This is a genomic window from Rhizobium sp. CSW-27 (assembly GCF_018760785.1).
Lineage (GTDB): Bacteria > Pseudomonadota > Alphaproteobacteria > Rhizobiales > Rhizobiaceae > Neorhizobium.
This window is the reverse complement of the sequence record NZ_JAHHZO010000021.1, coordinates 1-44486: the sequence shown is the minus strand read 5'-3', so window position 1 is coordinate 44486 and position 44486 is coordinate 1. Positions and strand designations below refer to the sequence as shown.

The window sequence follows — 44486 nt, the reverse complement described above, 5'->3', positions numbered from 1 at the left end:
GCAGAGCGCACCGTAACTGGCCTTTGGGACAGGATCGGGAAACTGATTGACCTCGTCGAGCCACAAGAGGCTCGCAACTTCTTCACATCATGTGGTTACGATCCAGCATGAAAGGGAAACGCTCTAACGCCCAGGTGCCGGACGACAAGGCCGTCCATGTCATCCTCGACAACTATGCTGCCCACAAGCATCCAAAGGTGAGGGCCTGGCTCGACCGTCACGAGCGTTTCACCTTCCACTTCACTCCGACCTCATGCTCATGGCTCAACGCGGTGGAGGGTTTCTTCGCCAGGCTGTCGAAGCGGCGTCTGAAACGCGGCGTTTTCCATTCCGTCGTCGATCTTCAGGCCGCCATCAACCGTTTCCTCGTGGACCACAACAAAAAGCCAAAGCCCTTCACTTGGACCGCAGATCCCGACAAAATCATCGCCGCCGTCAGGCGCGGGCACCAAGCGTTAGATTCCATCCAGTAGCACCGCCGGCACAAGAATAATCTTCCGTTGTATTCACTGGTCTTGCTTTGCCTTTCGCTGGCGGTTTTCTTCCGCAAGAATTGACTGGATCATGAGTTCAACGGCGTCAGGCTCGGGCGTTGCGCCGGATGGCGATGGTGGGGCTTGCTGCTCTTCCGGTTGTTCGGGCTTTGCCGTGTCCGGGGGGGCGGAATAGCGGTGACGGTCATGGAGGTCTGCGGCGGGAGGCACCGGCGACATGGACATTGCGGGTGACCGGATTGCATCGGTCTGTCTGGCTGCAGGTCGCGTTTGTGGCGGCATTTCCGGCTTTGGCGCTGCGCTTCCGGTGTCGGGCGCCGGAGCAGAATGCTCTTGCTCTTTATCCCTGACCTTCTCAGGGACATCGGCAGAAGGGGCATGCTCGAGCCGGAACAGCATGATTTCGCGCTGCAGGCGCTGCTTTTCCTGGAGGCCTGCCTGCAGGGCTTCGACCTCGCGACGCGTGTGTTCGGCTGTATGCTGTCGCAGATAGCGCGTCAGACCGGATTCGTCGATGGACAGCGTTAGTCCGTCCGCGCCGCCGGAAAGCCGGCAGGCGATGATCGGGCCCTCCGGAACCAGAGAGAGCGGGGGCGGTATGTAGGCCAGGGACAGGCGCGCGTCGAGTTGCCGGTCCGCGACATCGGCGGTTCCTGCGAGGGAAACATGCAGCCTGTCTGCCTCCCGGCCAGTGCCATCGAGCCGAATCCTGCCTCCGGCCAGCGAGACCGAAAGACTGATCGGCGGCAGAGGGAAAGAGCGGCGTGTGTCGCCGCTGGTCAGCAAGGCGTGGATTTTGTTTTCCGCTTCCAGCGGGGTCGTTGCGATGGATATTGATTCCATCTTGGATAGCAGCCGTGAAAGGTCCCTTGGCTCATAACCAGTCAAGCGCAGGTTGCGAATGTCGAGGCTTCCGTCGCCGCTGGCCGAGCGCAGCATCTGATCCTGGTTGTTGCCGACAGCATCGGCGGTGAACGAGAATGTGAGCTTTCCGTCACTCGCTATCTCCCGTCCCGTCGCATCGGGCAGCGGCGCCATTGCGATGTCTTTGCCTCTGATCTGCATCTGAAGGAGGCCGAGGCCGCCAGCTTTCGACAAGGCAAGCTGCCCTCCGATCTGTCCATCTCGCCAGAGCGCGGTAAGTTCCTTGAGGGTAATGCCGTTCCGGTCGAGATAGACTTGGGCGGATGCCTTGCGCGCGGTGCCGAGGGAGCCTGCGAAGACGCTCTCCGACGTGACCTCCACCCGACCGGCCAGACCGGGGAAACTCGCCTCGGTCACAGCCTTTCTGCCTTCCGAGCGCTGCCTCGGCTGCAGGATGATGTCGCCGAGCCGGCTGATGTTAATTTCCTCGAAGGAGAGGGAGCCAGAAATGGCTGGCGGGGTAACGTGGCTGGCAATCGTCAGCCAACCCCGGACGCCAACACCTGCCAGACGTCCCTCAATGCTGTCGAGCCGCAACAGGTCAGTATCGATTGCGATATCCGCAAGGAGTTCGACGGCGGTGCCCTCGGGCAGCGTGGGGGTCTCCATTCGCGCTTGATCAATAACGGACCCGATGTCCTCGCTCATCAGCGACAGGCGTGCCTTGTTCGTCCAGATCTCGTGCCCGGCAATCTCGAAGAGGCCGCTGATGCCGACAGACGTGGTCTTCGTTGCCAGATCGACCGTCGCATCGACGGCTGCATCTCGCATGCCGGCCTTGACGGTCAGGGTGGCGGGGCCCGGGGCAACCATGGCGGCTGACGTCAGTCCAGTCTGAGCGAGAAGCGTTGCGCCTGATGGATTGGAGATTGTCGCAGCGACTGCGCTGCCGCCGTTGTTTGCATCGTCCATTCGCATCGGCAGCACCACGTCCGCCGTCACAGTGCTGCCGTTGGATTTTCCCTCGATCCGGATGGCATGCCCGCCGGTACTGCGGCTCCGGTGGAATTCTGCGTTCAGTTCCGTGTCCCGGTACCATTGGCTGTTGCCGGCCAGCCAGTTCAGGAGCGGGATCGCCCGAAGGCGGTCGGAGGCCATGCGCAGGAAGGCGGTTGGATCCGGGCTGGCGAATTTCACCTCTCCTTCACCTGAAAAACCGGCGTCGAAGCGCGCATGGCCTGCAAGGTCGGCGCCGGCGACATTGTGCAATGCCAGCCTCTCCACGGTGACGATGCCATCGGCAACAGAAACGTCCGCCTCCGCAATGTCTGCCACCAGACCCGATGCGGCGACAGGGCTCATTCTCAGGGGCACCGTGATGCCGTGTCCTTCAAGGACATGTGTAACCGTCTGTGATTGAAGCAGGGAGGCGACGTAAGCCTGCGTCGCATCCAGGTCGATATGCGCCCCTTTCAGCGAAATGTGCAGGCTCGATGCAAGCTCATCAGGTGTCCTTCTCTCGACGAGGCCTGCTATCCGTGTCGCGCCGATGTTCACGTCGAGACCGTCGAAACGCTGGATGAAGGGCGTGATCGTCGCCTTCGTCGTGAGTTGCGCCGGGGTTTGCAGGTCGGGTCCTGCGACCGCTGGGCCGACCAGCCATCGCGAAAGGCCCGAGGCATCTTCCGACATGACCGAAACCGTGCCCTCAAATGCCGGAACTTCATTGAAGGTCATGTCGCCGCTTGCCTGCAACCGGGTTCGGCCCGGCAAGATGACGTCAAGCCGCGTTACTTTTGTGCCGAAGGGGCGAGGCTCCATATCCAGGTGCAGGTCCTGGAGCATGGCGTCTTTCAACGCGATCACAGGCAGACGCAACGTAACCCGGCCCGGCATCTGCGGGAACGGAATCATCGCCAGCTTTGCCACGAGATGTTCGAGTTGCCGCAGCGCCGTTTCCTGCAATGGATCTTCCGGACCGGCGCGGTCATTCCATCTCCCCAGGCGCTTCAGGTCAATCTGCTGGCCTTCGGCGGTCAGCACGAAAGCTGGCTGTGCACCGAGATCGAGCTTCGCCCGCCCGGTGACGGCGTAAGGCAGAGGTCTGCCCTTGGTCTCCAGCCGGTAGCTTGGAATGAGCAACTGTTCGCCGGTAACTTCGAATGCACCCTTCACATGCCAGGAAGACCAGTCTGACGCTTCCGATATTGCGCCCTGGCTGTTGCTGCTTGCCGACACGATGCTGAAATTGCCCCGATAGGCCAGCCTGGCTTCCTCGTGCACGAGGTGTCCATCAAGCTGCACGTCAACGGGATGCGACTGCGGCCGGAACCGGACACGAAGGGGGATGTCTTCCCGCGGTTGGTTGGCACGACCGCTCAGAAAACTGAAGCTCCCTTCGCGGCCTTCAAACAGGCCGCGCCCCTCTCCACGCCAGGGGCCCTGCATAGATGCAGCCGCGACGACCGCCGAGATATCGCGCGCGCTCCGCACCTGACCGGAGCGAGCGTCAATGAGATGCATCTCGCCGTTTTCCACGTGGATGTCCTCGATGACGATCTGTCCCGTCCTGCCGGCAAAGGACGGTGTCTGCCCCAAGTTCCGGATGCCTGTCCCGTCGATGGGAAGGAAAAGCTTCGGCCGGTTAAGCCGCAGGTCGAAGATACGGGCTTCTCCGGAAAGCAGCGGGCCAATTTCCATGCGCATGGAAAGCTGTGACACCTCCAGACGCAGGTTGCGTGGCGTATCCGCCCCCACGCGAACCTCGGCAAGTTTCAGGGAAGGGAATGGCAGAAGCTGAAAGTCAATGGCGCCGCGGATCGTGACGGGAGACTGCATCAGACCAGAAATCTGCTTTTCCAGCACGTTTCGGACGACCGACCGGTCAACAAGATAGGGCGCTAGCAACGCCGCGATCAGCAGCACGACGAAGAGGCCACTTCCAATCAGAAGCACGCGACCCAGCATCCTTTGCCTCCGTTCCTGCCTTCTGCCCCGGATCGTGCCCTGGGCTTGGTTACGGAAAACAGTTTCCGGATTCCGCCGATCTCACCGCGGCAAGTGTGCTTTGCGTCCATGACGACACGTCCCTCATCGCATGTCCTCTCAGGAGCCGCCGAGCAGGAAGAAGGCGAAGCCCACGTCAACCTCCAGCTTCTCGTCCTGGATCGATTGCAGCAGCTTGGGAAAGAGGCTTTGTCCGCTGGACGGTTCGCGCAAGGCGCCACCCCGGATCGGCTTGTCACTCGACAAGACAAGCATAACCTGTGCCAGAGGCTGACGACCTGCGAGTTCAACCAGCTTGATGCTGAATCTGCCGATCTGCTGGTCGCGCTTGAGGAACTGGTCAATCTGGTAGACATAACCGTCGTTGTCGATCAGGTAGAGAAGCGTGTGTGCCTTCTGAAGCCCCTCGATCGAACCCGACAGGGACTGTCCGCTTTTCACACGGTCGCTGTTCAGCGTAATCTTGACCGTGGGATGGCGCCCCTTGAACTGTTGATTGAGGAAATTGGCCACGCTGCACTGGCTCGGCTGGATCGATCGGACCTCGATGTTCGGCTCGAAACCGAATCGACCCTTGAAATCAGCCTCCAGGCGGATGAAGGCGTCGACGCTTTGGGACATGCCTTCGATGCTCATCATGTCCGCGGCAGCAGCGACGGGCCGGGCGAAGAAGCAGTCGCCTCCTGCGAAATTCTGCAACCAGTCCAGCCTTTCGCTGACCTGCCCCATTGATGTGATCGGTGCGGCCGGCACGGCCATGGCCACCGGCGCCTGCCCCTGTGGCGGCTCTTGAGCCGGCTGAGTTTGAGGCTCCGGCGGTCGTTGTGGTTGCCCGCCCAAATCCGGCGGAGACGCCGGGATGACAGAGCCCGGCGTTTCGCGCGCCAGTTCCGTCTGCCTCGGGCGAGCGGCGTCCGGGGCAGCGGCCGGCTTCAAAACGGGGGGCGCGCCCATTCCCGGCGTCTCTTCCGGGGGTGGCGGAGAAAGGACCCCGGAAAGATAGATGGCAACGCCTCCTGCGATGACAACAGAGGCCGCGATCGCCGGCAGGAACCGGAGCTTTCTGGCCTTCTGCCGGTCCTTGGACCTGCCTTTTTCCTGGCCTTGGGCGTGGCTGCCGTTGTCCGACTCGACGGCAGGCTTCTGGACCGTCACCTCCGACAGCGGATCGGCTATATTGTCCTCCTGGCGGAGGTCTGGATTTGCGCCGTTCTCGGGCTCGGCTATGCTCTCCTGATGGGGAGGAGCCGGCGAAGAAGGCGGTGTCGCATGATCGCCGAATGCCTGCGCGGATCCGGCTTGTGCCGAGGCTGTCCCGTCCGTCACTCCGGAGGCGGGGGCAACCAGAATGGTTCTCTCCGGTTCCGAAGACGGAGGCCGCGACATGTGCTGACTTCCTGGCAAGCCTGGGGGCGCGAGACCGCCAGACGGCTGTTCCCGGTGATCGGCATCGCCTGGCATTGCAGGTGCCGGATATTGTGCAAGCCTGGTCACAGGGGGGAGGGAAGTCCGCGTTTTCCTCGTGTCCGGAGCAAGCCATTCGGCAATGTCCGCCATCGTTACTGTGCGGTTTGCGGGGTCCGGCTGCAGCATCAATTCGAGGATGGGACGGATTTCCATGTCGATGTCTGACAGATCCGGAACAGAGCGGCGCTTCTCGATCACCTGGAATTGCGTCCCGCTCATGTCAATCGGCCGACCGCGCAGCGCGTTGACCGTCAGAAGACCTAGGCTGTAGACGTCCGACACCTCCGTGACATCACCGTTGAAGAGCCCAAGTTGCTCTGGCGATACGAAGTTGTATTTGCCGGCGAACTGGCCGCCCAGAAGCGTCCCCGTGCCGACATTGTTTGCCCTGGCGATGCCGAAATCGATGATCTTGGCCCCAGTCACCTTGCCGCCGGACAGGATCACATTGTCTGGAGAAATGTCGCGATGGATCACGCCTGCCCGGTGGGCGGCGTCCAGCCCCGAAGCCAGACGCGAGACGAGCAGCTTCGTTTCCTCCAGTGACAGGGCCTTGTTGTCGATCGCATCCGACAAAGATGTTCCATCAACAAATTCCATGACAAGATAAGGCCTCTCGATGACCGGATCGACCGAGAAGACGCCGTATCTGACGATCGCCGGGTGGTGCAGGCTGTTGAGAACCTTGGCTTCCTTGAAGAACAGGTTGATGATCGTCTGGTCCTTGGCGAGTTCGCGCAGCACGACCTTGATTGCAACCGGATCACCCGTGGTAATGTTGTGACCTCGGTAGACTTCGCCCATGCCGCCAGCGGCCAGCTTCTCGTCGATGGCGAACATGCCGTTGAGTGTCGTTCCCGGCCCCACGCTCGGCGAATTGATGTGCGTCGTTTCGCGATTCATCATCCTGCTCCGCCGACGGTTTGTGGTCTTGCAATGGGACCGTTGACCGGAATGGTCGCCGATGCGGAGAAGAACTGCACGATATTGACCGTGACATTGTCGGTGCCGCCGCGTGAGAGCGCGAGATTGACAAGATCATGGCAGATATCGGAAGCGCGACGGCCGGTCATCAGCTTGCCGATTTCGAGATCGCTCAAATGATTGGTCAGCCCGTCCGTGCACAACAGAAATGCGTCGCCTGCACGGATTTCTCCGTCGACATAGTCCATGTGCAACTGTTCCGCTACGCCGACCGCCTGAGTGATCGCATTCCTGCGCGGATAGCTGGCCGCTTCCTCTGCGGTCAGAAGCCCCTGGTCCAGCAATTCCTGAACCTCTGTGTGATCGCGGGAAATCTGTGTGAGACTGTCGTTGCGCAGCAGATAGGCCCGGCTGTCGCCGCACCAGTAGCAGCGGAAAAGGGAGCCAAAGCAGAGAAGGCCCACAAAGGTGGAGCCGACGACAAGATTACCCTGCCGCTGCGCGTACTGGAATATCTCGGCGTTGGCATGCTGCAGGACCGCACGAAACGCGGCTTCGAGGTCTGCCGGCGTCGCGGCGCTCTCGACCTGCTGCAGATGGCGCACAATCGTTTCGCTGGCAAAATCGCCGGCATGGTGCCCCCCCATGCCATCGGCCACCGCCCAGATACCGATCGCCGGAGCCGCGAAGCTTCGATCTTCGTTCAACTGACGCACGCATCCTACGTGTGACAGGCTGTGTGCGTCGTGGCGAAACATCATTTGGCTGCCGGGAGTCGGTTCGTTCATCATGGGCGATCTTTCTTCGGGAAGCCTTGGTGATACGGTTTTATGCTGTGCTTTACGGAACCGGCGGGTCGTCAAGTGTCGCTTCGGAAGAGCCCAGCATGGAAACATAGAAACAGGGGGCGGGCATTCCGACGAAGCAAACCAGTTGACCGGGCACCAGATGGCTGCCTTTCGTCCACCACAGGGTGAGGCTTTCTTCCTCTTCCGCGAAGCGGAGCTCTTCCAGGTGCGCGATGGCGGATTGTTCCGTCGGTTCGGCCGACACGATGCGCCAGCCTCCCGCGATTGTCTCCAATCGCTGCGTCCCCCGCGGCCTTTCCAGATCCGTCAGGCCTTCCAGGAGGGTGGAGGGATCTGCCGTCGGCGCGTCGTCCAGAGCGGAGAGCAGGCGGTGGTGCACGTCATCCACCCACTCCGCCGCAACATCCCGAAACGGTGCGAGTTGAGCGCCATCGCCAGCCCAGGCAATGATGGAAAGTGGAAAGTAACGTCCGATCCCGTCAACCGACGGCATCATGGCGCCGACGCAGTCCGTGCCGATCACCTTGGCGCCGATGCGGAAATTCCAGATCGGATGAACGAGATAGTGATCCCGCCATGCGGGTCCCAGTTGCTGGCTGCTGACAACAATGGCAGCCTGCAGCCAGTCTTCCATGGTGGTGATCACCGTTTTCGGCAGATTGAGAGACAGGAAGTCCCGCTTGCCGGGATATTTGCCGAACAGGCCGACCGGCATCACGCTGTCTCCCATGCGAGGTACGAAGCTGCTGCCTTGATCATCATCTCCCTGTCCTCAGAAGCCCGCCGGGCACTTGAAATCCGCAAGTGCCGGCAAAAGGAAGGGGTTGCTCGTCGCGCCAAGTTCGATGCGATACGAGACCTCTCGTCCGCCGATGACGAAGCGAGCCGCCATAGCCTCGGCGCTGCCGGATATGCTGCCCATCGCCAGAAGCCGCATCAACGCCCAGGGCCCGTTCGCCGCGATATGAGAGGAACGCCCGGGCAATTCCGGGAAGATCGAGATGCTTGCGGATCCGGCTCCCGTGCCTGGCCAGGTCAAGCTGACCGGAGCATTGCCAACCTGTTGCGACTGAATCACGTTGCCGTTGAGCTCGAAGAGGGCGAAGTCCGCATTTCCGGACAGGGTCTGTGGCTTCACCACCATCTGGAGCGACAGCATGGGCGCGCCCGAGGGGAAAAAGGCATCGCGGATCTGCGCGGCGCGTTGGAATTCTCTCAGGGTGGCCCGCGAAAGCTCCTGTCCAAGCCGGTCCCCTTGGTTCCAGTCCCAGTTCGGCTTGCTGACATCGACCAGTGGAGAAAGCCTTTCGCTGAAGAATCTGTCGATGGCCCCGTTCGGAGCAAACAGCTTGGTGAATTCCGCAATCGGCACGTCCCTGTCGCTGGTCGGCGAAAACGGATAGCGGTTGGCCGTGATTTCCTGGCACGCCCGCGTGACGCGAACATTAAGTTCCTGATTCAGCTGTGCGATCGTTGACCCGGCAGCATCTCCCTCGAAATCGCTTACGGCACTCTGCATCATCTTGGCGAGTGTCGGCGGCAGCCGCGATACGTTCGACTTGAGGCTGGCGATCTGGACCTGAAGATTCGCGGTTGCCCGCTGCGTCTGCGAAGGCGTCAGGGCGAGAATAAGGCTTTGGCTGATGTCGTTCAGATTGGCGATCAGTGTGTCGAGTGATCGTCTCCCGGGCTCTCCTTCCACCAACTGGTGGTAGGCGCGGAAATAGGCCTGGATGTTTGAGCCCGGTGCGGCTGTGGCGCTTTGCGGCGTACCCGGCCGGTTCTGTGATTTGCTGAGCGCGATGTCGATGCCGATGCGCGACCAGCCGCTTGTCCGGCTTTGAATTCGCTGGATAACGGCGTTTCGGACCATTTCCGCGGTGCCCGGTGCCGACGGATCCTCCTTGACCGGCGCGGAGCGTTCCTCGGTCAGACGCGTTTCCTCGCTGATTGATTCGAACACGCCGCGAATGGGTGAGGAGGCGCCGGCGGCAGCTTGGATGGCGACATATTCCGGCTTGTCCGCGGACATTCGCTTCAGTCGCACCCGACCGAGAGTGCTTTCCCAGGCCGCAATGAACTCGCGCCGGTATCGCTCCAGCAGTTCCGGACCGAGGCGTGAAATCTGCGCATCGAGCGTCGACTGCTGGTTTGATGTGCCAAGAACCCACTGTTCGGCCTGCAGTTTCTCCGCCACGGTGCCGAGTTGGTCCAGAAAGAACTGATGAAAGCCTGCGTAAGTGAAGAAGCCGGAGACTTCCAGCGTGTCGATGGGTGATCCGTCCACGGTTTCGAAGACCAGCGCCGAATCCGGACCGCCCCGCGCAACGAGGCTCCAGGCCTCCAGTTGTTGCGCCTGTGCCGCTCCCCTGATCAAGGTATAAGCGCGGTCAGCAAGGCTCAGACGTGCCAGTGTCTGCTGTGCGGCGCTGACAAGGGAACCGTTGAGCGCGATTTCCGGATTGTGCACATCGTCCAGCGCGAGCATCGCCAGAAGATGCTGCTCCAATTCGTCCCGGCCTGCCTTGTTTCCGGCTCCCGGATAGAGGTTGTTCGCCCAATCCTCCTGCATCCAGTCGACGATAAGGTCGTTGTCCGGTTTCGGTGCCTTGCCCCCCAGCATCAGATAGACCTTGAGCGCCTCGTAGACGAACATCGGATCATTGATGTTGGCCTCGATCTGCTGCTCGACACGCAGAACAAGCCGCGACCGGAATGTGCGCTCAAGGGCCTGGCGATAGGCTTCCTCGCTTGCCGACCGGAGGCGATCCGTCTGGCCCAGTCCGAATCCAGCAAAGCGCCCCGCCAACGCATTGCCGTTGGCGTATCCCGTCTCCATGTTGCGCAACTTGTGAAGAAGATCGAGGACGGTGTGAAGATCGGTATCGGACACCGGCTCGGCATTGAGGGCCGGGCCGCCGATGGTCCTGTATTCGGCGATGGCAGCGTTGGTTGCGGTAATGAGCTGGCGGTTTGTCGCATAAGCCCAGATCCAGGCGATGGACAGCGTCACCGTTGCCAGCAACATGGCTGCAATACCCGCATAGCGGATGGAAGCCGCCCGTCGAACGGCCGACATGTCCCGCGATACCCAGCCGGCTTCCTGGAAGACGACCTTGGTCAACAGATCGTGGAGGAAATAGCTTTTCCCCCGACCGGACATCATCGCGGCGGTCTGCGTGCCGAAGTTGGTTTCCATCTTTCCCAGCATCTGGTCGATTGGGGTGCCCTGCTGAGTTCCCGAGGAGAAATAGAAGCCGCGAAGCTGGGCGTTGGAATGATAGCGGGTTGGCTCGAAGATTGCGCCGAGGAACTGCACGATCGGATCTCGAAGGGCCGCGATCTGCGCCGGAAAACCGAAGACCGAGATGCGGGCCATCGGATCCGGTTCGGCCTGCAGCCGGTCGGCGGTTTCTTCCGTGAGCCGCATCACCAGATCGTCGATTTCCGAGGGGACATGTTCAAGAAAGTTCTTTTTCCGGTCATCGCTCTGGAAGGTGGCGCCCCAGACCTGCCGGCGCCTGTCTTCGGTGAAGGCGCTGAAAAACTCGTTGAAGCCCGCGATCAGGTCGGCCTTCGTAAAGAGGGCGTAGACTGGAAAGTCGACCTTCAGCTCCTGATGAAGCTCCAGCAGACGCTTGCGGATCGCGACAGCATGGGCATTCAGTTCCTCCGCGCTCAGCGTCATGATATCTTCGAGGCTTATGGCAATGATGACGCCGTTCAGTGGCTGCTTCGGGCGCTGCGTCTTCAGGAGGGACAGAAACGACAGCCAGCTCTTGCGGTCCGACTTCTCGTCGGAATCCTGCGTCGTGTAACGGCCTGCCGTATCGATAAGCACGGCTTCCTCGGCAAACCACCAGTCGCAATACCGCGTCCCTCCGACGCCGGCGATGGAGGCATGCTGGCCATGCGCAGCAAGAGGAAATTTCAGACCGGAATTGACGAGTGCCGTTGTCTTGCCCGTGCCTGGCGGGCCAATGATGACATACCATGGCAGGTCATACAGGAAGTTCCGGGTCGACGAGGCCTTGCGCAATGTCGCAAGCGCGTCATTCATGCGTTCCGCGAGCTGCTCGCTGTCGTCTGCAACCTTGTCCTCCACCGCGATGGCGGCTTCGAGTGCCGCCTGGGCCCGACGTCCTTGCCAATGACGATAAGCCAGGATGCCGATCATCAGCGCCCAGATCGTGATGATGAGGGCAAGCCGAAACCATGCGCTCTCGAAGGGCGCGATGCCTGCGAAGGCAATCAGCGGAAAGGCGAACCACACGACCAGGGTCAGCGCGACTGCCGCGCTCGCCGTGACGGCGTAGGTTGCCAGCTTGATGATCCTGTCACTCATGGTACTGCCTCTGCTGCAGAACCACCGCTGAGGGTTTCCTCGCGCGGTATCGCAAGGTCCACCCGCCTGTTCTGCGCCCGTCCTTCCGGATTGGCATTGGATGCGACCGGCTCGTCCTCACCTTTTCCGGACACCACGAGACGCGTGCTCTCCTTGATGTGGCGGACAAGCGTCGATGCCACGGCTTCGGCACGCTTGACGGAAAGGTCGAAGTTCGACTTGAAACGACTGGAAGGCTTCGGCTTCACGTTGTCGGTGTGTCCCACGATGCGAATATTGCCAGGCTCTCTATTCAGAGCCTCGGCGACGCGCTGTGCCAGCGCGTCGAACTCGGGTCGCACATCGGCGCTGCCGGAATCGAACAGAAGAAGATTGTTGATGCGGATGATGATCGATTCCCCGGCCGGTTCGACGCCGACGAGCCCCTGCTGAATTTCAGGTTCGAGAACGGCGCGGATGCGCTGCAACTGGCTCACGGTCTGCGGAGTCGGTGCGGGTTCCGGCAGGGGAGAAAATGCGGTGCGCGCCAGCACGACCGGGTCGCGCGGGTGGAGATGCACCAGCGTATCGGCAACCGCGTCGCCGTCGGCTGCGATGAAAAACCGCAGCAGCAGGTAAAGACCGGCAAGGAGACCGGCGAGCACGCTGCCGATCGACCACAGCGGAATGCCTTCCCCCAGCGTCTGGCGCCTGGTCTGAATGCCACGCCAGCGGGGCGACAGGTCGGCCGCCGCGCCACCCCTGACCGTCTTTAGCGTGTTGTAGACATCGCGGCGGACCCGCTGCAGTTCGATGTCTCCGCCCATCGCGCTGCGGTATTGGCCTTCGAACCCGAGCGAAAGGCAGGCGTGTATCAATTCCAGCAGGTTGAAATAGAGTGAGGGGTTGGCGTTCAACTGGCGGATCTTGTCGAAAAAGCCGGTGCCGGATGTGCGCACGCCGAAAAACTGTGCCAGCATGCTGTATTGGAGCCAGATGTGCTTTTCGGTGCCGGGAAGGTTCTGGACGATGTCGTCCGCAGTCGCGCAGAGCGCATATTTGGCAATCGTGGCCTGATCCTCCGGAACGCCGGCAGCGAGGATACTTTTCTCAAAGCCGCTGATCGAATGCGCGACATGCTGCATCAGCGGTACCGCATCCATTTCGATGATCATCTGCCGGAGTCGTCCGAGCAGGATAAGCAGGGGGGCGGCAGCCTGGACGATGGGATTGGATGCCTTGATGTCAGGGCTGCCTCGCGCGCCGAGAGCAGTGCCGAGAGGAATTTTGGCGCGTGGAACGGCAGAAGACTGTGTCTCCAGCCTCTCCGCTCCCGGAAAGACCGGTGAGACCCAGTCGCTGGCCTGGCCCTCGGACCGGTTTCCACCGGACCAGCCGGAGCTCGGGGCGCCCCAGGCGGACGCCGCGCCCATCGGCTGGTGCTGGCCGCTGGACTCTGGCCGGTTGGGCATGCCGCCAACCCCGGCACCTTGCGAGGAAGGCAGTCCACCCGGCCTTGGCCGGATGACCGTTCTGCCGCGGCTGTCAGATGGGTCGTCGGATTGGCTCATGGTCACTCATCCGTGATTGCCCACAGGTCCAGTTGAAGATCCGGCCAGTTGCCCGCAAAGTGCATGGCGATGCCGCTTGCGCTGCTGAATTCGGGCCAGAGCGGCGAAGTCTTGTCTAGGTAGAAGTAGACGTGATCGGTAATCGCCCTGATCTGCCGGGGCGGAGTCGGCATGTGAACCACGCTGATGCCCGGCAGATGCGTCTGGACGATGTCGCGCATGCGTGTGTTGGGACCGACCTTGCACAAATCCGGAAAGCTTGCCTGGATCTGCGTGAGAGGCATGGCAGCCGACACCTCAACGACGAAGCGGGCGGTGCGAAACAGGTTGCGATCGCTGACATTGGCAAGGAAGGCGTTCGGTCTGACCTGGGTCAGATTGAGTCTGGTCGCCCTGCCGATATCGAGGCTGAGAAGCCGCTGCACTGTTGCAAGAACAGGTTCGAAGACATCCTGCAACTGATCATGGTCGTATCGGGGGAAATCCGGAGCCATTCGGTTTCCCGTGAAAGTCGACAACTCGCCCGCCAGGCGAACAAGGTCCACATATAGGCGTTCCGGATGCAGGTACTTCGAGGCACGATAATGCCTCATGACATTGATCTGGCCATTCAGCAGCTGCAGCATGAAATAGTCATAGGCTTGGAGGCCACCACCGGAACTCGGGTCCGTTGCATAGCGTGAAAGGGCCTCCAGTCGTGTCTGTATCCACCCGATCAACCGGTCCAGCCATCCCAGCGCCACGGGATGTGCATGGCATGACAGAACCGGCGGCACCACGCGTTCATCGAGAATGATGGTCTTGTCTCGAACTTCGACTATCCGGCCGATCATCAAGTTGTTATAGCCCGGTCGTGGCGTCTCGCGAATGACCAGTTCGATGCGTGGATGGGCGATTTCGATGTCCTGATCAACCTGCATGCCGGATGTGGAATCGACAAATGTCTCCAGATCGATCACGTAACGGCTCGCGCTCGTTCCCGATGCCGCGTCGACCTCCCGGCTATTGGGGGATGCAACAGGCATGGTCATCCATATCGCCTTTCTTTCGCATCCTTCGGGTACATCGACGGGACCAGGCAAAGGGCTCGATCCCGGCATGTCGAAAGGCACGCCATCCGGAAAGATCCCGGCCGCTCGACGAAGCCCGAACTTGTTCTGCTGTGCGAGGTCGCGGTCGATCTCTACGTCCATGAAACCCCACGGGTAGGGCGTGACATACCCCACCCTGGCCTCAAGAAGTTTCTCAATATAGCGATCATGTTGCTGCAGGTGGTGCTGGTGAAGAAAGAGCCCCTCCGACCAGACGACCTTGCTATACCATGACATCAGCACACCCCGGTTTCCGTTCTCCGTATATAAATCTCAGTTTCGGCACAGATTCAATCTTGATGAACTTCTTCCGTCGTATTCCTGAGTCTTAAATTCCGTAAGTTTAAAATAACATAATATATTTCAAATAATGATTTGGTTGTTATGGTTGAGGATTGGCCGATCGTCGGGCGGCGATTTCGCGAGATCGTCGACGCTTCCACGAATTTCTCCGTGTTTCGTTAGCAGGGTGATGCGTGCAAGCAACAAGCGAGGCTCCCTCCCTTTTCCCGAGATTGAGTCAGGAAATAGCCAGCGGAATCAATTCATTGTTCCATTTCGGCGCGTTTTTTTCGATTTATGGTGAAAACAATCTGTGTCTGCGTATATTGTTGATTTTCATGGATAAAAAATATCAGTTTCGTGATTTTTTTGATTGTATGTTTTGATTTTGTTCGGATGTGTGGAATTTTGTCTCCGAGTAATATAAAACGTAGTCGGATGTCTTATTGTGTAGGCGCCGAATTATCACGGGGGCGATATAATGGCGTATATATTTCCACGCGGAATGCATTCCAGCTTCCGGATGTACATCAGGTCCGGGACGTGTCTGTTTCCTGCGTCTGCAATTATTGCAATTCCATGTTTCGTTCTTTCTCCTGATATTGCCTGGTCGCAGTCCACCTGGACCGGCGCGATCAACAACGAATTTTCCGACGGCGGCAACTGGGATACGTCACCCACGCCTCCAGGCGCCGGAGATGCTGCCACCGTCAATGCCGGGACGCCCAATGTAACCAATGCCTATACTGTGGATACACTTGATGTTGGCTCTCCTGGCGTAGTGACCGTTACTGCGACGGGGGAACTCACGGTGACCACCGCCGTTAGCCTGAATGGAGGTTCGCTGACGGTTGACAGCGGGGGCAGTCTGACGTCAGGAACTGTCAATGTTGACGACGCTGCGTCCCAGCTTTCCAATTCCGGCACTGTTACCGGAGCAATTACGGTCAATGCGGGCACCTTCACAAATGCGACGGGCGCCACTGCGGGTGCGGTGACGAATGCGGGGAGCAGCACGAATGCCGGCACGATCGCATCGCTGAGCAACACGGCCGGTACCTTCGACAACTCGGGTACGATCAGCGGCACGGCGACGGTTTCTGGCGGCACGGTGACGAATACCGGCACGGTGAGTGGCGCCTCGACGGTTCAGAACGGCGGCACGCTGACGAACGACACGGGTGGCACGCTGGCCGACGTTTCGGTTGCCAGCGGCGGCACCTATACGAACGCGACGGGTTCCAATGCTGACGCGGTGACGAATGCGGGCACCAGCACCAATGCTGGCACGATCGCATCGCTGAGCAACACGGCCGGGACCTTCGGCAACTCGGGTACGATCAGCGGCACGGCGACGGTTTCTGGCGGCACGGTGACGAATACCGGCACGGTGAGTGGGGCCTCGACGGTTCAGAACGGCGGCACGCTGACGAACGACACCGGCGGCACGCTGGCCGACGTTTCGGTTGCCAGCGGCGGCACCTATACGAATGCGACAGGTTCCACTGCGGGTGCGGTGACGAATGCGGGGAGCAGCACGAATGCTGGCACGATCGCATCGCTGAGCAACACGGCCGGGACCTTCGGCAACTCGGGTACGATCAGCGGCACGGCGACGGTTTCTGGCGGCACGGTGACGAACACCGGCACGGTGAGTGGGGCCTCGACGGTTCAGAACGGTGGCACGCTGACGAACGACACCGGCGGCACGCTGGCCGACGTTTCGGTTGCCAGCGGCGGCACCTATACGAACGCGACAGGTTCCACTGCGGGTGCGGTGACGAATGCGGGGAGCAGCACGAATGCCGGCACGATCGCATCGCTGAGCAACACGGCCGGGACCTTCGGCAACTCGGGTGCGATCAGCGGCACGGCGACGGTTTCTGGCGGCACGGTGACGAACACCGGCACGGTGAGCGGTGCCTCGACGGTTCAGAACGGCGGCATTCTGAACGATAACGGTGGCAGTCTCCTTGGGGGCTTGTCCGTCCTGACCGGCGGTACGGCGAGTATCTCGGGCACGACCGTCTTCGGTCTGACGGATATCGAGGCCAGCGCCATCCTGAACGCGTCCGGAGCAAATACTCTCGGTACAAGTCTCACCTTGCGTGGAACCCTCGATCTGCAAAACGGCACCACTGGAGATTCCATCACCGTTTCAGGCCTGGATGTGGATGCGGGTACCTTGTACCTCGATACCAATCTGGACGAGGGAAATGTCACGGTTGACAGTATCACCGTGAACGGGAACATGTCCGGCACCTTCAATGTCAGCTTTACCGAAAGCGGGTTTGCGACATTGGCAACGCCTGGAGACACGCTTGTTATCGATGTCAGCGGTACGAATAGCTCCACTGCTGCATCGGTTTCGGGTTTGCCTACCGACGTGTTTATCCAGCATGATTTCGTCAAGAGCGGCCAGGACTGGGTTATCCGCACCTCTCTCAATCTTGCCCCGCTGAGTGGCGTGGTGGGGAGCCTTGCCACCACGCAGGCTGTCGTCGCGTCAACGATCAACCGACCGTCGAGCGCGTTCGTTTCTCCGCTGATTGGCGCTGAAGCAGACACTTGCCGCCCGGGAACCTACACACGCGGTGTCGGCGCCAACGTCACGGCGGAAGCCGAGACGACCAGCCCCGGTTCGGCCAGCGCCGTTTCCCGCGTCTCCGTATCATTCAAGGGTATTCAGCTTGGTGTCGACTACGGTTGCTTCAATATCGGCGGCAATGGCGGCTCCATAAACTTCGGCCTTCTGGCTGGTATCAACGATGGTAAGGCGAAACAGGATCAGACGATCGGGCAGGGACGGATCATCTCCAATTCGGACTTCCAGTCGCGATATGTCGGTGCCTATGCCACCTATTCACAAGGATCCTTCTTCGCGGACCTGAAGGCCGTCTATGATGCGACGACCTATGACATCGACGCACGGACGGTGGTGGGCGCAACAACGAGCCAGTTTGTCCAGGATGACGATCTGGACACCGACCGTTACACGGTGAGCGGGTCGATCGGCTACAGCTTCTCGGTTGATGAGCTTTCGATCATTCCGACACTGGGCCTGAGCTATTCCAACACCCGAACAGACACGACAAAAATTGCTTCGGGTATCGGCGGCGACATCCTGTTCGATGATACGGAGAGCATTATCGGCCTGGCATCTCTGACCTTCGCCAAGACGATCGTGCTTCCCGATGAAACCTCTGCTCTGCAACCCTTCGTGACCGGGACGGTCTACAATGAATTTGGCAAGAGCATAAAGGCGACCTATCAGCCGACGTCGGGTGCAGCAACGCCAACCTCGACGCAGAACGCGGGTACTTACGGAGAAATCAGCGTCGGCCTCAATTACTTCTCGATCATGGACGGTCCCTTGGGGCTTCGTCAGCTCAGCGCCTCGCTGCGTGGTGACATTCCCGTGGGCGAGCGCATTGAGGGAACCCAGATCGTTGGCAGCTTGCGCCTTCAGTTCTAGGAGGGAAGACCGAACATGAGAACAACAGCCTGCCTTGCAGTCGCGGCCGGCCTGAGCCTTGGGATGGATGTCGCGGTGACAGGCCTCGCCATTGCGCAGGACAGCAAGAATGTTCGCGCATCTTCGCCTGTGGCAGCCCAAACGTCCGAGCCAGCGCAGATGCCGGCCTGGATCGTGACCTGCAGCAATGCCAACCCGGCCGGCGAACTGCGTTGCCGCGCTCAACAGACGTTGAGCGTGACGCAGACGCGACAAAGGCTGGTTTCCGTATCCTTCGAACGCGGTGTTGGCGGGCGACTGCAAGGAAGAGTTGCGCTTCCGCACGGCGTGCAAATTCCGCCAGGCATCGATGTCTGGGTCGATGACGGGAAAAGGAGAACCATTCCTATTGTCAGTGCCGATGAGAATGGCAGCTATGCCGATCTTCCCGGTGATCAGGAGTTCATCAGCAGTCTGAAATCCGGATCGACACTCAGGATCAAGGCAAAGACCATCTCAAACGACGATCTTGTCATGGAGTTGACGTTGAGCAGTATATCATCGGCTTTGAAGCTGATCGAAAATGGCCAAAAAGGGTAGGTTTATCGTTTATTTTCCATTGGTTTCATGATTTAATGGCGTCAGGTAAAGACACGAGGTGATGATATGTACTTTAGATGTCTATCCATTGCGTTTTTCGCAAGTCTTGCAGTTGACTCCGTTGGATTTGCTCAATCGTCTTCGGGCGCGAATTATTCCCAGGATGAAGTGGTCAACTTTCTTGTTCAGCAGGTTGACCTCGGGTTGAGTCGGGCAATTTGTGTTGGTACCAAGGAGGAGTGCGCGGCATCGAAGCCTGCTGTGAAGGGTTTCGATATGATGCTTACTTTTGACCTTGATTCTGCCAATCTCAGTGATGAAGCGCGACGCAATCTCGATGTTATCGCCGCAGCGCTGCAGGATAGCCGGTTGCGTGCTGCGCGATTCAATGTCGAGGGGCACACAGACGCACGCGGGCGTGACGCTTACAACATGTCTCTGTCGGTGAGTCGTGCAAACGCCGTCATTGAGTATCTGATGCAGAAGAATGTTCCTCTTGACCGACTGCACGGCGTTGGCCTGGGTGAAAGTGCACCTCGCAATTCTGATCCGTTCAGTCCGGAAAACCGGCGGGTCGAGCTTAAGCTGAATGTAGAGTAGGGCCGGTGGGTGCCCGGATGGAGCTGTCGTCATTCCTTTTGCCAGTCTCGTCCGACTTCGCTTGCGGCCCGGATCTTGATGCGTCCGGCGATGCCGAGTACTTCAATTACGTGATCGCGGCAGAAAGCAGGCTTCCCGAGCGTTTCGTGGATCTTACGACAGGGAAAGTCTTTGATCGTTCTGTGATAGATCTGGAGCGCGAAGACGAGGAAATTGTCGCGCTTCTCGATCGCTCAAGGGATTTGCGTCTGGCGGTTTTGCGCGCACAGTTTCATGCCGTTGCGGGCACGCTTTCCGGGTTTACCGATTGTGTAGAGCTGATCGAGCGCCTGCTGGCAACTTTTTGGCTCGAGGTTCATCCGCAGCCTGACGGGGACGGAGGAAGTTTCAGAAGGCAGGTGCTTGAAGGTCTGAATGATCGTTCCAAAGTCCTGATGCCGCTGACCTACAGCGTGCTTCTCAAGGACAGGCGCGTTGGTTACGTGTCCCTGAGGACAGGGCAACTGGTGCAAAAGCCGGAAATGGCTTCGGCGGGAGAGACGGTGATTGAACCCCCGGCACTGAAGGAGGTGCTGTCTTCGTCAGAGCATCAGGCGAGCGTGATCGAGACCTTTCGATGCGTGGAGCGCTGCATTGGTCTCCTTGATGCCATTCGTAGCAGGTTCATCAACGAGGGAGATCTCGAGCACGTACCGGTCATGGCGCCCTTGGTCGCTGTGCTTGAGGCCATCGGCAAGATGCTGGCCGATCACGTTCCGGCCGGAACTGCATCTGATCAGTCAGGCACGGCGTCCATTGAAGATGATGTTCCCGCTGTTTCGGCGGAAGCTGCGGTGCCCAGCCTGCCCAAGGCGTCAATGTCCAGTGAGGCCTTCCCAATTGCCAGTCATCGGGAGGCAAAGGCGGCGCTTTCGGCATTGGAGGATTATTTCGCTGAAAATGAGCCTTCCTCCCCCGCCCTTATCCTTGTTCATCAGGCAAAACGACTGATTGGGCGTCCGTTGGTGGAGGCGCTTGCGGCACTGGCGCCGGCCCGCGTCGGTTCCGCCATGTTGCTGGTGGACGAGGCGGCCGGTTTTTCCTTCGATATGGAGCGAATGCAACAGCTGACGGTGCCTATAACGCACGAGGACGGAGGAATACTGAAGCGATTTTCAAGTGGAGATCCCGTCATAAGAAACCGGGAAAAGGCAATTGGTGCGATGATGGGAGTAGAAGTGTTTCTTCGTCAGCGGGAGCCGTCGAGTCCTGTTCCTCTTCTCCTTTCGAGGGCAAGATCTTTGATGGCGCATGATTTTTCGGAGATTCTCAGGGAAATGTTCAAAAATAAAAACTAGATAAAAACGGCGAAATTGCTGTTTGACTCCCGATTTGTATTTGAATTATTCTGAAGATGGAAACACAAGGGGGCTGGGATGAGTTCCGATAATGGCCAGAATTTCATCAAGAGAAACAGGCCGCCGAGGGTGCAAATTTCCTATCAGAATCCCGGAAATGCGCAGGAAGTCGTCAGCCTTCCGTTCGTGATGGGAGTTCTGTCGGATCTTTCGGGGAATGCCTCGCGTGTGGACAAGCCCGGCATGGAGGAGAGAAAATTCTCTCCTGTCGATATGGATAATTTCGATGACTATATGCGCAGCGTTGAGCCGGCGGTTTCGATGAATGTGTCGAACAGGATTGATCCGGAGGCTCGTGCGGAAAAATTTGGCGTTAGTCTGACGTTTCGCAAGATGTCTGATTTCGAGCCTGCAGCCATTGCTAGGCAGGTTCCGGAATTGCGGGTTTTGCTTGAGGCTCGCGAACAACTGAGCAATCTGCAGCGATACATGAACGGGCGTGTGGATGCGGAGGCGAAGCTACGGGAGTTGCTGTCGAGTCCGGACCTCATGAAGGCACTCAGCGAGCGTTCTTCCGATAATGGCATCGGGAGCGATGGCTCCGGCGACTCCGTTCGCTAAACGGTTAGGGAGTGGGAATCATGGTGCCCGAAATGGCCGGCGAACAACAAAAGGTTGCGCAGCAGCTGGAAGGGGTGGACGAGTTCGCGTCGCTCCTCAAGCAGAGTTTCAAACCGCGGACGGAACGGGCGGCGACGGAAGTCGACAACGCGATCACCACGCTTGCGAAGCAGGCGCTCGCGAACACTGAGGTGATCAGTGATGATGTCCTTGATACGATCAACGACATCATTGCTCGCCTGGACCAGCAGTTATCAGCCCAGGTCAATGAAATCATGCATGCACCGGAATTCCAGGCGGTCGAAAGTGCCTGGCGCGGGCTGCATTACCTGACGAGCAATTCGGAAACCGACAGTGGCCTGAAGATCAAGGTCATGAATGTGTCCAAAAGCGAATTGCTTGGTGAGTTCCGTCGTTATTCCGGCGCCAAATGGGACCAGAGCCCGTTCTTCAAGCAGGTCTACGAAGCCGAGTTCGGGCAGCTCGGCGGCCATCCGTATGGCGCTCTGGTCGGTGATTACTACTTTGATCACACGGCGCACAATGTCGCGCTGCTGCGTGATCTCGGCAAGGTGGCTGCCGCGGCGCATTGCCCCTTCATCGCCAGCGCCGAGCCCGGGCTTCTCAATCTCGATACGTGGTCTGATCTGGTCAATCCGAGAGATCTCGGGAAAATTTTCGAGGCCCCGGATTATGCTGCCTGGCGTTCCCTGCGGGATTCGGAGAATTCCCGCTATCTGGCCTTATGCCTGCCGCGCGTTCTGGCGCGGGAACCTTTCGGTGAAAAGTCCGTCAAGGTCGAGGAATTCGCCTTCGAGGAAGAAACGGACGGGCATGACGGAAACAAATATGCATGGATGAATGCCGCTTATGCCATGGCGGCGAACATCAACCGGGCATTCAAGGAATATGGCTGGACCGTTCGAATCCGCGGCGTTCAGTCCGGCGGCGAAGTGGCCAACCTCCCTCTTCATACATTTCCGACAGATGACGGCTCTGTCGACATGAAGTGCCCGACCGAGATCGCCATCAGCGATCGTCGCGAAGCGGAGCTGTCAAAGGCCGGGCTGATACCGCTGATTCATCGCAAAAACAGTGACAAAGCGGTGTTTATCGGTGCGCAGTCGCTGTATCGGCCCAAGAAAATGGACACGGACGAGGCGACTGCTTCGCAGAACCTGTCTGCGCGTCTTCCTTACATGTTCGCATGCTCGCGCTTCGCCCATTACCTGAAGTGCATGGTTCGCGACATGATCGGTGAAAACTATGATCGCAATCAGCTGCAAAGCCGTTTGCAGACGTGGATCATGCGCTATGTCGATGGCGACCCTACCAATTCAACGATTCTCGTGAAGGCACAAAAGCCGTTGGCGGGTGCCAAGGTGGACGTTTTTGAAGATCCCGAAAACCCGGGTTTCTACTCTGCGAACTTCTTTATCCAGCCGCATTTTCAGCTGGAGGGCATGAATATCGGCATGAGCCTCGTATCGAAGCTTCCTGCCAAGGAAAATTAGGCTGCATTCACCAATACGCGGATGGGGCGGCGTCGCCGCGCGACACGAAAGGAACATCGATGACCACCAACATGCATCTGAAGATCGATTCCATCAAAGGGGAATCCCGCAAGCAAGGTCATGAGGACCAGATCGAGATTGTCAGCTTTGCCTTCGGAATGAACCAGCAGGCGTCCGTGGGCCATGGTCATGGATCCGGCGCCGGGCGTGTCAGCGTTCGTGATCTGCATCTGACGAAATACATGTGCAAAGCAGACACCGCCCTGATGCAGCATTGCTGCAGCGGCAAGCACATTCCGGAGGTCACCCTCTTCTGTGAAAAAGCCGGCGGGGATACGACGGTCGAATACGTGAAGATCGTGCTGAAGCAGGTGCTGGTCACCAATCACACGATTGTCGGTGCGGTGGGAAGCGATCTGGTGACGGTCGATGTCGAACTGAACTTCGCCGAATATGTCCTCACCTATACCCAGCAGGACAAGGAGGGAACGGCGGGGGCGTCCATTCCGCAGGGGTGGAACATTTCGGAGAACCGCGCGGCGGCCTGAATTGAATGACCTCCTGGGCAGCGCCATTCTCGCCGTCCCACGACACTGAGCAGGAGAACGGGTTGAGGGTACTGCTTCATGGCCGATCACGTGCGTTATCGCGTGCCCTTATTGCACAGCTTTCGTGATGCGTTCGAGAAGAGCGACTCACGAAAGTCGCGTTCCATAGACGAGTCTGCGGAGCGCACGTTTTCGGAGCATGATGCCGTTCGGCGTCGCGGACTGACGGAGGGGCAGGTTCGCGACATGGTGATGCGAGATCTTGACGATCTTTTCAGCACCATCGACCTGCAGTCAGCCATTGATCTTGACGAGTTTTCCTATGCATCCAAGTCCGTGCTGAACTTCGGACTCTATGACATCATGCACCTCACCAGTGAGGATCCGCAACTGCCTGAGGTGGAGGCGAACATCATTGCCGCGGTTCTGGACTATGAACCGCGAATCCGGCGTGAAACCTTGCAGGTCGAGCGCGTTCAGGACGTTGATGAAGCGGCTCAGCGGCTTCGCCTCTCCATCTATGCGGAGATATCGAGCCGGCCGATGAATGTTCCGGTCGATTTTGTGGCTGAGGTTGACCTTAGTTCCGGCAAGGCGACAATTCGGCAAAGCGTGGGCCAGGCATGAACAGGGAGTTTCTTGAGTTCTATGATCGCGAACTCAAAATTCTCTATGAGCGCTCCAAGGAATTTGCCGAGGAGTTTCCCGGCATGGCGGAGCGATTGGGCTCTCTCACGGCGGAAGCCGGTGATCCTCTGATCTCCGGTCTGCTGGAAGGGGCTGCATTCCTTGCGGCACGGGTCCAGTTGAAGCTGAAGGCGGAGTTTTCGACCTTCACTTCGGAATTGATCGAGCAGCTTCTGCCGGGCTTCCTTGCGCCGACCCCCTCCTTTGCTCTGGTGCAGGTGCGTCCGGATTTCGGCAATCCCGTGCTGCTGGGGGGCGTTTCTGTTGCCGCGGGCCAGTATGTCGACACGACATTGATGGAAAAGGATCGCCGGGTCGCCTGCCGTTATCGCCTCGTCTCAGACATCACTGTCTGGCCCTACGACATCCAGCATGCGGATTACTTTGCGACGGCCGCTCCCATTCAGGCTCTCGGGATGGATTGCGGCCCGGAGGTTGCGGCTGGGCTGCGCCTTGAGATCTGCTTGTGCCTGAATCGCGACAAGCAGGGCAGCGGGCTAGGCAGGGTTTCCAGTGCCATCCCAGAGGCACTGACATTCTATCTTGCCGGGCCGATGACCGATGTGGTGCTTCTTTACGAACAGCTGTTTTCGAAGCTGCATCAGATCGGCATCCGATATCTCAACGCGCTGGGTGACCCATGCTATGTGCCCCTTGATCCCGACGATTTGCAGCCGGTCGGCTTTGCTGCGGGTGAATCGCTATTCGGTCATGACGACCGCGTCTTTGCAGGCTTCAATCATCTGCGCGAGTACTTTGCCTTTCCCGCCAAGTACCTGGGCTTTCGTGTCCGCGGGCTTGCCCCGATCCTCAAGCGGATCGGGACGGATCGCTTCGACCTGCTGTTTCAGTTCACCGCCGCGGTTCCCCGACTTGCATCCGTGACGAAGCGGGACTGGTTCGCGCTGTATGCCGCGCCGGTGACCAATCTCTTTGAAATGGAGTGCGCCCCAGTTTTGCTGCGGTCCCAGGATCATGAGCACGCGATCATTCCCGATCCCAGCCACAAACTGGAATACGAGGTCTATCGGGTGCTGCGGGTAAGCGCCCAGTATCCGAGGAGCAAGGAGAAGGTTCCGGTCTTCCCCTTGTATTCGGCTCCGACGGAGGGGACGCCATTTGCGCATGCGCTGCATTACTCGACACGGCGCCGCGAGCGACGAAGGACCGAAAAGGAACGCCGATCCGGGTCGCGCAGTCCCTATATCGGATCAGAGACCTTCATCTCGCTGCGGGAACCAAGGGGAGGAAGAAACGGCGAAAGTGCCCGCACCCTGTCCGTTCGTGCGCTGGTCACGAACCGTCATCTGACGGATCAGTTGCCGGTGCGTCGGGGTTCCCCCGATTTCTTTCTGGTCGAAGATGCATCCATTCACCTTGATTGCATTGCCGGGCCGACGCCGCCGCGCGAATCCCTGCTGATGGGCGACAAGCGTGGCAAGGGTGAAGAGCATTCCGGGGCCATTCTCTGGAAACTGATCAGTCTTCTGCAATTCAATCATCTGGGCTTGTCGCCGCGGCCAGACAGAGATCGGGCCAGTGCCCTTCAGGAACTGCTGATGGTTTTCGCCGATAGTGGCAATCCTTCGATCGAGCGCCAGATCCGCGGCATTCTCGATGTGGCCGTTCGACCGGTCGTGCGGAAGATCCGGCAGGGCGCCCGTTACGATGCTGCCCGTGGGCTGGAGATCGCGGTCACCCTGGATGAAAACGCTTTTGAAGGTCAGGGCCTGTTTCTCTTTGGCCTGGTGCTCAGCCGCTTTTTCACCGAATATGCGACACTCAACATCTTTGCCGAAACAGTCATTCTCTCCAGGCAGAGGGGGCTTATCAAGAGATGGCCCCCCCAGATCGGCCGGAGGGCGCTGTTATGAGCCTGCTTGACGATCTGAAGGCGCAACCGCACCGCTTCAATTTCTATCAGGTGCTGCGCCAGATGGAGCGGGAGACGCCGGGCAAGCCGCGTATTGGCGACAGTTCCACCCTTGCCGAGGAGGTTGTCGTTCCGGTTCAGGATCCTTATGTGGCCTTTCCCGCCGCAGATATCCTGGCTTTGTCGGAAACGGCATCGGGCACGCCCCGTCTGCATACACGTTTTCTGGGCATGTTTGGTCCCCAGGGGGCTCTTCCGCTGCACCTCACGGAGGAGGCCCATCAGTGGATGTCGCGAGACCCGGCTTTTGCTCGCTTCGTTGACATCCTGACGACCCGCTTTCTGCAGCTGTTCTACCGAGCCTGGGCGGACGCCCGTCCGATCGGCCAGTCCGAACGGCCCGATAAGGACCGATTTCTTGCCTTTCTGGCAAGCTTCGAAGGTATCGCAAGCCCGGCATTGCAGGAGATCGGAAGCCTGCCTGACGTGGCCAAGATTCCCTTCGCGGGACTGATCAACATCCAGGTGAAGACAGCCCGCGGTCTCGAGCAGTTTTTGCGCGGTCACTTCGGCGTTGAAGTTGAAGTGCATCAATGGATCGGCAATTGGCTGGCATTCGAGGAACAGGATGTCATGCGGCTCGGCACATCGCGTGCGGTGATCGGCGTCAACGCTTTCCTGGGGCGGCGGCTGCACAGTATCGCAGACAAGGTCCGTATCCGCATCCGCTGCCGAAACCGGAAGGATTACGAGAGCTTTCTTCCGGGGCAGCGCAATGCGCGCCATCTCGCGGAAGCGATCTTCTTTTTTTGTGGGTACCGTCAGGAGGTCGAAGTGGAACTGGGTATTCCCGCTGCGCTTGCTCCGCGCATCTGCCTCGGCCGGCAAGGACAGATTGGCTGGACGTCCTGGCTCCCGGTGCACCCGGGCAACCTGCCGGACGAGGATTACTTCGACGCTCGCCTGACACCGACCTTGTGATGCATGCGCCCGGCCGTGGCGGTACGCGGCACCAGGATGCGCGGCGGAGCGGATGCAGGAAGGATTTCAACCTCTCCAGGGCAGGGGCCCGGGAACCGGACAGGGACAAGCGGGGGCATCATGAGCGACATAAGTCTGGAGACTGTGACCGGCAAGCTTAACGCGCTGGGTTACGAGGCTTTCATCAAGGCATTGCGCCATGCCAAGTCGGCCGGAAACAGGAATCTCGAACTGGCGCACTGGCTGCTGCACATCATAGAACACGACGCTTCGGACGTTTCACGCATTCTCGATCACATGCATATCGATCGAGGGCGCGTTCTGACGGACCTTGCGGGCGAAGTCGCCCGTTTCCGCGCGAACCAGACAGACATGCCGAACATTGCACCACAGATTGTCGACATGCTCGATCGTGGCTGGCACTATGCCACCCTGCAGTTCGGCGAGCTTCAGATCAGGACAGGACATCTGCTCGTCGCAGGCTTGAAGGAACGCGACGTGCAGCGCGCCCTGGTCAGCCACTCGCCCCTGTTTGCCAAGCTTGATCCGGAACGGATTATCGCCGAATTCAACGCGTTCTGCGATGGTTCCGCCGAATGCGATGCACGTCCTATGGATGGATCGGGCGTCGGGACCGGCCCCGGCTCTGCCAGCGGTGAGGCGGGAGCCAGGGGAACGACGGCGCTTGCACGCTTCACGGTGGACATGACTGCTCAGGCTGCTTCGGGCAAGCTCGACCCGGTCGTGGGGCGCGATGAGGAAATCCGGCAGATCATCGATGTCCTGTCGCGCCGCCGTCAGAACAATCCCATCCTGACGGGCGAAGCCGGGGTCGGAAAGACAGCCGTCGTGGAAGGGTTTGCCCAACGGATCGTCGCGGGCGATGTTCCGCCGCTTCTGCGTCATGTGCAATTGCTGGCGCTTGATATCGGACTGATGCAGGCCGGCGCTTCGATGAAGGGCGAGTTCGAGCAGAGACTGCGGTCAGTGATCGACGAAGTCCAGTCGTCACCCACGCCGATCATTCTGTTCATCGATGAAGCGCATACATTGATCGGTGCTGGCGGTGCCCAGGGAACAGGCGATGCGGCAAACCTATTGAAGCCGGCGCTGGCGCGTGGAACGCTGCGGACCATCGGCGCGACGACCTGGTCGGAATACAGGCAGCACTTTGAAAAGGATCCGGCGCTGACCCGGCGCTTCCAGCCCGTTCAGGTGCAGGAGCCGACGGTGGAAAAGTGCTGCCACATGCTGCGAGGTATCCTCGGCTCGATGGAAAGACATCACGGAGTGCGCATTTCCAATGCGGCTCTGGTTGCGGCCGTGGAATTGTCCGTACGCTACATTCCTGCCCGCCAGCTTCCTGACAAGGCCGTCAGCCTGCTCGATACGGCCTGTGCCCGCGTTGCCATCAGCCAGACAGGTACGCCCGCGGCGATCGAGGATCTGCGGGTCGCCATTCAGGCCGCAGAGAAGGAACTCGCATCGCTGCAGGCGGATCAGGAGCTTGGCGAACAGGATCCCGCCCGTGTCAGCGAACTGGAGGGCTATATCGCAGACAGAAGCGACCTGCTGGCGGCCAAGCAGGCCGCCTATCTGCGGGAGAAGGCAATCGTTGATGACATTGTGGAGGCGCGCAAGGCGCGACAGATTTCCGATCCGCCCGGCAGTGCTTCCCGAAGCGAACAGGCAGACGGCACCACGGACGGCGCCGATTCTGGAATCTATGCTCTTGATGAACGGTTGAAGGCGCTTGCCGGTCAGCTCGATGCGCTTAATCCGGATGACCGGATGGTCTATCCGCACGTCGACGAACAAGCCGTGGCTGCGGTCGTGTCTGCCTGGACCGGCATTCCGGTCGGACGCATGGTCCGGGATGAGATCCAGTCGATTCTTGATCTGCCCGGCATGTTGGGAAAGCGGGTGATTGGCCAGAGCCATGGCATCGAGATGATCTCGAAGCGCATCGCCATCAACCGCGCCGGGCTGGACAATCCCGGCAAGCCGATCGGTGTCTTCATGCTCTGCGGTCCTTCCGGCGTCGGCAAGACGGAAACCGCTCTCGCGCTGGCCGAGGCCATCTACGGCGGCGAGCAGAATATCATCACCATCAATATGTCCGAGTTCCAGGAGGCCCATTCGGTTTCTCTGCTGAAGGGCGCCCCTCCCGGTTATGTGGGCTACGGTGAAGGCGGACGCCTGACCGAGGCCGTTCGGCGCAAACCCTACAGCGCCGTGCTTCTCGATGAGGTCGAGAAGGCGCATCCGGATGTCCACGAACTGTTCTTTCAGGTCTTCGACAAGGGGCGGATGGAAGACGGCTCCGGCCGAATGATCGACTTCAAGAACACGTTGATCATTCTGACCTCCAACGTCGGCACGGAAGCCATCATGGAGATGACGGACCATGGAAGGAAGGAGGTGGATGCCGATGTGCTTGCCCAGGCATTGCGGCCTTATCTGCTCTCCGTCTTCCCTCCGGCCCTGCTTGGTCGCATCGTGGTCATCCCCTATGTTCCCTTGTCCGACCAGATGATGGCGCAAATCGTCGGCCTGCAGCTGAAGCATGTGGCCAACCGGATTCGTGACAACTACTCCGCCCGCTTCGAGTACACCCCGGCGGCGGTCAGCCACATCGTTTCCCGGTGCAACGAGCCCGATTCGGGCGGCCGGATGATCGAGAACATCATCATGAACCGGATCCTGCCGGAACTTGCCCGGGAGCTTCTGCAAAGGATGATGGCAGGTTCCTCGCCCGGTCTTGTGTCGCTGGACGTCCAGCAGGAGGAATTCGTCTATAGCTTTGCGTGACCTGGGTGGTTGGTGTCCGGGAGGGGCAGGCAACTCGAGTGACGGTCCGGATCTCCTGCGCAGGCTGGTCTTTCCGGGTTGTTGTCTGGATTTGGCAACGTATTGCTGTTATGAATTGATATGCGCTAATCTTGCTGAAGAGCGAATATGTGTCGCCTGCGGAAACTGGCCTCGGTTCTATTCAGGATAATGTTGGCTTTTGCTGTTGTGTCGACACAGGCTGGGCTTCATTTTTCTCCTGCGTCCGCTGCGGTTGATCCGGCAGAGGGCAGGGTGGCCCTTGTCGTGGGCAATGCCAACTATCGCAATGTGCCGAAGCTGAAGAACTCCGTTCGTGATGCTGCTCTTGTTGCGAAGGCTCTGCGCGATGTGGGTTTTGACGTTGTCGAGAAGACGGATGTTTCCCGCCGGGGCTTCGAAGCTGCGGTCAAGGAGGCGATCGGCAAGGCGAAGGGAGCCAGCACAATCTTGTTCTACTTCGCCGGCCATGGCTTCCAGTTGAATGGCCGCAACTATCTGGTGCCCACCGATGCGGCCCTGAAGGACCGGAAGAAGATCACGCAAGAGACCATGTCTCTTGACGATCTTATCACGCAGCTTTCCGTCCGGGATCGCCAGACCATCGTCTTTCTCGATGCATGCCGGGACAATCCGATCCCGCAATCGGCTCGCGCCGAGCGTGGATCCGAAGGTCTGGCACAGATCGAGACAGGCAGCGGGCTTTTTGTCGCCTTTGCCACCCAGCCGGGCAATGTGACGGCGGACGGAAAGGGCGATAACAGCCCGTTCAGTCTGGCACTTGCTGCACAGATCCCTGAGGAAGGGCAGAGCATTTCGGACATGATGATCAATGTCCGCAACATGGTGGAGGAGAAGACCCTTCACCGGCAAACGCCCTGGGACCAGTCCTCGCTGCGATCGCAATTCTACTTCAAGCCGGCCCCCGAAGAGGAAAGCGCGGAATGGACGGAAGAGGAGCTCGCGGAGTTGCAGGCCTTCGCCAAGGCCAATCCCGCCTTTCTCGAAAAGTTCAAGAAGAGCTTTCGCGGGCTGAAGATCGTGGAGGGGGAGGAGGCCAGCGGGGCTGAGGTCGCTTCCTTGCGCATCGAACCGGCCGAGGCGGATGAGGCAGGACCAGCGCCTGGCAGCGATGCGCCGCAGGCGGCGGCGACTGAACCTCTGGCGTCGCAAGGGGTGGCTGTGGATGTCGTTGACCGTGCCGGCGAGCCAGCCCAACCTGAGGCGGTCCCTCCCGCACGGAATGGTCCTGCGTTATCGGAAGAGGCTCCTGTTCCTGTGCCGGAGGTCGCGACAGTTGTCCCGCCCCAACCCGAGCCCGCCCCTCCGGAGCCTACGCCTGCTCTTGAAAACGTGCCGGTCGAGAGGGCAAGGCCCGGCTTGCAGATCCTGGCCGCCACCGAGGCCGACGATGATCCGACCTCGGCGACCGGGCAGCCGCCAGGCTTTCCGGCCGAACAGACACTGCCTGTGACTGCCGAGCCTGCCGCGTCTGGCCATGAGCCGAATTCCCGAGTCGCCAATGAAACACCGCTGCCGGCAGCGGAGGGCGCGATTGTCGTCGCCCGAGTGGAGAGCGCCCCACCGACGACGAGCCCGGCGACATCCCCGGTGCCGGACAAACCGGCAGGCGGGATCGATCCGGTACCTGCGACGACTTCCGCCGCACCGACCGCCCCGGCTGCTGCCGATGTCGAACCGGCTGCACAGGTGATGGCAGATGGTCCGGCACGACTGCTGGTTCAGGGGGCGGATGACGATGAGAGGGCGCCTTCCGACGTCCCGTCCTCCGACAATGCAGGTGCTTCGGTGGGGGATGCGACGCCCGAACGGCAGGAACTGGCCGCTCTTCCTCCGGACAGGGGTGCTCCGGCGGTTCCTTTCTCCACGCCTGTTCCCCTGCCTTCCGTTGAAGATCCGGCAAAGTCTGCCGCGTCTCTTGAGGAGGGGCGAAGGGCCGAGCCTTCGATCGTCCCCGTCGAGCCCGCCTCTGCATCGCCTGAACCGGCGCAGACACCGGTGCCGCGGCAGGTCGATGCGGCTTCGGACTCTGGTGCAAATCCGATGCCGGATGCCTCCGGCGCCATCGCAGGCGAGGCCACGGCACCCGTTGCCCGGCCGCTTGAGGAGAGGCTCGATAATGTTGGTCCGGTTCCGGAGAACTCTGGGCCTGAGAGTGGCAGCATGGAGCTTGCTGCACTTGCACCGGACCGGCAGCCGGCAACGATATTGCTCGCGCCGCCGGCGCCAGATGCCGTGGACCTTCCACCCCCTGCACCGGCAATTCTGCCCGATCCGGAGCAACAGACGCGGATGGCGATGGCAGCGCAGAAGGAACTCAGCCGGCTCGGCTGCTATGTCGGTGGGGTCGACGGCAACTGGGGCTCCAGATCGGCTAAGGCATTGTTGCGGTATTACTCGCAAAAGAAGGCGCAGCCGGATGAACTTGAACCTACGGAAGGCCTGGTGGCAAGATTGCAGAGTGAACCGGTGGTGATTTGCAAATCCGCGCCCTCAAAGCCGAAACCGTCGGGCGGCGATGCCACGGCTGCCGGCAAGTCCGCGCCGGGCAAGAACGCGCGCTCCGGGACAGGCAATGCAACGGTGTCCGCCACGGCGGGAAAGCCGGCTCCTGCTCTTGAAAAGCTTAAGAAATTTAGTCTTCCGGGTGCGTACCGCTGATGCGGGAATGTTCCTGGAGATGCGGCATGCCGGGCTGTTCCAACGGTGTTGTTGTTCAAGATGCACAAGATTGATGACAGCTTCCGGCAAAGAAAGCAGACCGAAGCGCGTGCAAGGCGGCGGCGTCGATGGCGACGGCGCATGGCCATGGCTGTCGCGGGCCTAACGTTTGCCGGCGTCTGCCTCGCAGTATGGTTCTATCGTCAGACGTCCGTCCCGATGGCCCCCACCCCCAGTGACAACATTGCTGCGCCCGTGCCCACCCTCGCACCTTCCCTGATCGATCTGCCAGGCGATCCGCTGCGGATCGAACTTGCATCCAATGGTGGCCGATCGGTTATTGTCATACCGGAAGTGCCTGGGGAATTCAGGGATTCCGGTGTTACGGGTCCCATCAGCCTGCTTCACGAGACGATTCTGCCGACAAGTCAGCGGCTTATGGCCTCCATTCCCTCGACGCCGCAGGATTTTGCATTTTTCCAGGCTCAGCGAGCGGCGGCCATGGCGCCGTCCATGCCGCTGAACGGTGGCGATCCAGCCACACGCACCGCACCTGCCAACACCGCCGATAATCCTTCGCAGGCCCAGGAAACGCGAGGTGGTGGATGGAGCGACATCACCTCCGCCGGTCTTGAGGGGGCCGATGCCAGCTTTCGCAAGACCATGGTGGAAAACAACGTCTCCAGCATCAGTCTGATTGCCGAAACGCTGCGGAAGGTTTCCACGCAGGATGACATTCACCGGGTGGTAATGGCCACACCGGTGACGGCCTTCCTGAAAGGGAGTGGCCTGTCGGATGCAGACGCTCAGCAGCTCTCAGTGGGAATTCGGGCTGCTGCCGGTCTCGAAACCCTTCCGGCCGGTGCTATCGTAGCCATGCGTCACCTCGCAGGTGACCCTGCGCAGCCGTCACATCGTCTTGTGCAGCTTGCGATTTATCAGGCCGATTCCTTTCTTGCAGCCTTTGCCTTGGATGGAGCGGGGCAATTCGTCTCCGCTGCCGATCCCTGGCTGGCCCAGAATCTGTTGCGACTGCTGGACGACGCTTCGCCGCCCAGCCAGGAGAGACGATACCGGCTGCTGGATGGCATCTATTCCGTCGGCCTGCGCAACGGAATTTCCTCGGTCGTCATCGGTGAAGCCATCATGCATCTCGCGCGCGCGCATGATCTCGGCCGGTTCGCCTCAGTCGAGGACAGTCTGACGCTGCTCTATGCCGATGATGCCCGAGCGGGCGCAGGCGGGCAGAGTCGCGTGCTGTATGTCGGTGTGGACGGACCCGAGACTGCCATGCACTGCTTCGTGTTCCGGCCTGCGCATGCCGGTGACTTCAGTTGTCTTGGAGATGTCGGGGCGGGCAAGCACGGTGCCCTGAACGGCATGGTGACGCCGGTGGCGGGTGTGATGACCGCGACGTTCGGCCCGCGCCGTCACCCCATCCTTCACAAGGTGCTGATGCATGAGGGAGTTGACTGGGCGGCGCCGGTCGGAACGCCGGTTCGTGCGGCTTACGCGGGACGGGTTGTCGCGGTCGGCGACGCCGGCACGCTGGGCAATTACGTGAAGATCGAGCATGATCGCGACAGGGCGACCGGTTACGCGCATCTGAGCGGCTTTGCCCCTGGACTCACGGTCGGGCAGCAGGTCAAGGCAGGCGATCTGATCGGTTATGTGGGCACCTCCGGGCAATCGGCCGGGCCACATCTTCACTTCGAGCTTTATGCCGGCGGCAAGCCCATCGATCCGCTCCAGGACGCGATAGCCTTCGCGGACAAGGGAGATCAGGCGGTCGAGGCACTCGTCGACCAGATCGTTCGCGTCGAAAGCGCCGGGGATGCGACTGCCAAAAACCCGTTGTCCACGGCCCTTGGCCTCGGTCAGTTCATCGAGGCGACCTGGATGCGCATGATGACGACGCACCGTCCCGATCTGGCGCAGTCACTGGATCGCCAGCAGATTCTGGCGCTTCGGCTCGATCCGACTCTTTCACGCGAGATGGTGGCCAATCTGGCGCGCGAGAACAGGTCCTTTCTTGAGGCCGGGGGGCAACCGGCGACAGCCGGGCGCCTTTATCTTGCGCATTTTCTCGGTCCCGAGGGCGCCAGAGCGGTGCTATCCGCCCAAGACGAAGAGCCGCTTGAAACCCTGCTCGGCAACCAGGTCATCCAGGCAAACCCTTTCCTCACCGGCAAAAATGCCGCCTATGTCAAGAACTGGGCTGATCAGAAGATGATGCGGCGCGCCGTTTCCCCGGCCCGCGTCGAAGTCCCGGCATCACCGGAATTCGAGAACTATCGCACGGCAATCCTGACGCTCATCGCAGGCAACAGGCGTTGAATTCCGGTTGGCGCAAATGCCTGCAGTTCAGTGGTGGCCTCGACTACAGAGGCTCCGTTCACCGATGGGGGCCAAACGCGCATATTGTGGAGGGAGAATCCGGAGCATGCCCTGCGGTGTCGGCGGCAGATGTCCGGGACGGGCAAAGCACCGGATGCCACCGGAAGCCGGACACTCAAGCACGATACCGCCAGCCTGCCCGAACAGACGTGAAACCTGCTGTGCATTCAGCAGTGGAAGGAGCGCCGCCATCACTTTCGGATCGGCATGACGCAAGAAGGCCGGTTCGTAGAGTTGTCGAGGCGCCGGTACCGTTTCCTCTCCGTGGACATGGGCCGTATGATCGCAGTGATGGTGCGGGCCGGGTGCTATCGGGGCCCGTTTCAGATGGTCGTCACCGTCGTGCTGGACGCCTTCCGGCGTGTCCGTTGGAACTTCGACCAGGTTGAGCGAACGGACATGCCGGTACACGGCGTCCCCGCTTTGCTCTCCCTCATCGGGCCATGACCACCAGACAAGTGCGGGCCGTCCGTCGGCGAGTGCATGTAACTGTCTTGCAACAAGGCGGTCCCTGAGAGGCACAAGAAAAGGTCCGAGCGCCTGCAGATCCGGATCTGCCTCCTCCTGGTACAATGGGTTGAGGGGGAGGTTCAACCCCAGGAGGGATGACGGCAAGTCATCGAAATGCGCCCCGTCGATGACCGCAAACTTGCGTCCTTCCAGGGAATCAAGTGCCGAAAGGATTTGCTCCATCATGGATGCGGTCCTGTTTCGAGCGGCCGTGGCGATGGATCTAACGACCTTTGGTCGCCGGCGGCCAGGCTCCTTTTTGCTGAAGGTCTCTCACCTGTTGCGGCGAGAGGACGGTATCCAGCAGGTGAAGTTCGGAAAGCATTGCGCGAACCCGAACGAGGGCTTGGCCATAGCGGCCGTCGAGATCGACGCGGGATTTCTGAGACAGAAAGGCGAGCGTAAAGCCCTCATCATCGGCGACACTGGGATCTGCGCCGCGGATCAGGAAGTATTCGACCGTGCTCCAGTCGTCGATCAGGGCAGCTGCTAGAACGGGTGTCACGCCGAAGCCATCCCTGACCTCAAGACTCTCTCCGTTGTTGAGGAGCTTTTCGATCGCCGCCCGATCTTCGCTCAGAATGCTATCGAAAATCTCGGGTCTCGTGTTTGCTGCCGCAGCAGAACTCGGCATTATCCATTCAGTCACGTTCTTCATTCCTTTTTCCGTAGATCCGGCGCTCGATCGGAATTCATAGCCTGACAATGTCAACAATGAGAGTAGCAAGGCTATGCGCGTTCCTCGGTAGGATGATTTCATCTGACGGGCTCCTGCGCCAATTCAGCACTGACCCGCTCTGCTTCACGCGCAAGAGAATCCTGCATTTTGTCCATAGAGTGAAGGCGACGTTGCCGCCCAAGTTCACTTGCAGCAGAAAATCCAGGTGGAAGAAAAAGTGCAGGCACTTCATCCAGTGATCTTAGGCGCTGATAGCGAGCAATTTCCGCTTCAACTGTTCCATACGCACGCTCCACAAAATCCGGTATCCAGTTTTCTCGGTCGACATGCGCCGAAACCATCGCAGTTTCCTCGCTGGTCCACAATGGCGCGGCCGCGACGGGATGGCGCGTGCCATAGGCAGAGGGCGCAATCCCTGGATTATTGTCCTGAAACTGGCTGAGGGGATCTAATTCATGGAACCATGCATCCACAGGGGCAGATATTTTGCCGACTCGCGCCTGAGTGCTTGGATGCAAACCCGCGGCGTTAAAGGTTATCGCCGGTTCCCCGCTGGCGACCGCCGCCGCCGATGCAAGTCCCCCGCCGAGGGAGTGGCCGGTGAAACGCACATTTCCGGGTACACGATTGGAGACGCGCGTCGCAATGCGGGCTGCCTGGTTGTAGTAACGAGAATCAAAACCATTACCTTGAATCAGGTTATGCCACCAGTCCTCCAAAGTTGTCGTGCCTTTGAACGCGATCGTATAGCTTTCTTTCGCGGTCTCCGGGTCCGTATGAACAAAGACATCGGCGCGAAAGTCGGAATTGGGGAGGCGCGTTTCGTATGCGCCTGTTGCTGGTTTGTACAGCCCAAGGGCCTCCAGATCCTTCAGCGTTGCACGACGCGTATTGGGAGGAAGCGGCGCATCCTCTCCCTCATAGGCCGCGGCGGCAAGCATTGCCATGGCGCGTGCGTCGGCCAGTTGTGCGGCTCTCTGCTGCAGGGCCTGTCTTGACGCCGGTTCCGTTGCATCTGTCACTGTCTCGCTTTCTGCGAACGGTTCCCCCTTGATGAAGGCATATCCGGCGGCGGCGGCGGATTTCAGCGCCTCCCACGTCATCTTGAAGCCGGCCCCGCCGCCGCGCTCGCCAATCAGCACATTCATCTGGCCCATGATGATGACGCCGCCATGGGCGGTCCCGTCCCCCATCCGCGCCGCCATCAGATTGTTGAAGAAGACCGTCGGCGATCCCTGGATGATCGTATCGGGGGGACCAATGCACAGGGCCTTGTCGGTCACCCTCGCGGCCGGCAGATTGCCGATCAGAATATTGGTCGAGCACGCCGGAAGGATCGGCCCACCGATATGGGGCTTTGGTCCCGGATCAACCATTGGGCAGAGGTGATAATCCGAGAGACGTGCCGCTGGTTTGCCCATGTCCTGGCCTCGTTTTGGTTCCTGTTCTTCTGCCTATTTCTGGCTTGAGCGCGGATAACGCGTGGCATGGGGGCCGGCATAGGCCTTGGGGCGCTCCAGCTTTTTCCGGGACACCGGGCTGCCGCTGGAGGGGCTGCCTCCACAATTGACACGAACCATCGTGCCCTCGATCTGGATTCCCGCCGGCGTGATGGAGATGAAGTTGCCGCCCACCTTGAGGCAGATCGACAGGCCGGCCTCGATCACGATCTGTTTGCCTGCGTCGAGGAAATAGTTCGAAGCGATCTTGGTGTGCCCCTTGCCGCCGGCTTCGATGCGCATGTCGCCGCCGCTGCTCGCATGCATGGCGCCGCCCACCTCCAGGATCTGATCATCGGCAATCTGAACATGCTCGGCGCCGCCAATCTTGCTGTAATGGGAGGCGCCGATGGTCACGTGACGCTCCTTGTCCACCACTTCGCGATGGCTGCCGCTCACGGTCATGTCCTTGTCGCCGCCAATGCTCTGGGATGCAGATTTCGTGATGTTGACGTCGCGATTGCCGCCGATCTTCCAGGTTTCATTGTCGAGGACGATGGCATTCAGATATTTCTGCGCATGCAGGAAAACCTCTTCCTCGTCCCTCTCATCCTCGAAGCGGAATTCGTTGAAGCCCGTGCCCTTGTGGCTGTCCGACATGAGGGTCGACCGGGTCTTGAACTGCGGCAGCGTGTAGGGGGGCATGCTGTCACCGTTGTACACGCAGCCGGTGACCAACGGCCGGTCTGGATCTCCCTCCAGGAACTCGACGACAACCTCCATGCCGATGCGCGGAATGATCATGCCGCCCCAGCGCCGGGACGCCCAGGTCTGGGCGACGCGGCAACGCATCGACTGGTCGTTCTTGCGGTCCCAGTGGAAGCGCACCAGGATCCGGCCATATTCATCGCAGTCTATTTCCTCTCCGTCCGCGCCAACCACGAAAGCGGTCTGGGGACCATGGACAAGCGGCTTGCGGGTGATGGCCGCGGGGCGGAAGGGAATCTCGCTGGAGAGCAGTTCGTACTGCCCCTCATAGCTGTCCTCACCCGTCGCGGCGCCGCCCGAGCGATAGCTTTGCGACACGAATGTGTGCTGGCTGCGCAACACCACATATTCCTTGTTATAGCCTGAAATCGGATGTCCGTTCAGGTTGACGGTCGATCCGGGAAAGATCGTCACGCAATTGCCGGTCGCAAGGCACCGTTTATCCTGCGCCTCTTCAGCCTGCAGCCGTAAGCTCGATACCGATCGCCCGTCCGGTTGCTTCTCGTAGCGGCCGGGATAGTCATAGATTTCCTGGTCGGCGTGCTCATAGCTGCCGGTGCCGGCAAACACCGCTTCCATCTGCGCCTTCGGCGTCTTGAAGTTGTAGTCACGCAACGTGGCGCGGCCGGATGTGAAGCGACGCTCCGGAATCCAGTGATTGAAGCACTCCTCTGTCCGGCGATCCTGCCCGGCCAGCGGAATGTAACTGCGGCTTTCTCCGGGAGCGGGATCGTACTTGCTGTTGTTGTCCACCAGGATCAGCTTGTGCTGCCCCTGCTCGTGCTCGAAGAAAAAGCTGATGCCGGATTCCTCAAGCAGCCGGCAGACGAAGGCGAGGTCGCTCTCACGGTACTGGACGCAGTATTCGAGGACCGGATAGGTCCCGCCCGTCCGATCCTCGAAGGATGCGAACGAGTGCCGCGCGAAGACCTGCCTCACAATGTCCGGAACGGTCCGGTTATGGAATATGAAGCAATCGGTCCGGTAGGATAACAGCCAGAGCCAGGGGCGCAGGACCAACCGGTAGACGTGGAACTGTCCGCGGACGCCAAGCCACTGGGATTCGGTGAGGATACCGTCAAAATGGCGCTCGGCGCCATTGATGCTCTTGAGTGTCAGCGTAATATTCTTGCCGAGAAAATCATCAAAATCGATGTCTGCATGAATGCTGGCCGCCTCGATGCGGTATTCGAACAGCTCGCTGACCGCCTCCGAACCGTCAAACCGCGAAACGACGAGATAATCATCTTCTCCGGGCGTCGTAAGGACTGCCGCTCGATTGTCCTGCCGCGGCATAATGGTCATCATCAATCTCCGCTTTGTCGCTATTTTATCCTCTTCGGCTTCAAATCTGGAGTCAACATCTATTCAATGCAGTTTTGTTTTGTAGTAGCATCGCATGCATAACAATTTCACGTTCCTGGATTATTTGCCATTTGCATACCTAAGGTCATGATGTTGTACGAAAACCGTCCTTGCCTATAGTGTGCCTGTCTGTTTTCAATCAGGATTGTAGAAGAGGCATTGGAATGGACAGCATTACGCTCCGGATCACCAACGTCGACAGGCTGCCGGATGGTGGTCCTTTGAGCTATTCTTCCACCGGGCAGAGATTCGAAATTGGCCGCGAGGCCCCCCGGGACTGGGTCTTGCCCGATCCGCAGCTGTTCATTTCGGGTCGCCACTGTGAGATCGTGCCCGAAGGCGATGCCTATGTGCTCTACGACGTTTCGCGCAACGGGACGTTTCTGAACGGGGCACAGCAGCGCATGAAAAGCCCCCATCGTCTGGCCCATGGGGACACGCTGGTGATCGGTGCCTACGTCGTTTCGGTTTCCATTGCGTCGCCGGTGGAGTTGGTGTCGCAAGCCTGGGGATACCCGGCGACGGCTGGTAGCGCTCCGGTTCCCCCGGTGCCGGAGGACGAGGACATATGGGGGGCTCCGTCGGCGATCGCTTCGCCTCCCATGGACAAGCGCCTTTTTGCCGCGGATGCGGCGCAGATCGCCGACGGGCCGGATTTTGTCGGGTCGCATCTTGCCATTCCGGTCGCCCAGCCGATGGTATCACCGCAGGCAAGGGCGGTTCTGCCGCCGGGGGCCGGCCTGCCGGAGTTTCCGTCACTGTCCGGCGCCGGTGCCGGCCCCTATGCGGGCGGGGTGGCTGTGCCCGGCGCCGGGGAGAATATGCCGCATGCCTTCGGCGCGGTGCCGCTTGCACAGGCTCCGGCGGAACGCCCTCCTCGAGGGGGCCAGGATGAATCGCTTCTTGCTGCATTTCGAGAGGGTGCCCGCCTGCCGGCCCATGCGCTGGGCAATCGCAGCCCGAACGAGATCATGCGTGAAATCGGCATGTTGCTTGCCATGATCACGGACCAGGTCGCCCAGTTGCTGCGCGCGCGTGCCTCCGCCAAGGCCATGGTCCGTACAAGCAGCCGCACGATGATCGGTGCGCGCGACAACAATCCGATGAAGTTTCTGCCGGATCCGGTGGAGGCCCTGGAAGCCATGCTGTCGCGCGGGCGCCCGGGCTATCTGGATGGACCGCGGGCGTTCCAGGAGGCATTCGCCGATCTGAAGGGCCACGAAATGGCGACCTACGCCGCCATGCAGCGCGCACTGGCGCGCCTGCTCGAGGACCTGTCACCCGAGGCGATTGAATCCAAGATCACGCAATCGACCTTCGCCAACAGGAAGGCAAAGGCCTGGGAGATCTTCGTGGCGCGCTGGGAGGCGAAGACCGAAGCGCATGCAAACGGAATGCTGGACGTTTTCCTTCTCTATTTCTCGGAAGCCTATCAGGAAATGTCAGCCAAGGTGCCTCCTCGATGAGCGGTCTTGCGCCGGCACGGTGGCATGCCGCGGTCGCGGCCCGAAGGTGTCCAGTCGCCGATCATGAGGTGATGCGTTGACGCGCTCGGCCGCCGACATCATTTCTCTCAGTACGGGGCGGGAGAGCCTGCTGATCGGACCGCCCTCCGCCTTCGGCGTGCAGTCTCGCGAGCTCGTCATCAGGGACCGGCTACGCGCGCTTGCCGTGCTTGAACTGTTTCTGACGCGCCCGCATGCCGACCAGCTCCTGCGGCCATATTTGAGGCGGTGGGGCTTCGATCCCGTCGCACTGCAATATTCGGACCGGGCGGGGATGATCGAGCAATTGACGCGTGCCGTCTCGGGGGGCAGCCTCGCACTTGCAGTCGTGCCGGAGGTCACGCTGGCCTTTGCCGCAGCACAGGACCGGCCCGTCGCCGTCCGCCCAGCTTCGCTTTCCGCGCCTCGACCGCATCTCCCCGACAGCCTGCAGGAGAGGATGGTTCTCGTTCTCGAAATGGTGCCGGATCATCTGCAGGGCGAAATGCTGCTGGCCTTCAAGAATGCGGTTGATGGCAGGGTGGAGCTGCTGGCAATCGGCGTCGTTGCCTGGGTAGGGGCTCATTTTGTGCCCGGCCTCAACCTGGCGATCCTCGCCTTTGACCTCTTCTGCCTGTCCGGCGACGTCATTCAGGCGCTGGAAACCCTGGTGACCGTCATCCGCGATGTCCGCAATGCCGGCTCCCTGGAGGATCTGAAGCCCTCGGCACGTCTGCTGGCAGGGGCGATCGCGACGCTGATTGCGGAAGGGATTCTCAGCCGCCTGCTGAAGACGCAGACTCCTACCCGAGGTGTCGGAAAGGCGGGAGGGCACCCCGATCGCAAGCCAAGCCCGCAGAAGACGCCACAGAGACAGGTGGAGCCGCGGCGCCCACGGGATGAACCTGTGGTTGATTTGGGAGCCTATCACGTAGATGCATCGAGCAAAAAGCGTACGGTTTTGCAGAGTGAGTCAGATAAGGACGCCGCCGAAAACTTCAGAACCTTTACCGCGCACGGCATGTCGCGCCGGCAGGCAATCGCGTTTCTCAAGACCGCTGAAGGACGGGTCATGATCAATGATCTAGCCGAATTTCACCAGTCCAATTATCGTGAGGCTCGCGCACGAGCCTTCGAAATGCTGGCGTCATCGACCTCGCCGCCAAAATTACGTCGAGCAACCGAGCCCCTGATCAAGATCGTCCCAGTGGATTCAAGGGGCGTCAGTGCGGGAACTCCCTACTTTACAACGACGCGGGAGCTTGCCCGTGCCCAAGCGTCAGGAATGCCACTGCACGAGTATTTCGGGCTTCCCATTGCGTGCGAGTCCAATCGGTATAATGTTTACAAGATAACGCCCAAAGAAAACGCCAATGTCTTCGTATCCAAGGTCGCTCCGACCAGCGAGTTGGACGGGCGAGTAAAGAAGAGAGGCGGGGCAGAGCAGTGGCTCGTAACCAACAGGAATGACTGGAGCGCACCCGAGCGCCTGAATGATATAGAAGGCCCGTAAATGGAAACCATAGATCCCGAAAAGCTGCGATCTGCTGCACTGCGGCTGAAAATTTTGCTGGAGACCTACGCCGCCACGGACAAAGAAGTCGCGGATCTGGAAGTTTCTCTTGCTCGTTCCATCTCAGACTCTCTTGAAGGGCGCGTGGACAGGCCGATGGAGTTTCACGAAATTCCGCTGTCGAGAGCTTTTTCCGAGGGCAATCTTGCGACCTATGAAGATCTGCATGATGCCTATGCCTCCTATGTGGTTGAAGCGACGGGCGGCATGGACGATGAAGACGAGGAGTGATTATGACATCTCCTGCCGGAAACTGATGTCACGGGCAGGCGGCTATGTATATCCGTCCGTCCGGGCTGCGAAAGAAGCAGTTTCCAGGCTGTGAAGGGGTCGGCCCGACAAGCTGCGGGGCAGGCGATGCGATTCTGGGCGCGGATGTACATCCGCACACGCCAAAAATAACTGCCGCGAAACAGAAAAACAGCTTCATGAGACTCCCCGACGACTTTGTGTCCAAACTAGAGCCCAGCGGCGCGGCATAATCAAGCCTTCCAGCTGCGCGCCGTGCCGGAAAATCCTGCACGGCGCGCAGCTGGACCATGGATCAGTGATCGCGGGTATTGCTGAACGCGGGACCCCGCCTGTCTGCGGGACAGTTCTGCGAGAGGGGGCGCCCTGTTTCGTCAGGCGGCCGGGACCGGCAGGCTCTTGAGGTCGTCCCTCTTGCCGACGCCAGTCCGGGTGCCGCTTTGCAGTGGCGGATAGAGTGCGACTGTCTCAGCGGAAGGCGCCGATGGTCGGGGGAAGCGGCAGGGTGATCTTGCGCGGCTTGGGCGCGTCTTCAACAGCGCTCGTGGTCTGGTAGTCGATACCGGCCTTTGCTGTCGGTCCGAAATTGTTCTGCGCCTTCGCGTTACGCTGAAGCGTCTGGGCCGGCTTGCCTTCCGTGACGGCCTTTGCGGCTGTCTGGGCATTGGCGAGGCAGGCGAAGGAAGAGGCTGCAACCAGGGTTGCCACTGCTACGAAAAACTTGGGCATGCTTTTTCCTCTCGTTGGATGATGTTATACTTGCCCAAGGCGCTTATTTTTGCAATCGAAAGGCTTTTTGTTGGGTGACGAAGGGTAGCTTGCTTTGTGAAATTTGAATGTTGCGATGTAATGATCTGTTGAGGACTTTTACCGATGCGTTTACACCGCTGGACCAAGGCGACTTTGTCCTGGGCGCGCGGAGCGCCGGGCGCGTCCCGTTGTCTCTCCCTGGTGTTGTGGTTTGCAGCTTTCTCCGTTCTTGCGGCGTTGCCGGCGCGTGCCGAATTTTCCGTTTGTAATCAATCCCTTGACGTTGTCAATGTCGCAATCGGATACGAGGAGGACGGCGAATTCCAGACCGAAGGCTGGTGGAGCATCGGTGCCAACCGTTGTGTCGATGTCATTCGCCAGCCGCTCATGGGGCGCTTTGTCTATGTCTATGCGCAGGACGTCTTCGGTCAGGCGGTGGTGGAGGGATCGGTACCGCTTTGCGTCGGCACGTCCCGCTTTCTCATTCGCGGAACCGGAGAGTGCTGGGTCAGGGGGCAGGTAGAGGCGCGGTTCAGCGAGGTGGATACGCTGGAGCAGGAGCGCTGGACCCTGTTTCTGCAGGCACCCTAGAGCGTTTCCCTTTCATGCTGGATCGTAACCACATGATGTGAAGAAGTTGCGAGCCTCTTGTGGCTCGACGAGGTCAATCAGTTTCCCGATCCTGTCCCAAAGGCCAGTTACGGTGCGCTCTGC

At 59.9% G+C, this 44486-nt stretch carries 29 protein-coding genes and 3 pseudogenes; 19 read left to right on the top strand and 13 right to left on the bottom strand.

Annotation, left to right across the window (positions count from 1 at the left end; genetic code table 11):
- A pseudogene (locus KLP42_RS24550) lies at positions 1–111 on the top strand (IS630 family transposase); the annotation flags it as partial.
- Positions 112–125: 14 nt separating this feature from the next.
- Positions 126–473 (top strand): annotated as a pseudogene (locus KLP42_RS24545) (transposase); the annotation flags it as partial.
- A 33-nt stretch (positions 474–506) separates the two neighbouring features.
- On the opposite strand, the gene KLP42_RS24540 reads toward KLP42_RS24545, so the two are convergent.
- The 7 genes from KLP42_RS24540 to tssK form a co-directional block, all read right to left on the bottom strand.
- Positions 507–4325, bottom strand: coding sequence for an AsmA family protein (locus tag KLP42_RS24540; RefSeq protein WP_215570536.1), 3819 nt, complete (start codon positions 4323–4325; stop codon positions 507–509).
- 138 nt (positions 4326–4463) lie between these two features.
- Positions 4464–6737, bottom strand: a complete 2274-nt coding sequence (locus KLP42_RS24535; protein WP_215570533.1) for a serine/threonine-protein kinase — start codon at positions 6735–6737, stop codon at positions 4464–4466.
- Entirely contained in the window at positions 6734–7546 is an 813-nt protein-coding gene (locus tag KLP42_RS24530; protein WP_215570531.1) for a PP2C family protein-serine/threonine phosphatase, read from the bottom strand. Before KLP42_RS24530 ends, KLP42_RS24535 begins: the two co-directional genes overlap by 4 nt.
- A gap of 49 nt (positions 7547–7595) precedes the next feature.
- Entirely contained in the window at positions 7596–8279 is a 684-nt protein-coding gene (gene tagF / locus KLP42_RS24525) for a type VI secretion system-associated protein TagF (RefSeq protein WP_215570529.1), read from the bottom strand.
- A 57-nt stretch (positions 8280–8336) separates the two neighbouring features.
- On the bottom strand, positions 8337–11909 hold the full coding sequence (gene tssM / locus KLP42_RS24520; RefSeq protein ID WP_215570527.1) for a type VI secretion system membrane subunit TssM: 3573 nt from the start codon (positions 11907–11909) through the stop codon (positions 8337–8339).
- The gene (gene tssL, locus KLP42_RS24515) at positions 11906–13321 is read right to left on the bottom strand and encodes a type VI secretion system protein TssL, long form (protein WP_252193249.1); all 1416 of its coding nucleotides are present in this window, start codon (positions 13319–13321) and stop codon (positions 11906–11908) included. Before tssL ends, tssM begins: the two co-directional genes overlap by 4 nt.
- Positions 13322–13461: 140 nt before the next feature.
- A complete protein-coding gene (tssK, locus tag KLP42_RS24510; protein WP_215570538.1) occupies positions 13462–14787 on the bottom strand; it encodes a type VI secretion system baseplate subunit TssK in 1326 nt (441 codons plus the stop codon).
- A 568-nt stretch (positions 14788–15355) separates the two neighbouring features.
- On the opposite strand from tssK, the gene KLP42_RS24505 reads away from it, so the two are divergent.
- The 13 genes from KLP42_RS24505 (at position 15356) to KLP42_RS24445 (ending at position 34895) form a co-directional block, all read left to right on the top strand.
- Positions 15356–18307 (top strand): beta strand repeat-containing protein, encoded by a 2952-nt coding sequence (locus KLP42_RS24505; RefSeq protein ID WP_215570523.1) that lies wholly within the window; start codon positions 15356–15358, stop codon positions 18305–18307.
- A gap of 15 nt (positions 18308–18322) precedes the next feature.
- Positions 18323–18886 (top strand): invasion associated locus B family protein, encoded by a 564-nt coding sequence (locus KLP42_RS24500; protein WP_215570520.1) that lies wholly within the window; start codon positions 18323–18325, stop codon positions 18884–18886.
- Positions 18887–18952: 66 nt separating this feature from the next.
- Positions 18953–19486, top strand: a complete 534-nt coding sequence (locus KLP42_RS24495; protein ID WP_215570518.1) for an OmpA family protein — start codon at positions 18953–18955, stop codon at positions 19484–19486.
- Positions 19487–19503: 17 nt separating this feature from the next.
- Complete coding sequence (locus KLP42_RS24490; protein ID WP_215570516.1) at positions 19504–20823, top strand: type VI secretion system protein TssA; 1320 nt, start codon at positions 19504–19506, stop codon at positions 20821–20823.
- A 78-nt stretch (positions 20824–20901) separates the two neighbouring features.
- Entirely contained in the window at positions 20902–21444 is a 543-nt protein-coding gene (gene tssB, locus KLP42_RS24485) for a type VI secretion system contractile sheath small subunit (protein ID WP_215570514.1), read from the top strand.
- A 20-nt stretch (positions 21445–21464) separates the two neighbouring features.
- Positions 21465–22958, top strand: coding sequence for a type VI secretion system contractile sheath large subunit (gene tssC, locus KLP42_RS24480; RefSeq protein ID WP_215570511.1), 1494 nt, complete (start codon positions 21465–21467; stop codon positions 22956–22958).
- A 59-nt stretch (positions 22959–23017) separates the two neighbouring features.
- A complete protein-coding gene (locus KLP42_RS24475) occupies positions 23018–23506 on the top strand; it encodes an Hcp family type VI secretion system effector (protein ID WP_215570509.1) in 489 nt (162 codons plus the stop codon).
- A gap of 78 nt (positions 23507–23584) precedes the next feature.
- Positions 23585–24133, top strand: coding sequence for a type VI secretion system baseplate subunit TssE (gene tssE / locus KLP42_RS24470; protein ID WP_215570507.1), 549 nt, complete (start codon positions 23585–23587; stop codon positions 24131–24133).
- Positions 24130–26067 carry a type VI secretion system baseplate subunit TssF gene (tssF, locus tag KLP42_RS24465; protein WP_215570505.1) on the top strand — a complete coding sequence of 646 codons (1938 nt, stop codon included), beginning with the start codon at positions 24130–24132 and terminating at the stop codon, positions 26065–26067. The genes tssE and tssF overlap by 4 nt, the downstream gene beginning before the upstream one ends.
- Positions 26064–27047: a type VI secretion system baseplate subunit TssG gene (gene tssG, locus KLP42_RS24460; RefSeq protein ID WP_215570503.1), complete on the top strand. Its 984-nt coding sequence runs from the start codon at positions 26064–26066 to the stop codon at positions 27045–27047. The genes tssF and tssG overlap by 4 nt, the downstream gene beginning before the upstream one ends.
- 120 nt (positions 27048–27167) lie before the next feature.
- Positions 27168–29858, top strand: a complete 2691-nt coding sequence (tssH, locus tag KLP42_RS24455; RefSeq protein WP_215570501.1) for a type VI secretion system ATPase TssH — start codon at positions 27168–27170, stop codon at positions 29856–29858.
- A gap of 147 nt (positions 29859–30005) precedes the next feature.
- Positions 30006–32558: a caspase family protein gene (locus tag KLP42_RS24450; protein ID WP_215570499.1), complete on the top strand. Its 2553-nt coding sequence runs from the start codon at positions 30006–30008 to the stop codon at positions 32556–32558.
- 45 nt (positions 32559–32603) lie between these two features.
- The gene (locus KLP42_RS24445; protein WP_215570497.1) at positions 32604–34895 is read left to right on the top strand and encodes a peptidoglycan DD-metalloendopeptidase family protein; all 2292 of its coding nucleotides are present in this window, start codon (positions 32604–32606) and stop codon (positions 34893–34895) included.
- A gap of 27 nt (positions 34896–34922) precedes the next feature.
- On the opposite strand, the gene KLP42_RS24440 is transcribed toward KLP42_RS24445, so the two are convergent.
- The 4 genes from KLP42_RS24440 to KLP42_RS24425 are packed head-to-tail and all read right to left on the bottom strand — an operon-like array spanning position 34923 to position 39659.
- Positions 34923–35651 (bottom strand): DUF4123 domain-containing protein, encoded by a 729-nt coding sequence (locus tag KLP42_RS24440; RefSeq protein WP_215570495.1) that lies wholly within the window; start codon positions 35649–35651, stop codon positions 34923–34925.
- A gap of 37 nt (positions 35652–35688) precedes the next feature.
- Positions 35689–36225, bottom strand: a complete 537-nt coding sequence (locus KLP42_RS24435; protein ID WP_215570492.1) for an ankyrin repeat domain-containing protein — start codon at positions 36223–36225, stop codon at positions 35689–35691.
- Positions 36222–37565 carry a Tle-like phospholipase domain-containing protein gene (locus KLP42_RS24430; protein WP_215570490.1) on the bottom strand — a complete coding sequence of 448 codons (1344 nt, stop codon included), beginning with the start codon at positions 37563–37565 and terminating at the stop codon, positions 36222–36224. Before KLP42_RS24430 ends, KLP42_RS24435 begins: the two co-directional genes overlap by 4 nt.
- Before the next feature lie 33 nt (positions 37566–37598).
- Positions 37599–39659, bottom strand: a complete 2061-nt coding sequence (locus KLP42_RS24425) for a type VI secretion system Vgr family protein (protein WP_215570489.1) — start codon at positions 39657–39659, stop codon at positions 37599–37601.
- Between the two features lie 221 nt (positions 39660–39880).
- Here KLP42_RS24425 and tagH point away from each other — a divergent pair, with 221 nt between their 5' ends.
- The 3 genes from tagH (at position 39881) to KLP42_RS24410 (ending at position 43004) form a co-directional block, all read left to right on the top strand.
- Complete coding sequence (gene tagH / locus KLP42_RS24420) at positions 39881–41182, top strand: type VI secretion system-associated FHA domain protein TagH (RefSeq protein ID WP_215570487.1); 1302 nt, start codon at positions 39881–39883, stop codon at positions 41180–41182.
- A 76-nt stretch (positions 41183–41258) separates the two neighbouring features.
- The gene (locus tag KLP42_RS24415) at positions 41259–42713 is read left to right on the top strand and encodes a hypothetical protein (RefSeq protein WP_215570485.1); all 1455 of its coding nucleotides are present in this window, start codon (positions 41259–41261) and stop codon (positions 42711–42713) included.
- Positions 42714–43004 (top strand): hypothetical protein, encoded by a 291-nt coding sequence (locus KLP42_RS24410; protein WP_215570483.1) that lies wholly within the window; start codon positions 42714–42716, stop codon positions 43002–43004.
- Positions 43005–43490: 486 nt separating this feature from the next.
- Here KLP42_RS24410 and KLP42_RS24405 read toward each other — a convergent pair whose 3' ends face one another.
- Positions 43491–43751 (bottom strand): hypothetical protein, encoded by a 261-nt coding sequence (locus KLP42_RS24405; RefSeq protein ID WP_215570481.1) that lies wholly within the window; start codon positions 43749–43751, stop codon positions 43491–43493.
- Between the two features lie 144 nt (positions 43752–43895).
- On the opposite strand from KLP42_RS24405, the gene KLP42_RS24400 reads away from it, so the two are divergent.
- Positions 43896–44363: a DUF1036 domain-containing protein gene (locus KLP42_RS24400; protein WP_215570479.1), complete on the top strand. Its 468-nt coding sequence runs from the start codon at positions 43896–43898 to the stop codon at positions 44361–44363.
- 12 nt (positions 44364–44375) lie between these two features.
- On the opposite strand, the pseudogene KLP42_RS24395 reads toward KLP42_RS24400, so the two are convergent.
- Positions 44376–44486, bottom strand: a pseudogene (locus KLP42_RS24395) (IS630 family transposase); the annotation flags it as partial.

What these genes read in the sequence shown, in the direction of transcription:
- tssE (WP_215570507.1), top strand. Translation starts at nt 23,585, where the DNA reads ATGGCCGATCACGTGCGTTATCGCGTGCCCTTATTGCACAGCTTTCGT.
- KLP42_RS24530 (WP_215570531.1), bottom strand. Translation starts at nt 7,546, where the DNA reads ATGATGAACGAACCGACTCCCGGCAGCCAAATGATGTTTCGCCACGAC.
- KLP42_RS24435 (WP_215570492.1), bottom strand. Translation starts at nt 36,225, where the DNA reads ATGAAATCATCCTACCGAGGAACGCGCATAGCCTTGCTACTCTCATTG.
- tssK (WP_215570538.1), bottom strand. Translation starts at nt 14,787, where the DNA reads ATGTCATGGTATAGCAAGGTCGTCTGGTCGGAGGGGCTCTTTCTTCAC.
- tagH (WP_215570487.1), top strand. Translation starts at nt 39,881, where the DNA reads ATGGACAGCATTACGCTCCGGATCACCAACGTCGACAGGCTGCCGGAT.
- KLP42_RS24500 (WP_215570520.1), top strand. Translation starts at nt 18,323, where the DNA reads ATGAGAACAACAGCCTGCCTTGCAGTCGCGGCCGGCCTGAGCCTTGGG.
- KLP42_RS24495 (WP_215570518.1), top strand. Translation starts at nt 18,953, where the DNA reads ATGTACTTTAGATGTCTATCCATTGCGTTTTTCGCAAGTCTTGCAGTT.
- tssG (WP_215570503.1), top strand. Translation starts at nt 26,064, where the DNA reads ATGAGCCTGCTTGACGATCTGAAGGCGCAACCGCACCGCTTCAATTTC.
- KLP42_RS24440 (WP_215570495.1), bottom strand. Translation starts at nt 35,651, where the DNA reads ATGATGGAGCAAATCCTTTCGGCACTTGATTCCCTGGAAGGACGCAAG.
- tssF (WP_215570505.1), top strand. Translation starts at nt 24,130, where the DNA reads ATGAACAGGGAGTTTCTTGAGTTCTATGATCGCGAACTCAAAATTCTC.
- KLP42_RS24430 (WP_215570490.1), bottom strand. Translation starts at nt 37,565, where the DNA reads ATGGGCAAACCAGCGGCACGTCTCTCGGATTATCACCTCTGCCCAATG.
- KLP42_RS24535 (WP_215570533.1), bottom strand. Translation starts at nt 6,737, where the DNA reads ATGATGAATCGCGAAACGACGCACATCAATTCGCCGAGCGTGGGGCCG.
- KLP42_RS24505 (WP_215570523.1), top strand. Translation starts at nt 15,356, where the DNA reads ATGTACATCAGGTCCGGGACGTGTCTGTTTCCTGCGTCTGCAATTATT.
- KLP42_RS24490 (WP_215570516.1), top strand. Translation starts at nt 19,504, where the DNA reads ATGGAGCTGTCGTCATTCCTTTTGCCAGTCTCGTCCGACTTCGCTTGC.
- KLP42_RS24410 (WP_215570483.1), top strand. Translation starts at nt 42,714, where the DNA reads ATGGAAACCATAGATCCCGAAAAGCTGCGATCTGCTGCACTGCGGCTG.
- tssH (WP_215570501.1), top strand. Translation starts at nt 27,168, where the DNA reads ATGAGCGACATAAGTCTGGAGACTGTGACCGGCAAGCTTAACGCGCTG.
- KLP42_RS24475 (WP_215570509.1), top strand. Translation starts at nt 23,018, where the DNA reads ATGACCACCAACATGCATCTGAAGATCGATTCCATCAAAGGGGAATCC.
- tagF (WP_215570529.1), bottom strand. Translation starts at nt 8,279, where the DNA reads ATGCCGGTCGGCCTGTTCGGCAAATATCCCGGCAAGCGGGACTTCCTG.
- KLP42_RS24400 (WP_215570479.1), top strand. Translation starts at nt 43,896, where the DNA reads ATGCGTTTACACCGCTGGACCAAGGCGACTTTGTCCTGGGCGCGCGGA.
- KLP42_RS24405 (WP_215570481.1), bottom strand. Translation starts at nt 43,751, where the DNA reads ATGCCCAAGTTTTTCGTAGCAGTGGCAACCCTGGTTGCAGCCTCTTCC.
- KLP42_RS24540 (WP_215570536.1), bottom strand. Translation starts at nt 4,325, where the DNA reads ATGCTGGGTCGCGTGCTTCTGATTGGAAGTGGCCTCTTCGTCGTGCTG.
- tssM (WP_215570527.1), bottom strand. Translation starts at nt 11,909, where the DNA reads ATGAGTGACAGGATCATCAAGCTGGCAACCTACGCCGTCACGGCGAGC.
- tssB (WP_215570514.1), top strand. Translation starts at nt 20,902, where the DNA reads ATGAGTTCCGATAATGGCCAGAATTTCATCAAGAGAAACAGGCCGCCG.
- KLP42_RS24425 (WP_215570489.1), bottom strand. Translation starts at nt 39,659, where the DNA reads ATGATGACCATTATGCCGCGGCAGGACAATCGAGCGGCAGTCCTTACG.
- KLP42_RS24450 (WP_215570499.1), top strand. Translation starts at nt 30,006, where the DNA reads ATGTGTCGCCTGCGGAAACTGGCCTCGGTTCTATTCAGGATAATGTTG.
- tssC (WP_215570511.1), top strand. Translation starts at nt 21,465, where the DNA reads ATGGTGCCCGAAATGGCCGGCGAACAACAAAAGGTTGCGCAGCAGCTG.
- tssL (WP_252193249.1), bottom strand. Translation starts at nt 13,321, where the DNA reads ATGGGCGCGGCGTCCGCCTGGGGCGCCCCGAGCTCCGGCTGGTCCGGT.